Annotated in this window: 51 protein-coding genes and 1 pseudogene (1 of these 52 running past the window's edge); 21 read left to right on the top strand and 31 right to left on the bottom strand. The window is 70.9% G+C overall.

Translation table 11 applies throughout. The features are described from left to right. Positions 1-1,225: the 5' portion of a hypothetical protein gene (locus ACFYZ8_RS22250; protein WP_388536929.1), read on the bottom strand. It extends 206 nt beyond the left edge of the window; 1,225 of the gene's 1,431 nt are visible here — the first part of the coding sequence; its start codon is at positions 1,223-1,225; the stop codon falls past the left edge of the window. A 96-nt stretch (positions 1,226-1,321) separates the two neighbouring features. Here ACFYZ8_RS22250 and ACFYZ8_RS22245 point away from each other — a divergent pair, with 96 nt between their 5' ends. Next, positions 1,322-1,690: a VOC family protein gene (locus ACFYZ8_RS22245; protein ID WP_359028746.1), complete on the top strand. Its 369-nt coding sequence runs from the start codon at positions 1,322-1,324 to the stop codon at positions 1,688-1,690. Positions 1,691-1,851: 161 nt separating this feature from the next. After that, a complete protein-coding gene (locus tag ACFYZ8_RS22240) occupies positions 1,852-2,310 on the top strand; it encodes a hypothetical protein (RefSeq protein ID WP_388536927.1) in 459 nt (152 codons plus the stop codon). On the opposite strand, the gene ACFYZ8_RS22235 is transcribed toward ACFYZ8_RS22240, so the two are convergent. From ACFYZ8_RS22235 to ACFYZ8_RS22225, 3 genes are all read right to left on the bottom strand, one after another. Then, positions 2,305-3,096 (bottom strand): alpha/beta hydrolase, encoded by a 792-nt coding sequence (locus tag ACFYZ8_RS22235; protein WP_359028744.1) that lies wholly within the window; start codon positions 3,094-3,096, stop codon positions 2,305-2,307. The two genes, ACFYZ8_RS22240 and ACFYZ8_RS22235, sit on opposite strands and share 6 nt — an antisense overlap. Then, a complete protein-coding gene (locus tag ACFYZ8_RS22230; protein WP_388536925.1) occupies positions 3,089-3,676 on the bottom strand; it encodes a TetR/AcrR family transcriptional regulator in 588 nt (195 codons plus the stop codon). Before ACFYZ8_RS22230 ends, ACFYZ8_RS22235 begins: the two co-directional genes overlap by 8 nt. A gap of 111 nt (positions 3,677-3,787) precedes the next feature. Next, positions 3,788-4,753, bottom strand: coding sequence for an alpha/beta hydrolase (locus tag ACFYZ8_RS22225; protein ID WP_388536923.1), 966 nt, complete (start codon positions 4,751-4,753; stop codon positions 3,788-3,790). Between the two features lie 176 nt (positions 4,754-4,929). Here ACFYZ8_RS22225 and ACFYZ8_RS22220 point away from each other — a divergent pair, with 176 nt between their 5' ends. Then, the gene (locus tag ACFYZ8_RS22220) at positions 4,930-5,385 is read left to right on the top strand and encodes a MarR family winged helix-turn-helix transcriptional regulator (RefSeq protein WP_388536921.1); all 456 of its coding nucleotides are present in this window, start codon (positions 4,930-4,932) and stop codon (positions 5,383-5,385) included. Positions 5,386-5,494: 109 nt separating this feature from the next. Further along, positions 5,495-6,745, top strand: a complete 1,251-nt coding sequence (locus ACFYZ8_RS22215) for an MFS transporter (protein WP_388536920.1) — start codon at positions 5,495-5,497, stop codon at positions 6,743-6,745. 150 nt (positions 6,746-6,895) lie between these two features. On the opposite strand, the gene ACFYZ8_RS22210 is transcribed toward ACFYZ8_RS22215, so the two are convergent. The 10 genes from ACFYZ8_RS22210 to ACFYZ8_RS22165 form a co-directional block, all read right to left on the bottom strand. Further along, positions 6,896-7,696 (bottom strand): ABC-2 family transporter protein, encoded by an 801-nt coding sequence (locus ACFYZ8_RS22210; protein WP_359028739.1) that lies wholly within the window; start codon positions 7,694-7,696, stop codon positions 6,896-6,898. Positions 7,697-7,701: 5 nt separating this feature from the next. After that, positions 7,702-8,505: an ABC transporter permease gene (locus tag ACFYZ8_RS22205; protein ID WP_388536918.1), complete on the bottom strand. Its 804-nt coding sequence runs from the start codon at positions 8,503-8,505 to the stop codon at positions 7,702-7,704. Between the two features lies 1 nt (position 8,506). Next, positions 8,507-9,523 (bottom strand): ATP-binding cassette domain-containing protein, encoded by a 1,017-nt coding sequence (locus ACFYZ8_RS22200; protein WP_359028737.1) that lies wholly within the window; start codon positions 9,521-9,523, stop codon positions 8,507-8,509. Between the two features lie 131 nt (positions 9,524-9,654). Further along, entirely contained in the window at positions 9,655-12,516 is a 2,862-nt protein-coding gene (locus tag ACFYZ8_RS22195; protein ID WP_388536916.1) for a glycoside hydrolase family 2 TIM barrel-domain containing protein, read from the bottom strand. Between the two features lie 27 nt (positions 12,517-12,543). Continuing rightward, positions 12,544-13,413 (bottom strand): carbohydrate ABC transporter permease, encoded by an 870-nt coding sequence (locus tag ACFYZ8_RS22190; protein WP_359028735.1) that lies wholly within the window; start codon positions 13,411-13,413, stop codon positions 12,544-12,546. Continuing rightward, the gene (locus tag ACFYZ8_RS22185) at positions 13,410-14,378 is read right to left on the bottom strand and encodes a sugar ABC transporter permease (protein ID WP_359028734.1); all 969 of its coding nucleotides are present in this window, start codon (positions 14,376-14,378) and stop codon (positions 13,410-13,412) included. Before ACFYZ8_RS22185 ends, ACFYZ8_RS22190 begins: the two co-directional genes overlap by 4 nt. Positions 14,379-14,398: 20 nt before the next feature. Then, complete coding sequence (locus tag ACFYZ8_RS22180) at positions 14,399-15,658, bottom strand: sugar ABC transporter substrate-binding protein (RefSeq protein WP_359028733.1); 1,260 nt, start codon at positions 15,656-15,658, stop codon at positions 14,399-14,401. A gap of 230 nt (positions 15,659-15,888) precedes the next feature. Continuing rightward, positions 15,889-17,733, bottom strand: coding sequence for a glycoside hydrolase (locus ACFYZ8_RS22175; RefSeq protein ID WP_388536913.1), 1,845 nt, complete (start codon positions 17,731-17,733; stop codon positions 15,889-15,891). A gap of 36 nt (positions 17,734-17,769) precedes the next feature. Then, positions 17,770-19,032: an ROK family transcriptional regulator gene (locus ACFYZ8_RS22170; protein ID WP_388536911.1), complete on the bottom strand. Its 1,263-nt coding sequence runs from the start codon at positions 19,030-19,032 to the stop codon at positions 17,770-17,772. Between the two features lie 100 nt (positions 19,033-19,132). After that, positions 19,133-20,386: a D-arabinono-1,4-lactone oxidase gene (locus ACFYZ8_RS22165; protein WP_388536909.1), complete on the bottom strand. Its 1,254-nt coding sequence runs from the start codon at positions 20,384-20,386 to the stop codon at positions 19,133-19,135. 108 nt (positions 20,387-20,494) lie between these two features. Between ACFYZ8_RS22165 and ACFYZ8_RS22160 the strand changes: the two genes are divergently transcribed. The 4 genes from ACFYZ8_RS22160 (at position 20,495) to ACFYZ8_RS22145 (ending at position 25,430) form a co-directional block, all read left to right on the top strand. Further along, positions 20,495-21,502: a hydroxyacid dehydrogenase gene (locus tag ACFYZ8_RS22160; protein ID WP_388536907.1), complete on the top strand. Its 1,008-nt coding sequence runs from the start codon at positions 20,495-20,497 to the stop codon at positions 21,500-21,502. A gap of 28 nt (positions 21,503-21,530) precedes the next feature. Then, positions 21,531-22,217, top strand: coding sequence for a pyridoxamine 5'-phosphate oxidase family protein (locus ACFYZ8_RS22155; RefSeq protein ID WP_359028728.1), 687 nt, complete (start codon positions 21,531-21,533; stop codon positions 22,215-22,217). A 62-nt stretch (positions 22,218-22,279) separates the two neighbouring features. Further along, positions 22,280-23,602 (top strand): radical SAM protein, encoded by a 1,323-nt coding sequence (locus tag ACFYZ8_RS22150; RefSeq protein WP_359028727.1) that lies wholly within the window; start codon positions 22,280-22,282, stop codon positions 23,600-23,602. 355 nt (positions 23,603-23,957) lie between these two features. Further along, entirely contained in the window at positions 23,958-25,430 is a 1,473-nt protein-coding gene (locus ACFYZ8_RS22145) for a cellulose-binding domain-containing protein (protein ID WP_359028726.1), read from the top strand. A gap of 1 nt (position 25,431) precedes the next feature. On the opposite strand, the gene ACFYZ8_RS22140 is transcribed toward ACFYZ8_RS22145, so the two are convergent. The 9 genes from ACFYZ8_RS22140 to ACFYZ8_RS22100 all read right to left on the bottom strand — a co-directional run bounded on the left by ACFYZ8_RS22140 (position 25,432) and on the right by ACFYZ8_RS22100 (position 33,844). Continuing rightward, positions 25,432-26,109 carry a GntR family transcriptional regulator gene (locus tag ACFYZ8_RS22140; RefSeq protein WP_359028725.1) on the bottom strand — a complete coding sequence of 226 codons (678 nt, stop codon included), beginning with the start codon at positions 26,107-26,109 and terminating at the stop codon, positions 25,432-25,434. Positions 26,110-26,189: 80 nt separating this feature from the next. Further along, entirely contained in the window at positions 26,190-27,191 is a 1,002-nt protein-coding gene (locus tag ACFYZ8_RS22135; RefSeq protein WP_388536904.1) for a proline racemase family protein, read from the bottom strand. A gap of 34 nt (positions 27,192-27,225) precedes the next feature. Continuing rightward, entirely contained in the window at positions 27,226-28,122 is an 897-nt protein-coding gene (locus ACFYZ8_RS22130; protein WP_388536902.1) for a dihydrodipicolinate synthase family protein, read from the bottom strand. A 31-nt stretch (positions 28,123-28,153) separates the two neighbouring features. Next, positions 28,154-29,578 (bottom strand): FAD-dependent oxidoreductase, encoded by a 1,425-nt coding sequence (locus ACFYZ8_RS22125; protein WP_388536900.1) that lies wholly within the window; start codon positions 29,576-29,578, stop codon positions 28,154-28,156. Continuing rightward, entirely contained in the window at positions 29,571-29,870 is a 300-nt protein-coding gene (locus ACFYZ8_RS22120; protein ID WP_359028721.1) for a (2Fe-2S)-binding protein, read from the bottom strand. The genes ACFYZ8_RS22125 and ACFYZ8_RS22120 overlap by 8 nt, the downstream gene beginning before the upstream one ends. Further along, on the bottom strand, positions 29,867-31,054 hold the full coding sequence (locus tag ACFYZ8_RS22115; protein WP_388536897.1) for an NAD(P)/FAD-dependent oxidoreductase: 1,188 nt from the start codon (positions 31,052-31,054) through the stop codon (positions 29,867-29,869). The genes ACFYZ8_RS22120 and ACFYZ8_RS22115 overlap by 4 nt, the downstream gene beginning before the upstream one ends. Before the next feature lie 241 nt (positions 31,055-31,295). Further along, a complete protein-coding gene (locus ACFYZ8_RS22110) occupies positions 31,296-32,174 on the bottom strand; it encodes an alpha/beta hydrolase (RefSeq protein ID WP_359028670.1) in 879 nt (292 codons plus the stop codon). 184 nt (positions 32,175-32,358) lie between these two features. Continuing rightward, positions 32,359-33,237: an alpha/beta fold hydrolase gene (locus ACFYZ8_RS22105; RefSeq protein ID WP_388536895.1), complete on the bottom strand. Its 879-nt coding sequence runs from the start codon at positions 33,235-33,237 to the stop codon at positions 32,359-32,361. Between the two features lie 328 nt (positions 33,238-33,565). After that, positions 33,566-33,844, bottom strand: a complete 279-nt coding sequence (locus ACFYZ8_RS22100; protein WP_388536891.1) for a TetR/AcrR family transcriptional regulator — start codon at positions 33,842-33,844, stop codon at positions 33,566-33,568. Between the two features lie 427 nt (positions 33,845-34,271). Between ACFYZ8_RS22100 and ACFYZ8_RS22095 the strand changes: the two genes are divergently transcribed. Both ACFYZ8_RS22095 and ACFYZ8_RS22090 read left to right on the top strand, forming a co-directional pair. Continuing rightward, on the top strand, positions 34,272-35,138 hold the full coding sequence (locus tag ACFYZ8_RS22095; RefSeq protein WP_359028667.1) for a hypothetical protein: 867 nt from the start codon (positions 34,272-34,274) through the stop codon (positions 35,136-35,138). A 247-nt stretch (positions 35,139-35,385) separates the two neighbouring features. Beyond that, positions 35,386-35,614: pseudogene (locus ACFYZ8_RS22090) on the top strand (IS5/IS1182 family transposase); the annotation flags it as partial. Positions 35,615-36,110: 496 nt separating this feature from the next. Here ACFYZ8_RS22090 and ACFYZ8_RS22085 read toward each other — a convergent pair. Both ACFYZ8_RS22085 and ACFYZ8_RS22080 read right to left on the bottom strand, forming a co-directional pair. Further along, a complete protein-coding gene (locus tag ACFYZ8_RS22085) occupies positions 36,111-36,683 on the bottom strand; it encodes a ribonuclease domain-containing protein (RefSeq protein WP_359028666.1) in 573 nt (190 codons plus the stop codon). A 314-nt stretch (positions 36,684-36,997) separates the two neighbouring features. Then, positions 36,998-37,693, bottom strand: coding sequence for a hypothetical protein (locus tag ACFYZ8_RS22080; RefSeq protein ID WP_388536888.1), 696 nt, complete (start codon positions 37,691-37,693; stop codon positions 36,998-37,000). Positions 37,694-38,026: 333 nt separating this feature from the next. Here ACFYZ8_RS22080 and ACFYZ8_RS22075 point away from each other — a divergent pair, with 333 nt between their 5' ends. Further along, a complete protein-coding gene (locus ACFYZ8_RS22075; protein WP_388536886.1) occupies positions 38,027-38,191 on the top strand; it encodes a hypothetical protein in 165 nt (54 codons plus the stop codon). Positions 38,192-38,378: 187 nt separating this feature from the next. Here ACFYZ8_RS22075 and ACFYZ8_RS22070 read toward each other — a convergent pair whose 3' ends face one another. Beyond that, positions 38,379-39,200, bottom strand: coding sequence for a hypothetical protein (locus ACFYZ8_RS22070; protein WP_388536884.1), 822 nt, complete (start codon positions 39,198-39,200; stop codon positions 38,379-38,381). 374 nt (positions 39,201-39,574) lie between these two features. Here ACFYZ8_RS22070 and rsgA point away from each other — a divergent pair, with 374 nt between their 5' ends. The 3 genes from rsgA (at position 39,575) to ACFYZ8_RS22055 (ending at position 42,801) form a co-directional block, all read left to right on the top strand. After that, entirely contained in the window at positions 39,575-40,675 is a 1,101-nt protein-coding gene (rsgA, locus tag ACFYZ8_RS22065) for a ribosome small subunit-dependent GTPase A (RefSeq protein ID WP_359028663.1), read from the top strand. 234 nt (positions 40,676-40,909) lie between these two features. Beyond that, complete coding sequence (locus ACFYZ8_RS22060; RefSeq protein WP_388536882.1) at positions 40,910-42,295, top strand: bifunctional transcriptional activator/DNA repair enzyme AdaA; 1,386 nt, start codon at positions 40,910-40,912, stop codon at positions 42,293-42,295. A gap of 2 nt (positions 42,296-42,297) precedes the next feature. Next, on the top strand, positions 42,298-42,801 hold the full coding sequence (locus ACFYZ8_RS22055; RefSeq protein ID WP_359028661.1) for a methylated-DNA--[protein]-cysteine S-methyltransferase: 504 nt from the start codon (positions 42,298-42,300) through the stop codon (positions 42,799-42,801). On the opposite strand, the gene ACFYZ8_RS22050 is transcribed toward ACFYZ8_RS22055, so the two are convergent. Together ACFYZ8_RS22050 and ACFYZ8_RS22045 are read right to left on the bottom strand one after the other, a co-directional pair. After that, positions 42,798-43,169, bottom strand: a complete 372-nt coding sequence (locus ACFYZ8_RS22050) for a PPOX class F420-dependent oxidoreductase (RefSeq protein ID WP_359028660.1) — start codon at positions 43,167-43,169, stop codon at positions 42,798-42,800. The two genes, ACFYZ8_RS22055 and ACFYZ8_RS22050, sit on opposite strands and share 4 nt — an antisense overlap. Positions 43,170-43,246: 77 nt before the next feature. Continuing rightward, positions 43,247-43,729 carry a DUF456 domain-containing protein gene (locus tag ACFYZ8_RS22045; protein WP_359028659.1) on the bottom strand — a complete coding sequence of 161 codons (483 nt, stop codon included), beginning with the start codon at positions 43,727-43,729 and terminating at the stop codon, positions 43,247-43,249. A 977-nt stretch (positions 43,730-44,706) separates the two neighbouring features. Here ACFYZ8_RS22045 and ACFYZ8_RS22040 point away from each other — a divergent pair. From ACFYZ8_RS22040 to ACFYZ8_RS22030, 3 genes are read left to right on the top strand one after another with little or no spacing between them, the layout of a single operon-like run. Beyond that, the gene (locus tag ACFYZ8_RS22040) at positions 44,707-45,693 is read left to right on the top strand and encodes a protein phosphatase 2C domain-containing protein (RefSeq protein ID WP_388536879.1); all 987 of its coding nucleotides are present in this window, start codon (positions 44,707-44,709) and stop codon (positions 45,691-45,693) included. 54 nt (positions 45,694-45,747) lie between these two features. Continuing rightward, the gene (locus ACFYZ8_RS22035) at positions 45,748-47,490 is read left to right on the top strand and encodes a pyruvate dehydrogenase (protein ID WP_388536877.1); all 1,743 of its coding nucleotides are present in this window, start codon (positions 45,748-45,750) and stop codon (positions 47,488-47,490) included. Positions 47,491-47,517: 27 nt separating this feature from the next. Then, on the top strand, positions 47,518-47,889 hold the full coding sequence (locus ACFYZ8_RS22030) for a bleomycin resistance protein (protein ID WP_388536875.1): 372 nt from the start codon (positions 47,518-47,520) through the stop codon (positions 47,887-47,889). Here ACFYZ8_RS22030 and ACFYZ8_RS22025 read toward each other — a convergent pair. Further along, positions 47,886-49,286, bottom strand: a complete 1,401-nt coding sequence (locus ACFYZ8_RS22025) for a helix-turn-helix domain-containing protein (protein ID WP_388536873.1) — start codon at positions 49,284-49,286, stop codon at positions 47,886-47,888. The genes ACFYZ8_RS22030 and ACFYZ8_RS22025 overlap by 4 nt on opposite strands. Before the next feature lie 211 nt (positions 49,287-49,497). Between ACFYZ8_RS22025 and ACFYZ8_RS22020 the strand changes: the two genes are divergently transcribed. The 3 genes from ACFYZ8_RS22020 (at position 49,498) to ACFYZ8_RS22010 (ending at position 51,908) form a co-directional block, all read left to right on the top strand. Beyond that, entirely contained in the window at positions 49,498-50,109 is a 612-nt protein-coding gene (locus tag ACFYZ8_RS22020) for a hypothetical protein (protein ID WP_388536872.1), read from the top strand. 103 nt (positions 50,110-50,212) lie between these two features. Further along, a complete protein-coding gene (locus tag ACFYZ8_RS22015; protein ID WP_388536871.1) occupies positions 50,213-50,680 on the top strand; it encodes a hypothetical protein in 468 nt (155 codons plus the stop codon). Positions 50,681-51,425: 745 nt separating this feature from the next. Continuing rightward, positions 51,426-51,908 (top strand): ATP-binding protein, encoded by a 483-nt coding sequence (locus ACFYZ8_RS22010; RefSeq protein WP_389050087.1) that lies wholly within the window; start codon positions 51,426-51,428, stop codon positions 51,906-51,908. Between the two features lie 92 nt (positions 51,909-52,000). Here the strand turns inward: ACFYZ8_RS22010 and ACFYZ8_RS22005 are convergent, their stop codons facing one another. Next, complete coding sequence (locus ACFYZ8_RS22005) at positions 52,001-53,038, bottom strand: DUF2637 domain-containing protein (protein WP_359028651.1); 1,038 nt, start codon at positions 53,036-53,038, stop codon at positions 52,001-52,003. Positions 53,039-53,353: 315 nt separating this feature from the next. Further along, a complete protein-coding gene (locus tag ACFYZ8_RS22000) occupies positions 53,354-54,235 on the bottom strand; it encodes a (2Fe-2S)-binding protein (RefSeq protein ID WP_388536869.1) in 882 nt (293 codons plus the stop codon). Positions 54,236-54,394: 159 nt separating this feature from the next. Here ACFYZ8_RS22000 and ACFYZ8_RS21995 point away from each other — a divergent pair, with 159 nt between their 5' ends. Continuing rightward, positions 54,395-55,210, top strand: coding sequence for a GntR family transcriptional regulator (locus ACFYZ8_RS21995; RefSeq protein ID WP_388536867.1), 816 nt, complete (start codon positions 54,395-54,397; stop codon positions 55,208-55,210). Positions 55,211-55,430: the final 220 nt, after the last annotated feature.

Raw genomic sequence — 55,430 nt, 5'->3', positions numbered from 1 at the left:
CCGTGAAGGTGCCGGTGCAGGTGCCGCTCGCGCACTTGGGGCTCTTCAGGGACTCCCAGGACACCAGGAGGCGGTCCTTGCCGTACGGCGCCACGTGCACGTCGACATGCTCGGTGCCCGGCGCGTTCGTGAGGTAGACGGCCTTGCCGGGACCGGAGTTGCGGTTCTTCAGGAAGGCCACCGCCACCTGGTGGGTGCTGGTCCTCGGCTTGACCGTCCAGCCGCGCCCGCTCGTGTCGTCCGGGTTCTTCTTCGCGGAGGCGGCACCACGTGAGGCGAAGGCGGTCGCGTAACGGCCCGTGGAGGACTTCACCAGGGCACCGGTGCGGCCGGCGAACGTGCCGCCGCAGTAACCCGCCCAGCACTGCTCGCGCTGCACCACCGGAGCCACGTCAGGGGCGCCGATGCCCGTCGACACGAACAGGCCCGAACGCCAGTCGTCGAAGCACAGGGAGGTGAAGTCGCCGGTCGTCTCGGCGTGCAGGGCGATGCCCTCGTCGTGGCTGCACCCCCAGCCCCAACCGCCGCCCAGTTTCGCGCCCTTGGGCCCGACGTACGACAGTTTGTCGCCGAAGTGGCCGTCCGCGAAGCCGCCCGCGCCGTGCACGACGAAGTAGGCGCCGTACTTCTTGCCGTTCCAGGTGAGTTGGCCGTCGAGGGTCGGGGAGGTGTCGTGGGAGGCGGTGCCGGTGAGCTTGGTGGTCCAGGTCTTCTTGGCACCCGTGTAGCGGACGATCGCGGCCGCCGTCTCCTTCCACTTGTTGGTGTCGGCGACCCGGGTGAGCAGCGCGAAGCCGTCGTTGTGCGCGACCAGCCCGCCGACCTCCTTCGCCCCCTTGACGACGGTGTCCGCGCCCGAGCGCTTCCCGGCGGACGTGAGCGGGGTGACATGGACGCCGTCCGAGGCGGGCCAGGCCACGCGCAGGGTGCCGTTGGGGGCCACCGCGGTCGCCGTCCGGGTCCACTCGCGGGTGTTGTTGTAACCGGCCGACAGATAGGGGAACTTGGCGGCCAGGGGCACGGCCGTGGTGGTGGGGGTGAGCGTGGGAGGGGTGGCCGCGCCGGCGGTGGCGTACCAGGCACCGGCCAGCGCCGCGGCCGCGGCGAGACCGGCGATGACGGGCCTGCGGGCCGCGCGGACCCGGCGGTGGGCGGGGCGAGAGGTGTCACGAACCGCGTCGCTCGGGTTGTCGCCGTCGCGCGGTGTGCGTCTTGCGGAAGTCATGCCCCCTGGTCGCCGCGGGGGCCGCGAAGGTTGCCGGGGGTGGGCAGGTGGCTCTCGGCCTTGCCGCGGTCGGCCGGGGTGCCTGAGAATCCCGCCATGACCTCCGCCATCCGCCACGTGACGATCGACAGCGCCGACGCCTACGCGCTCGCCGGCTTCTGGTCCCAGGTCCTCGGCCTGCCGCTGAACGAGGAGGACCGGCCGGGCGACGAGGAGGCACAGATCGAGGGCGCGGGCCTGCTCTTCGTCACCGTCCCGGAGGCCAAGAGCGGCAAGAACCGCCTGCACTTCGACCTCCAGCCCCAGGACCGCACCCGCGACGAGGAGGTCGCCCGCCTCCTCACCCTGGGCGCCGCCCTCCTCGACGACCAGCGCACGGGCGACGGCATGGGCTGGGTGGTCCTGGCCGACCCGGAGGGCAACGAGTTCTGCGTGGAACGGAGTGCGGCGGAACGGGAGGAGTGAGCGCCGGGCTCGCCGCTCCGGCGGGGGGCTCCACCCGGCCGGCCCCGCCCGTGGCCCTGGCGGCCGCCATGGGTACCCCCGGACCGCGATCAGATCCCCCCGCACCACCCCCACGCCACACTTCGGCCACCGCCGAAGCAACCCGCCCCTAGCGTGCGACCATGACCGAACACCCGCAGGAGACGCCCGCGCAGGCCGTGACCGGCATGGTCGATCACGTGCTTGCCCTGGCCGCGACCTGGACCGCCTGGGACGGCGAGGCGGCCCACGTCGACGACCGTGTCTACACCCCGCACAAGGCGATCCGCCGCGTCGCCGATCATCTGATCGACCACCTCGCCGAGTTGGAGGCGCGGCTCGCGGACGAGGCCCCGCAGCCCGACCGCTGGCACGCGTCCGCCACGACCACCGCGGCCGACCTCGCCCCCTTCACCCAGGAAGACCTGGACGAGGCCCGCAGCCGTCTCACCCGGCTCGCCCGTATCTGGGCCGACCGCCTCGGCGCCCTCACCGAGCACGAGCTCGACCACTCGCCCGGCGAGGGCTGGACCTTCCGTGAACTCGCCCTGCATCTCGGGGAATCCGTGTACTACGCCGACGCGCTGGGCGACCTGTCATGACCGCGGGCCGGTCCCGAGGAACGTCCGCGTGAGCAGGTCGGCGTAGTCCACCGAGTGCTGGAGGATGCCGAGATGACCGCCGGGAAACTCGACGAGGTCCGCCTGCCGCTCCTTCGCGAGGAACTCGGCGGTGCGGTACAGGAGATGACCGCGCGAGTCGCTGCCCGCGGCGACGGTGAGGCGGGCCCGCGCGGGGCCCGCCTCGGGGACGTACGACGTGAAGGGCCCGATGACGTGCGCGAGGGAGAGCGCCATCGGGTTCACCAACTCCTCCTCACGGCTGAGGGATTGGCCCTCCGGAACCTCTCCCGCCTCCCGTTCCTCCAGTACGGCGGTCATCAGGGCGCCCGCCGCCGCGAGCCCCTTGGTCCGGTAGACCTCGCAGACCTCCCGGAACGCCGCCTGCTGGCGTGCCCCGTCCGGCAACACCCCCACGCACGGCGGCTCGTGCGCGACGACGTGCCGCAGCCGCTCCGCGTGCCGGGCGAGCAGATCGAGGGCGGCGACGGCCCCGGCACTGGTGCCGAAGACGTACGCCGACTCGCCCTCGGGAAGCGTCGCGTCCAGCACGCGCCGCGCCCCGTCGCTCCAGTCCTGGACCCGCTGGTCCTCGACGGGGTCCCCGAGGCGGCCGTGGGCGAGGCCGAGAGGGTCGTACGTGACGACGGTGAAGTGCTCGGCGAGTGCCTCCGTCACCGGGCCGAGGCCCATCGGGTGCCCGGCGCCGCCCGGGATCAGCAGCAGTAAGGGGCCGTGGCCCGTGATGTCGTAGTGCAGGTCAGTCATCGGTGTTCTCCTCGTGGGGCCAGTGCTCGAGTGCCACGTGCAGGGCGTCGACCGCCTTGTCCCAGGACTCCTGTACGTCGCGGGGGGCGCCGAAGCCGCCCGCCGACTCCAGGGCGCAGTAGCCGTGGAAGGTGGCGCGCAACAGCCGTACGGCGTCGGTGAGATCGGGCTCGTCGAGGCCATAGGCACGGAGCATGCCGTAGGTGATCTCGGCGGTGCGCCGGAGCGCGGGGGTGCGGGCGATCAGCGACTGGTCGATCCGGATCTGCGTTGCCGCGTACCGTCCAGGCCGCTCCAGCGCGTACGCCCGGTACGCGCTTGCGAAGGCGGCCAGCGCGTCCTTCCCGGCCCGTCCCGCCACCGCGACGGCGATCCGGTCGATCATCTCGGCGCCGGCCAGCAGGGCCACCCGGGTGCGCAGGTCCTGAACGTTCCTGATGTGCGAGTACAGGCTCGCGTCCTTCACGCCGAAGCGCTTGGCCAGGGCGGCCAGGGTGACGTTCTCGAAGCCGATCTCGTCGGCGAGGTCGGCTGCGGCCTCGGTGAGGCGGTCGGCGGTGAGGCCTGCTCGCGGAACCATGTGCACTCCATAACCTAGGACCCATAGGAAATATACATGGAGGCACAGGAAACGGCCCCGGATTTTCTGGAATCCGGGGCCTCGAACCGTTGAACCGGCGAAGCGCTGAGGTCAGCTGCTCGCGAGAGCCGTGCGGAGGGTGCTGATCGCCTGGGCGATGGCGGCCTCGGCGGCGTGGGTCTCGCGCAGGGCGTCGAGCATCACGAAGTCGTGGATGATGCCCTGGTGGCGGATCGCGGTGACCGGGACGCCGGCCTCGCGCAGCCTGTTCGCGTACGCCTCGCCCTCGTCGCGCAGGACGTCCGCCTCGGCGGTGATCACCAGCGCCGGGGGCAGGCCCGTGAGCTGCTCGGTCGTGGCGCGCAGCGGGGACGCGGTGATCTCGGCACGCTGCTTCTCGTCGGTCGTGTACTGGTCCCAGAACCACTGCATGGCGTCGCGGCGCAGGAAGTACCCCTCGGCGAACTGCTGGTACGAGCCGGTGTCGAAGCTCGCGTCGGTGACCGGGTAGAACAGGATCTGCTGGACGAGCGGGACGTCGCCGCGCTCCTTGGCCATCAGGGTCAGTGCGGCGGTCATGTTGCCGCCGACGGAGTCCCCGGCGACTGCGATACGGGTCGCGTCCAGGCCCTTGGCCGCGCCCTCCTCGACGACCCACTTCGCCACCGCGTAGTTCTGCTCGATCGCGACCGGGTAACGGGCCTCGGGGGAGAGGTCGTACTCCGGGAAGACGACGGCCGCACCGGCTCCGACGGCCAGTTCGCGGACCAGCCGGTCGTGGGTGTGGGCGTTGCCGAAGACCCAGCCGGCGCCGTGGAGGTAGATCACCACGGGGAGGGGGCCGGTGGCGCCCGCGGGCTTCACGATCCGCGCCCTGACGCTGCCGGTGGGACCGCCCTGGACGGTCACCCACTCCTCGTCGACGGCGGGCTTTTCGATCTCGCCCGACTGCACCTCGTCCACCGCCTTGCGGCCCTCGGCGGGGCCCAGGTCGAAGAGGTACGGCGGGTTCGCGGTGGCCTCGGCGAAGGACTGGGCTGCGGGCTCCAGTACGGGGCGGACGGTGCTGTCGGTCATGACGATCTCCTCGGATCGGTGCCGCGGGGCGCGATCGGTCTGCGGGTTCAGCCTGGGGTGGCGACCTGCCGTGAACAGTAGCGCGCTATTAAGTCGTGCACAACTCATTAGGGCTCGATAGAATCGGGAGGACCTGAACGCGTAGGGTGGAGATCCCCACCGAAGGGAGCCGTCCCGTGAGTACCACCGCAGCCGGCCAGGCCGAGCAGTCCCTGCTCCTGGACGACCAGGTGTGCTTCGCCCTCTACGCGGCGTCGCGAGCGGTCACCGCCCGCTACCGTCCGCTCCTCGACGAGCTCGGGCTCACCTACCCCCAGTACCTGGTGATGCTGGTGCTCTGGGAGCAGGACTCGGTCTCCGTGCGTGAGCTCGGAACGGCCCTGCAGCTGGAGTCCAGCACACTGTCACCGCTGCTCAAGCGCCTGGAGGCGGCCGGGCTGCTGCGCCGTGAGCGCCGTCCGGACGATGAGCGGTCGGTGGCGATCCGGCTCACGGAGGAGGGTGCGGCGCTGCGGCGGAAGGCCCGGGCGGTCCCGCCCGCGATGGGGGACGCGATGGGACTGACGCCCGATCAGGACGCCGTGGTGAAGCAGTTGCTCCGGTTGATCACGAGCAACGTGACGGCCGGCTGAGGGATCCGGCGTCCCGGGCGCTCCGGGGGTATGCGTGGGGGCAGGCGCGGAAATTCGCTTGGGAGCCGTCGCCGCCGGTCCTAGGGTTGCGGGGGCACCGGGGAGGGGCATGGCGTACGAAGCTCAGCGAAGTGACGAGACCGACAAGTCCCTTTCGGCACAGCCTCGTTCACTTCCCCTCTGGCGGCAACGCGACTTCGCCGTCTTCTGGGCCGCCCAGACCCTCTCCGTCCTCGGTGACTCCTTCGCCCTGATCGCCCTGCCCCTGCTGGTCCTCGAGTCGACCGGCTCCCTCGCCCGGATGGGGCTGCTGACTGCGGTCGGCGGTGCCGCCTCGGTCGTGGCCGCCGTGTTCGCGGGTGTGGTGGTGGACCGGGTCGACCGGCGCCGGCTGCTCATCGGCTGCGACCTGGTGCGCATGGTGCTGTACGGGGTGATCCCGCTGGTGTGGCTGTTCGGGCCGCGGGTGTGGCTGCTGTACGCGGTGCTCCCGGTCTGCGAGGCGGTGGGCATGCTGTTCGCCGTCGGGTACGTCACCGTCGTACGCGGTCTCGTCGGCACCGGTCAACTCACCGAGGCCAACGGCCGGTTGAACGCGACGGCTGCGGCGGCCGGGGTGCTGGGACCTGTGTGCGCGGGAGTGGTGGCGGCCTGGACCGGCCCCGCCACGGCGGTCGGCGTGGACGCGGCGAGCTTCGGGGTGTCGGCCCTGTGCACGCTCTTCGTACGCTTCCGTCCCCGTCCCGCCGAGGCACCCGAACGCACCGGCCTGTGGCGGGACCTGCGCACCGGCGTGACGTTCCTGCGCGGACACCCCGTGCTGCGCTCGCTCACCGTGCTGCTGTTCGTGTTCAGCTTCCTCACCCTCGGCCTGAACGACCTGGTCATCTACCACCTCAAGCACGACCTCGGCCACGACGACGGCACGGTCGGCACCGTCATGGCCGTCGGCGCGCTCGGCGCCATCACCGGGGCGCTGCTGGTGGCCCGGGTACGCCGACGGCTCGGTTTCGGCGCGGTCTGGACCGGCTCGGTCGCGCTGTGCGGGCTCGCCTTCGCGGGGATCGGCTGGGCCCGCGACGTACCGGCCGTCGCGGCGCTGTGCGCGGTCTTCCTGGCTTGCGGCGGCATGGCGGGCACCTGCTCGATGTCCCTGCGCCAGGAGGTGACCCCCGAGCCCCTCCTCGGCCGCGTCACCTCCGCCTTCTGGACCCTCCACTACTCAGCGGCCCCGATCGGCGCGGCCGTCCTGACCTGGGCGGCGGACCGTCAGGGCACGGCACCGGTGGGCCTGATGGCGGGCGCCGCCTGCGTACTCGTCGCGGCCGCCGCCCTGTTCACCCCGATCCGCCGCGCCTGAGCCCGCCCGGTCACCCTGTCGCACCCGCTGCGCGAGAAGGGTCCGCCGCGCCCTCTCCACACGGGCGGCGTCGGCCCGCGCCCGCTCCGCGGCGGTCCCCGGTGAACCAGACGCCCAGCAGCGTCGGCGCCACCGGGCCCCGGCCGGAGATCACCCGTTGACCCCCGCATAGTGCCGAAGACTCCACCGCCACAGCACCCGCGACCCCAGATAGGCCACCACCCCCAGCAGCGGTGACGCCGCTGCCAGCCAGTAGGGGGCGCCCGTGTCGTGGCCGTGGCCGGTCAGGACCGCTGCGGGGAAGTAGGCGACGAAGGCGAGGGGGAGGCCGTAGGTCAGGAGGCCGCCCACCGCCTTCGGGAGGACGTTCAGGGGGTAGCTGCCGAAGGTGCCGAGGAGTTCCTCCAGCCAGCGGCTCCAGTAGTCCGCGGCCGGGAAGCGCAGGGCCGCGCAGGTGACCGCGGTGAAGAGGGCCGCCTCCAGGAGCATGCCGCCGATGATCGCCGCGATCAGGTAGGAGACGCGGCCCGGTGTCCAGTCCAGGTGGCTGCGGCTCAGCGCGCCCACCATCAGGCCGACGGCCACCGTGAGGTCGCCGATCGCGTTCGTGGGGAAGAACGCCAGCTGGAGCTGGCGGTACACCGGCATCGGGCGGGTCAGGTAGATGTCGATCCTGCCCTCCTGGATCTGACGGCCGGCCCCGTGGACACGGCCCAGCAGGAGGACGAACAACCCGTGCGCGAGCATCCGCGTCGCCGGGATCAGCAGGACCTCCGAGCTGTCCCAGCCCCCCATGCCGGTGAACCGGGTCAGCAGTACGGTGGCGAACACGATCACCGACACCTGCCAGATCGCGCCGATCGCGATCATCAGCAGGAACTCGGTGCGGTACTCCAGCTGCGCACGGAAGTTGAGACGCGTGACGCGCCACGCGATCCGCATGCCGTTCACAGGCCTCAGCCTCCTTGGGAGATGACGCGGCGGGCCGCCCGCCGCCACAGGAAACGGGTGAACACGAAGAGCGCCACGACCCAGAACGCCTGGATCGCCAGCTGCTCCCAGGCGTCCGACAGCGGGATGCGGCCGATGTACAGGGACAGCGGCACGCTCAACGTGGCCTGGAACGGCAGGAACTGGCTCAGGGTGATGAACCAGTCCGGGAAGAACCACAGCGGCGCGTACACCCCCGACAGCAGGTTCTGCGCGAAGAGCAGGATCAGCATCGCCGCCGTGTTGCGGACCGTCCAGAAACACAGCTGGTCCAGCATCAGCAGCACGAAGTACAGGACGCACTGGCCGAGCAGCAGGCTCAGCGCGAACACCCCCGCCACCGCGGCCGACCTGGGCGGATCCACCACCCCGGCCGCCAGGCAGACCAGGTAGCCGCCGAGCGCCCACGTGAAGCCGTACAGCTGCTCGCCGAGCGCGCGCAGGGCGTGGTAGCGCTGCGGCGGCAGCGGACGCAGGTACCAGTAGACGATCGTGCCGAAGTGCATGTGCTGCAGCACAGTGTCCCGGCCCGCGTACTGGTCCAACTCCCGCAGGCGGGAAGCCAGTACGGCGAGGACGGCGTAGGTCACCGCCTGGCCCTCGGTGAGGCCCGCGGTGGTGCCGGTGTGGGAGTACAGGCCGTGCCACAGGGACGCCACCAGGACCACCTGGACGACGAGCCTGACCAGGACGGCCGTCATCCGCGGCGGCGCGTGCAGTTCGCCGAGCGGGGTGACGCGGGCGGCGCGCCAGGCGTGCAGGACGGCCATGTCAGACCCCTCCGGCCGCGGGCTCCGCGTGCACGTAGGCCGCCCGCATCACGTCTTCGAGGTCGGCCTCGTCGATGGCGACGCCCGTCACCTCGTACCGCTCGATGACCGCCTTCAACGCCTGGTGCACGGTGGGGGAGTCGACCCCGTCCGGGCTCTTTGGGCCGAAGACGACCTGCGGGCCCTCCTTGCTCAGCACCGCGATCCCGGGCAGCGGGACGACGTCGGTGTGCGCGTCGGCCAGGGTCGCGCGGACCTGCCAGGTGGAGCCGAACTTGCGGCGGATCTCGTCCAGGCTGCCGTCCAGGACGAGCCGGCCGTGGTTGATCAGGACGACCCGCTCGGCGAGCCGCTCCACCTCGGTCATGTCGTGGGTGGTCAGCAGGACCGTACGGCCGCGCTCCTCCACCTGATGGCGCAGGAACTCCCGCACCTGTTCCTTGACCACCACGTCCATGCCGATGGTCGGCTCGTCGAGGAAGACGACCGGCGGGTCGTGCAGCAGCGCGGCGGCCAGGTCGCAGCGCACCCGCTGGCCGAGGGAGAGATGGCGCACCCGGGTGTCCCAGAACGCGGACAGTTCCAGGATGTTGTCGAACTCCGCGAGGCGCGCCGCGTGTTCGGCCTTCGGGACCTCGTAGATGTCCCGAAGGATCGAGAACGACTCGCGCACCGGCAGGTCCCACCACAACTGGGTGCGCTGCCCGAACACCGCGCCGATGTTACGGGCGTTGCGTTCGCGATCCTCGTACGGCACCACGCCCGCCACCCGGGCCTCGCCGGAGGTGGGCGTGAGGATGCCGGTGAGCATCTTGATGGTGGTGGACTTGCCCGCGCCGTTCGGGCCGAGCAGGGCGAGGAGTTCGCCGGGCGCCACGTCGAAGGTGATGTCCGCGACGGCGTGCTTGGCGACCCGCTCCGGGTTGACCAGGGAGCGCAGGGTACCGGCGAGGCCGGGGCGGCGGACGGTGGTGTGGAAGGTGCGGGACAGACCGCGGACCTCGATGCTTCCGGGCACGCTGTGAACTCCCTTGCGGTGAACAAGAGGTGCGGCCGGTCGGCTTGGAGGGCCGACCGGCCGCGGGTACACCATGACCGTCGCAGAATGACGATCACACTGGCAATGGATTAATCCACCGGTGAATTGGACTAATCGATCACCGAGAAGACGAACGAGAACTCCGCGGGCTCGGCTCGCAGCTGGTACTGCGGGAGCGGGCCGGGGCCGCAGGAGGCGGTCCCGATGCCGTGGTGGCCGTGGTCGAGGTTGACCCACACCGTGTCACCGGCCCGCAGATCCGTCAGGTGCGAGGCCGCGTCCAGCTGCTCGGTCGTCCACCGCCGCGCGGTGAAGGAGAACTCCGGGTCGCCCTCGATCCTGAGACCGCCGAGCTCGACCCAGCGGACGTCGGCGCGGGCGCCGTTCTCCTGCGGGCGCAGATACGGCGTCTGGAGCTCGTCCACGGTCGCCTCCCAGCGCCCGACCATGGAGGCCTTCCGGGTGTCCGGGTAGGCCTCGCCGGGACCGCCGCCGAACCACCTGACCTGGTCGGCCTCGGACAGTCCGAGCCGGACGCCGAGCCGGGGCAGTGGCTGCTTCCACTCGCCCTCGGGGCCCACCGACACCGTCAGGCGAAGCCGCGAGCCGTCCGAGGTCCAGCGGTACACCACGCCCAGGCCCACCTCGCGGGCCGCGGGCGCCACCCGGGTCCGGACGGTCAGCGCGTCCTCGCCGACCTCCACCGAGGACAGGCGGTGCCGCATCCGGTGCAGGCCCAGCGTGCGCCACAGCGCGCTGTACTGGATGCCGGAGTTCCACTCCGTGCCCTCGTCGTTGTCGGTCGTCGCCCGCCACACGTCCAGCCGCGGGTTCTCGACGGTGACCCCGCCGATCGCCTGGAGCGCACCGGTACGGGCGTCGAAGGACGCCGGGCCCAGGGTGATGAGCTTCTCGCCGCGCACCGGCCGTTCGCTGGGCGCGACGGAGGGCCGTACCGGCGAGGAGGCCGGGAGCTGGCCCCACGCGACGACATGACCCTTCGACGCCCAGGCCGTGTCGGACGCCAGCAGCGCCCGCACCGTCCACTGCGCCTCCGCGCTCTCGTGCGCGGGCGGCTCCGGCAGCTTCACGTCCGCCGACTCACCCGGTGCCAGCGCCGGCACCGAGAGCGTCCCGGCCTCGACCGCCTCGCCCTCCACCTCGTACGACCACTCGAAGGTGAGGGCGGACAGGTCCGCGAAGTCGTACTTGTTGGTGACCCGTACGGTGCCGTCGGCGCCCTCGATACGGACCGGCTCGATGACCTTCTTGTACTCGATCAGGCCGGGGGAGGGCGTGCGGTCCGGGAAGATCAGGCCGTCGCAGACGAAGTTCCCGTCGTGCAGCTCCTCGCCGAAGTCACCGCCGTAGGCGTAACCCAGCTCGGCGTGCTGGACGCCGTGGTCGATCCACTCCCAGATGAAGCCGCCCTGGAGACGGTCGTACTTCTCGAAGAGGTCCTGGTAGTCGGAGAGACCGCCGGGGCCGTTGCCCATGGCGTGGCCGTACTCGCACTGGATGAACGGCAGTTCGCGGCGCTTGTGGGTGCCGCCGTCCAGCTCCTTGCCGATCTGCTCGACCTCGTCGTGGAAGGCGTACATGCGCGAGTACACGTCGGTGTCCCGGCAGTTCCAGTCGCCCTCGTAGTGGACGAGCCGCTCGGGGTCGCGGCCGTGGATCCACTCGGCCATGGCGGTCAGGCCGCGGCCGGTGCCGGCCTCGTTGCCCAGCGACCAGAAGACGATCGAGGGGTGGTTCTTGTCCCGCTCGACCATACGGGCCGCGCGGTCCAGGAGGGCCGGGGTCCAGCGGTCGTCGTCGACGGGGTTGTCCCGCCAGTCCTGCTCGGTGAAGCCGTGGGTCTCCAGGTCGCACTCGTCGATGACCCACAGGCCGTACTCGTCGCACAGGTCCAGGAAGGCCGGGTGCGGCGGGTAGTGCGAGGTGCGCACGGCGTTGAGGTTGTGCCGCTTCATCAGCAGCACGTCCTCGCGCATGGTCTCCAGGTCGAGGGTGCGGCCCTTCTCCGGGTGCCACTCGTGTCGGTTGACGCCCTTGAACAGGATCGCCTTGCCGTTGACCTTGATCAGACCGTCTTCCAGGACGACCGTACGGAAGCCGATCCTCAGCGGGACCCGCTCGCCCTCGGTGACCAGCTCGCCGTCGTAGAGCCGGGGGCTCTCGGCGCTCCACGGGGCGACCAGGGCCGTCACGGACTCACCGGTGGCGACATCGATGTCGAGGGCGGGCACCAGCACCCGTCCGTCGACGTCGGAGTCGACGCGCAGGGTGCCCTCGCCGGTGAGGTGGTCGTAGGAGGCGTGCACGAAGAAGTCCAGGACGCCGCCCGCCGGGCGGTGCAGCAGGGTCACCTCACGGAAGATGCCCGGCAGCCACCACTGGTCCTGGTCCTCCAGGTAGGACCCGGCCGACCACTGGTGCACACGGACGGCCAGGACGTTGCCCTTGGGCTTCAGCAGATGGCCGACCGCGAACTCGTGCGCGAGCCGGGAGCCCTTGAACTCGCCGATGTCCGTGCCGTTGAGCCAGACCCGGGCGCAGGACTCGACACCGTCGAAGCGGATGACGGCACCGCCGTCCGAGGGCCAGTCCTCGGGGAGGTCGAAGACCCTGAGGTGGTCACCCGTCGGGTTCTCCGTCGGCACGTGCGGCGGGTCCACCGGGAAGGGGTAGAGGTGGTTGGTGTAGATCGGCAGCCCGAAGGCGCCGTCGCCCTGGAGGACCCAGTGCCCGGGGACCGTGACCTCGGCCCAGCCGGCGGCGTCGTATCCCTCCTCGGCGAAGGAGTCGTCCTCGGCGTCGGCGGTCGCCGAGAGCCGGAAGCGCCAGGCGCCGTCGAGGGACAGGGCCTTCGCGTCGGAGGACGCGTACCAGGCGCGGGGCGGGAGGGCCCCGCTGCCGGGTGAGACGTCCTCGACGTAGTCGAAAGCCGTGGTCGTGCGGAAAGACATCGGTCTCCAGGTCCTGAGAGAGAGGTGTCAGCCCTTGATGCCGGTCTGCGCGATCCCCTGGACCAGCCAGCGCTGGAGGAAGAGGAACACGAACACCAGGGGCAGGATGGAAATGGCTGTGGCCATGAAGATCAGGTGGAAGTTGACGGTCTGGTTGGTCATGAAGGAGGACAGGGCGACCTGGACGGTCCAGGAGCTCGGGTCCTGGCCGATGACCAACGGCCACAGGAAGGCGTTCCAGCCGCTGATGAACGTGATCGTGGCCATCGCCGCGAAGAAGTTCAGCGAGTTGGGCACCACGATGCGCCAGTATGCGCCCCAGTATCCGAGTCCGTCCACGCGAGCCGCCTCCTCCAGCTCCTTCGGGAACCCGAGGAAGTACTGCCGGAACAGGAAGCAGGTGAAACCGCTGAACAGGCCCGGGATGATCAGACCGCGGTAGGTGTCGATCCAGCCGAGGGACGAGACCAGCACGAAGCTGGGCACGAAGGTGACGGCGGTGGGGACCATCAGGGTCGCGAGGACGACGTAGAAGACCTTGTTGGCGTGCTTGTAGGGGATCCGGGCGAGGCCGTAGCCGGCCAGGGAGCAGATCAGCAGGGTGCCGATGGTCATGGTGACGGCGATCACCGTCGAGTTCCACATGGACCGGGCGAAGTCGACGGTCGGGTCGTCGAACAGCTCGCTGATGTTGCCCCACTGGAAGGAGGGGAGCAGCTTCCAGTTCTCGCCGGTGATCTCCGGGTCCGTGGAGAGGGAGTTGCGGAGGATCAGGTAGAAGGGGAGCAGGAAGAGCAGGGCGGCGACGCTGACGGCGAGGTACAGGCCCGTGTTGCCGAGGACGCCGCCGCGCTTCTTGCGGCCTTCCTTGCCCATCTGAGGTGCGGTGGTGGTCACTTGGACTCCTCCCCCCTTCCGAAGCCCATGAACTTGCCCTGAAGGAGCGTGACGAGGCAGATCAGCAGCGTGAGGATGACGGCGCCCGCGCTGCCCGCGCCGTAGTCCTGGTTCTCGCCGAGGGCGGTCTTGTACAGGACCATGAGCGGGGTCTGACCCCAGGTCGCCTTGGTCGTGACGATGTTGAAGAACTCGTCGAACGCCTGGTAGGCGGCGACGAGCAGCAGCAGGATCACCGCGGTAGAGGTGGCGCGCAGCTGGGGCAGGGTGATGTACCGGAAGGTCTGCCAGCCGGGCTTGGCACCGTCGATCGCGGCCGCCTCGTACAGCTCCGCCGGGATGTTCTGCAGTGCGGCCAGGAAGAGGATCATGTAGAAGCCGGCCTGCAGCCACAGGCGTACGGTCACGATGACCAGCCAGTACCAGGGCGGGTTCGGGTCGGACAGGTAGGCGATGTTGTCGACGCCGAACCAGCCGAGGACCGTGTTCATCAGGCCGAAGCGGACACCGGTGAAGATGGACATCTTCCAGATCAGCGCGGCGGCGACGTAACTGACCGCGGTGGGCAGGAAGAAGACGGACCGGAAGAACGCCCGCATGAACCGCAGCCGGTGCACCAGCAGGGCCAGGCCCAGGGACAGCGCCCAGGTGAGGGGCACGATGAGCGCGGCGAACACCGTGAACGTCACCAGGGAACCGGTGAAGTTGGAGTTCGTCAGCATGCTCTTGTAGTTGTCGAAGCCGACGAACTTGCTCGGCGTCACGGTGAAGCGCGCGTCGAAGAAGCTGAGCCAGATGCTCCAGAAGATCGGCACGAAGACGAAGATCGCCAGGCCGACGAGGAACGGCCCGGTGAAGAGCCAGAAGTTGAAGGTCGGGTTGCCCCGCAGGCCCCGCCGCGGCCGGGCCTGGGAGGCCTTGGCCGGGGCGGGCTGGGTGACCCCGCGCGTGGTGGTGGTCGACATGTCGTGGATGCTCCGTCGGCCTAACCGAAGAGCTTCTTGAGCTCGGCGTTGACCTTCTTCTCCGCGGTGGCGAGCGCGGCGTTCGGGTCGCCGTTCTTACGGACGCTGTTGGCGAACGCGTCGGTCACGGCGGTGATCATCGCCTGGGTCCAGCCGATGTTGTCGAAGTGCCCGAACTCGTTGAAGAGCTTGACGCCCTCGGCCGGCAGACCCGTCTTGAGCTTGGTGGCGGACTGCGCGATGGAGGTGCGCGGCGGGATGTGGAAGCCGTAGGAGGTGGCCCAGTCCTCCTGGTACTCCTTCTGGTCGATCCACAGCCACTTCACGTACTCCTTGGCCGCGTCGACGTTCTTGCCCTTGGCGTTGACGAACATCGACCAGCCGCCGTTGTAGACCGACTGCTTGCCGTTGTCGCCGACCTTGGGGAAGGGGAAGACGCCGAGGTCGTCGCCGAGTGCCTTCTGCATGGCGGGCATCGCCCACATGCCGCAGAACTGGATGGCGCACAGGCCCTGGTTGATCGCGGACGGGTCCCAGTAGTCGGCCGGGGCGTCGAGGAGCAGGTTGCCGCTGGTGAACAGCTGGCGGAGCTGCTTCATGCCGGCGACGACCGCGTCCGTGTGGAAGGCGGGCTTGTTGTCGGGGGTGAGGGTGTCGGCACCGGCCGACCAGATGAGCGGGTTGATGGCCGGGGTGAGGTCGTTGCCGAGGAAGAGGCCCTTGACCTTGTTGGTCGTGAGCTTCTCCGCCGCCTCGAGCAGCTCGTCGAGGGTGGTCGGCACGTCGACCTTGGCCTTCTCCAGCATCGACTTGCGGTAGAAGAAGAACTGCGGGTCGTCGATCATGCGGACGCCGTATATCTTCCCGTCCACCGTGTGCGACTTGATGTCGGCCGGGTTGAAGTCGTCCTTGACCGGGGCGATGATGTCGGTCAGGTCCGCGACCTGGCCGCTCTTGACCATCTGGATCTGCGGGTGGAACTCGAAGACGTCGGGTGCGTTCTTGGTGAGCAGGGATGCGAAGAGCTTCGCCTCGAAGTTGTTGCCCGTGATCCAGTTGGTGGTCACGTTGGCCTTCTTGTACGCCTTCGCGTACCGCTTGATGGCCTGCTCCGTGCCCGCCTCGCCGTAGGCGTGGAAGAACTGGACGAGCGCGTCGCCCGATCCGCTGCTCCGGCCCGTGTTGCTGCCGCACGCGGCCAGCCCGCCGGCGGCGGCCAGGCCCATCGCGGCTCGCAGAACGTTTCGACGGTCCCAGTTGCTGTTGCTCAATGCCGACATGCTGACGTCCTTGTCTCGAATACGGCTGCGGCTCTGTGCCTTGGCTCTGCGGCTCAGCGCCAGGTGGCTCAAATGATCCTGCGGTGCGGGACGTTAACCTTCGGCTAAGCCTTCGGCAAGGGGTTGGACGAAGTCTGCACGAAGCGTTGTGTGGCGTTCGGGATACCGGACGCCCCGGGGTCGCGGCCCGCCGCACCAGCGGTCCGCAACCCCGTTGCAGAGGTGATGCGTTACTGCTTGGACCAGGCCTGGTTGGTCCCGCCGTTGCAGGTCCACAGGCCGACCTTGCTGCCCTCGGCCGTCGCCTGTCCGCCGACGTCCAGGCACCTGCCGGACGCTTCGCTGACGACTTGGCCGTTGGAGTTCAGCAGCCATTGCTGACTGCCGTCACGGGTCGCCTCGGGGCTCGTCGTGAGCCCCGAACTCCCCGCCGTCAGATAGCCGTTCACGCCCTTCAGGCGGCCCTTCGCGTCGTACGACCACACCTGCTCGGCCCCGCCGGTGCAGCTGCTGATCGCCGCCCCGGAGGTGTCCGCGGTCAGGCACTTGCCGGACTGTTTGCCGACCAGCGCGCCCGTGACCGCCGACGTGCCGTGGCCCTTCTGGTCGAGGACGTACGTCGTGATGGACCGGGCCGGCAGGGTCGCCGAGGCCGTGCCGCCCTTGACGGACGGCTTGGTGACGTTCGCCCAGCTCTCGGTCGCCGAGGTCCGCACGGCCTTGCTCGCGCGCACCGGCGCCTTGCTGTTGAAGTGCAACCGCACGGCCGTGTCGGTGGTGTTGTGGTTGTTGACCACGGCGACCCACGTGCCGTGGTCGTCGTACGCCGACACCTCGACGCCTTCCGGTACGCCGGTCACGTTGTGGGCGACCGAGCCCGGCCGGACGAACTTGCTGTACTGGCCGAGCGCGTAGTAGCGCTTGGTGTAGTACAGGGTCTGGTTGCCGTTGGCGGCGTAGTTCGGGTCGTAGTAGATCAGGCCGTCGTTCCAGCCCTCGGAGTTCTTCGCGAGGGGATCGGAGCCGATCATCTCCGACAGGGCGACCCACCACTGGAACGCGGAGTCGTGCGCGGTCGCGAAGTCCTTGTAGATGATCCGGGAGAGGTTCAGACCACCGTCGATCGTGGGGTCGTACTCCTGCGCCCAGCCCGTGCCGCCGTTGCCGAAGCAGCAGATCTCCGTGGACCAGGACTGCTTGCCGACCGACTTGGACGTCTCGTAGATCTTCGCCCGCTGGTCGTCGCCCGGGTTGTTGTACGTGTGGTGGGCGAGCTTGTCGACGTACTGGGCGGTGCCCGGCTGCGAGATCCACTGCGGGACCTCGGTGTTGAAGCTCACCGTGGAGCTGGACTCGTCCGCGATGATGCCGGTCCTCTGCTTCCGGGCCTGCTGCTCGGCGCCCAACGCCCGCACGATGTCGTCGCGTTGGTCGACCGGCACCAGCATGCCCTCCTGGCCGCAGTCGCCGAAGCTGTTGGTGGGCTCGTTGAAGGGGCTGATGTAGTCGAACCGCACGCCCTGTTTCGCGAAGTGGTCGGTGACGTCGGCGACGTACTTCGCGTAGTCCTGCTCGTTCTCCGTCTTGAGATAGCCGCCGCAGCTCTTGGCGTTGGTCTTCCACTGCGCGGGCGCGCTGTTGACGAAGGCGATCAGGTCCTTCACGCCGTACTTGGCGGCCGCGTACAGGAAGGTACGGCCCGCCTTGTCCTTGCTCCAGTCGTACGACCCGTCGTCCTTCAGGAAGTCCTCGGGGGCACGCGGCGCGTAGGTCACGCCGGTGCCGCCACCGCCGATGTTGTAGCGGTAACTGCTCAGCGCCAGGCCGTCCTTGGAGAACAGCAGCTTGGCGACCTTGGCCTGGACCTTCGGGTCGAAGTTCTTCAGGTCGTTGACCCACCAGGCGCCCGAGGCACCGATGTTGTCGATGGTCTGGGCGGCGTGCGGGGACACTTCGGCCACCGTGGGGGTGGAGGCCGACGCGGGCGGAGCGGATATCAGGGGTCCCGCGACAGCGAACGCGGCTGCGGCTGTCAGCAGGGCAGATCTCTTGCGGTGGAGGTGAGACACGTGCATCCCTTCCGTCGTCATGAAGGTGGTGCGGTACGGCTCCTAGCGGGGGTTGTGCGTCTTGGATCTCGTGGGGGTCGTGCGCTTTGCCGCCGACCTCTGCCCGACCGACTGGAGGGCGCCTTCGAGCGCGAACGTGGCCGCGCCCAGGCATGCCGGGTCCGTCGGGATCGGGGAGAGGACGATCTGGGTGGCGGCCATCGGCCGGGGCAGCGCGTGCCGGGCGACGGCCTCGCGCACCTCCGCGACCAGGGGCTCGCCGAGGGCGGCCGCGACCCAGCTGCTGAGCACGACCACCTCGGGGTTGAACAGGTTGACCAGGTGCGCGATGGAGGCGCCCAGATAGCGGGAGGTGTGCCGGACGACCTCGACCGCCACCGGGTCCCCGGTGACCATCCCCCGGGCCAGCGCGGCGATCGTCGCCGTCTGGTCGCCCGGGTGCAGCAGCTCGCTGTCGGGGCTCAGCTCCCGCAGGTTCAGCATGATCCCGGGCGCGCCGACGTACGTCTCCACACAGCCGTGGTTGCCGCAGCGGCACAGGCGCCCGTCCAGGACGATCGTGTTGTGGCCCCACTCGCCCGCGCTGTTGGAGACACCGCGGTGCAGCGCGCCGCCCAGCACGAGCCCGGCGCCCACGCCGGTGCCGAGGGTGACCACCACCGCGTTCCCGCTCCCGCGCGCGGCCCCGAACCACAGCTCGGCCACGGCGACGGCGCGCAGCGGGTTGTCGAGGTAGAGCGGGTAGGCGATGTACTCGGAGAGCAGGTCGAGCAGCGGCACGTCGTGCCAGTCCCAGTTGGGCGCGTACTCCGAGATGCCGGTCGCGCGGTCCACCTGTCCGGGCACGCTCACGCCGACGCCGAGGACCCGGGCGCCCTCGATCCCGGCCTGCGCGACCACCGAGCCGACGGCGGCCGCGACATGGCTGACCACCTGCTCCGGGAGGCTCTCGCCGGGGCGGACGTCCTCCTCGGCGCGGGCCAGGACGTTCAGCGCCAGGTCGAACAGCTCGACGTGGACGTACGTCTCCGCGATGTCCACGCCGATCAACGCGCCCCCCGACGCGTTGACGGCCACGAGCCCCCGGGGGCGCCCCCCGGCCGACTCCTCGAAGCCGACCTCCGTGATCATCCGGAGGTCGAGCAGCTCGCCCACGAGCGTGGCGACGGTGGCCAGACTCAGCCCGGTGGCCGCCGCCAGCTCCTGCCGGGACGTGGGCGACTCGGCGATGATCTGACGCAACACCTCGTAGCGGTTCGCGGTGCGGATGTCGCGTGATGTGCGCTTCACCGGGCCTGCCCCCATCCCTTTCGCTCATGCCGGGACGACAGTGGCACCGGCGCGGCGCAAGGCTATGGGCTGCGGTGGACTTTGTACAAGGGGTTAGGAAAGGGGCTTTATAAAGTCAGTCGGTGAGTACGGCCCGGACGAAGGCGTTGGCGAATTTTGCCTCGGGGTCCAGCTCACGCGCCAGCTTCCGGAAGTCGCCGAGCCTCGGGTAGCGCTCGCGCAGGATCTCGGCGGGCGTGGTGAACACCTTCCCCCAGTGCGGCCGGGCGTCGAAGGGCTCCAGTGCCTCCTCCAGCCGGCGCACCACCGGAAGGACGGCCGCGGTGTCCTCGATCCAGGTGAAGTGCAGGGCGACGGTGTCCCGGCCGTAGGAGGGACTCAGCCACTGCTCGTCGGCGGCCACGGTCCGCACCTCGCAGATCTGGAGCACCCCGGCGACCGTCTCCCGGACGGCGTCCACCGCGTGCAGCGCCTCGACCGCGTGCTCGCGCGGCAGGAGGTATTCCGACTGGAGTTCCGATCCGCTGCTCGGCGTGAACTCGGCCCGGAAGTGCGGCAGTCGGTCGTGCCAGGGCCCCGGCACCCCGAACTGCTCGGTGCAGTTGACCGCGGGCATCCCCGGCACCGGGTGCATCTTCTCGGTCGCGGGCGCGGCCCACGGGAAGTCGGCGAGCGGCTGGTCCGTCCGCCGCTTGACCCAGACCTGCCGGAAGCCCTGCGCACGCCAGTCGGTGAACAGGCTGACGCTGTACGCCGTCGACATGACCGTCTCGAAGACCGCCGAGTCCAGCCCCGCGAGGGGGAGTTCGGTGAAGACGTACTGCTCCACGTCGAAGGACGGCACGAGGTCCAGGGTGAGCGCGGTGACCACACCGAGCGCGCCCAGCGAGGTGACCGCGCCGCCGAAACGCGGGTCGTCCCGGCCGATGGTCAGCACCGAGCCGTCCGCCGTGACCAGCTCCACCTCGCGCACGGCCGACGAGAGCGGGCCGTTGCCCACGCCCGAGCCGTGGGTGCCGGTCGCGACCGACCCGGCCACCGAGATGTGCGGCAGCGACGCCATGTTGGGCAGCGCCAGGCCGTGGGCGTACACCGCGCCGGCCAGTTCGGCGTACCGGACGCCGCCCGAGACCCGTACCGTACGGGCCGTGCCGTCCACGTCGACCACCGGCGGCAGGTCGGCGATCGACAGCAGGACACCCTCGGGGCCCGGCTCGGCGATCTCGTTGAAGGAGTGCCCGCTGCCCAGCACCCGCACCCGCGCGCTGTCCGCGACCAAGGCCCTGACGCTGTCCAGCGAATACGGCCGGTGCAGCTCCTTGGCGGAGTAGGTGATGTTCCCCGCCCAGTTCGTGATCGTCTCCGACATGTCCGTCGTTCCTCCCGGGAGTGCGTATGCGTTGACCCTCTCATTTGTCGGGGCCTACCGTAGAGAACGGTTTCTACAACCTTTCGGCAGGTCTGGAGGATCACCACCTTGCCCGAGCGACCCCAGGCGCTGTTCGCCATGACCGCCGAGAACGTGCCGCTCGTCTTCCCGCCCCCGGTGCTGGCGCGCCTGCGGGAGTCCGTGGACATCGATCCCGCGCTGGTGGCCGAGGACCTCACCGACCCGGCGCTCAAGGACGTCCTGGCCCACACCGAGATCCTCGTCACCGGCTGGGGCTGCCCCCGCCTGGACGCTGCGGTCCTGGACGCGGCCCCGAGACTCCGGGCGGTCCTGCACTCGGCGGGTTCGGTCAAGGGCTTCGCCGGCCCCGAGATCTGGCGGCGCGGGATCGCCGTCTCCTCGGCCGCCGAGGCCAACGCGGTGCCCGTCGCCGAGTACACGCTGGCCGCGATCCTCCTAGCCGGGAAGGACGTCTTCGTGCGCCGCGAGCGGCTGCGCACCGAGCGGGCCTCTCCCGGCTGGGGGGTCGTGCCCGGGATCGGCAACCACGGGCGGCGGGTCGGCGTGATCGGGGCGTCACGGATCGGGCGCAAGGTGATCGAGCTGCTGCGGCCGTTCGACCTCGCGGTGAGCCTGACCGACCCGTACGTCGACGAGGTGGGCGCGCTGGAGCTGGGCGTGCCCCTGCTGCCGCTGGACGACCTCCTGCGCGGCTCGGAGATCGTGACCGTGCACGCCCCGGAGACCCCTGAGACCCGGCACCTGATCGGCCGCCGCGAGCTGGCGCTCATGCCGGACGGAGGGGTGCTGATCAACACCGCGCGCGGGAGCCTGGTCGACACGGACGCCCTCGTGGACGAACTGCGCACCGGCCGCCTGAGCGCGGTCCTCGACGTCACCGACCCGGAGCCGCTGCCCGCCGACTCGCCCCTGCACGACCTGCCGGGCGCCTTCGTCACCCCGCACCTCGCCGGGTCCCAGGGCAACGAACTGGCGCGGCTGGGCCTGGCGGTGGTGGAGGAGGCGGAGCGGGTGGTGTCCGGGGGAGGGGTGGCGTACCCGGTGGCGTTCGAGACACTGGAGCGCGGGGCGTGACGCGAAGGCGTAGGTAGCCTGCGTGGTCATGAGCCCCGAACCCCACCCCGAACGCCTCCCCGCATCCCTTCCGCAGACCGACCTCACCCGTCACCGGCGTCTGCGCGAGCAGGGCAGCCTGGACCGGGCGGACCTGGAGGCGATCCTCGACGCCGGGTTCGTCTGTCACCTGGGCGTGGTGGTGGAGGGGCGCCCGCTGGTCGTGCCCACCGTGTACGGGCGGGACGAGCGGCAGCTTCTTCTGCACGGCTCCGTGGCCAGCCGCAGTCTCGCGGGCGGTACGCCGGTCTGCGTCACCGTCACGCACGTCGACGGGCTGGTCCTCGCGCGCTCCGTCTTCGAACACGGCGTCAACTACCGCAGCGCCATGATCCACGGCGAGGCCCGCAAGGTGACCGACCCCGAGGAGAAGCTGGCGGGGCTGCGTCGGCTGACCGAACACGCCACGCCCGGACAGTGGTCGTACGCCCGCCGGCCGAGCCGGAAGGAGCTCGCGGCCACCACCCTGCTCGCCCTCCGCCTCGACGAGGCCTCCGTCAAGATCCGCACCGGCGCGCCCGACGACGGGGACGGACCCGACGCCGAGCTGGGGCTGTGGGCGGGTGTGCTTCCGCTCACCTCGGTGTGGGGCGCGCCGGTTCCCGACCCGATACTGCCCCCGGAAACGCCCGTACCGGCCCATATCGCACGCCGTGAGGGGACCCGGCACGGTTGATGTCGGTGCGAGGGCATACCGTGAGGAGTCGGTCGTACGTCTGAGCCGGGAGGAGACACGGGATGGGCAGCCGTACCGCGCTGGTCGAGGATCTGATGGAGCGGTTTCCGCAGGTACCGCGGGAAGCCGTCTTCAAGGAGGACCTGCTGCGAGGTGGCGTGGCCTTCGACCCGTCCGCCCTCAGCGACAACGAGTCGGGTGAGGTGAAGCCGAAGTCGTACTTCATCTTCTCCTTCGACCACGGCACCCTGCCGGAGCTGGGCGAGGCCGCGCTGCGCAGGCCACCGGAGGAGATCATCCTCACCGGCGGGCCGTACGACCTGAGGCGGACCGTGGTGTCGGTGCGGGTGAACCCCGCCTCGCCGTACCGCGTGGCAGCCGATGACTCCGGCATGCTCGGGCTCTACCTCGACGGCAAGCGGATCGCCGACGTCGGTGTGCCGCCGATGCCGGAGTACTACAAGCACAAGCTCTCCAGCGGGAAGTCCGTCATGGAGGTCGCCCCGACCATCCAGTGGGGCTACCTGATCTATCTGACCGTCTTCCGGGTGTGCCAGTACTTCGGCGCCAAGGAGGAGTGCCAGTACTGCGACATCAACCACAACTGGCGCCAGCACAAGGCGGCCGGGCGGCCGTACACGGGCGTCAAGGACGTGGACGAGGTCCTGGAGGCGCTCGAGATCATCAACCGGTACGACACCGACAAGATCTCCACCGCCTACACGCTCACCGGCGGCGCGATCACCTCGAAGCTCCAGGGCCGTGACGAGGCCGACTTCTACGGTCTCTACGCCAAGGCCATCGAGGAGCGCTTCCCGGGCCGCTGGATCGGCAAGGTCGTCGCGCAGGCGCTGCCCAAGGACGACGTGCAGCGGTTCAAGGACTACGGCGTGCAGATCTACCACCCCAACTACGAGGTGTGGGACGAGTACCTCTTCAAGATGTACTGCCCGGGCAAGGAGCGGTACGTCGGCCGGGACGTGTGGCACAAGCGCATCCTGGACTCGGCGGAGGTGTTCGGCCCGCGCAACGTGATCCCCAACTTCGTCGCGGGCGTCGAGATGGCGGAGCCCTTCGGCTTCAAGACGGTCGACGAGGCCATCGCGTCCACCACCGAGGGCCTGCGTTTCTTCATGTCGCACGGCATCACGCCGCGCTTCACCACCTGGTGCCCGGAGCCGACGACCCCGCTCGGCAAGGCCAACCCGCAGGGCGCGCCGCTGGAGTACCACATCCGGCTGCTCCAGGCCTACCGCCAGACCATGGAGGACTTCGGCCTCTCCTCGCCCCCCGGCTACGGCCCGCCCGGCCCCGGCCGCGCCGTCTTCTCGGTGAGCTCCTTCATGGACAGCCTTCCGGCGGCTCCGGAGCCGGTCGAGGTCTGACCCGTCGGAGCAGGGAGAGCGCGGCACTTCGGAGCCGCCCGAGGTCAGGTCCGCGCGGCCGCCGACCCCGGGCGGCTCCTGCGGTTTCCGGCTTGTCCTTCGGCGAGCGCATTGACCACGATGGCTGGTTCCTGTGTGGCGGAATTGATACGTTCCCGCTTCCGGTCCGTAGAAGAGGACGTGACTCCGCGCAGTGGTGTGCCGTGGGGGAGTGGACCGAACCATCGGTAACCGATTTGAATAGCTTGCTTGTCAGTTGTGTGGGAGACGTGAAAGGCTCCTGTCCTGCCGCGAGGTTCCCCCCAACTCCTTTGCCAGTATGGCGAGTTGACCTCGCTTTCGATGCAGGAGACCCATGCCCGACCTGCCGACCCCCCAGGACGCCGCCGAGGCCGCGCTGTTCTCCGAGTGCTGGGATGCCGTGCTGTCGTACGCCGATCTGTGCACGGCCGGCTCCACCGCCGCCACGGAACTGGCCACGGAGGCATTCTCCCTGGGCATGCACGAGGCCCGGGACGCGGAGGCCGCCGTCCGCGGCGGAGGCCGCCGTGCGGCCCTGCTGCCCCGAATACCCCTGCTGCTGACCGCCGTTCGCACCACCGCGGCGGAGTGGGAGAGGCGGGGCCAGGGCCACCGGCTCGACCCCGACCTGCGGCTGTGGCTCAACTCCGACAAAGCCGCCCGCTACACCGGCCCGCCGCTCCAGCGCCCCATCGCCCTGCGCGGACTGCGCGATCTGCAGGCGGCGGACGCCGAACTGCTGTGGCTCGCCGAGGTGGAGGCCCTCCCGCTGCCCACAGTGGCCCGCAGGCTCGGCCTCGACCCGGCCACCGTCGGCGACGAACTCGCCCAGGTGCGCCGCCTGTTCCGGGACCGCAGCCACCGCAACCATCTCGACATGCCGATGGACGCCCAGTGCCGCAGCTACGCCCGGCTGCTGGACGCCGTCACCCGCTCCACCTCCGGTGACACCCCCGGCGACCTCTCCCGCCATCTCGCGCGATGCCGGCAGTGCGCGGAGGCCGCCGCCTGTCTGCGGCTGCACGGTGGCGGGCTGCCCGCGGCCCTCGCGGGCGGAGTGATCGGCTGGGGCGGGCTCGCCTATCTGGAGCGCCGCCGCCGGGCCGCCGAGGTACGCCTCGGTGCCGGACGCCCCCTCGCCCTGGAGAGCGGACCCCCCGACCCCGGCGCGCACAAGGCGAAGGTCGTGCGCAACGGGCTGCTCGTCGCCGCTGTCCTGGTCTCCCTGCTCGCTCTCGCCGTCTCGATGATGCCCGGCGACGACATGAAGAACGGCGCCGCGAAGCCCGGCGTCTCCACCGAGGGCGAGCCGGTGGCCAACCCCACCTCCTCCTTCCCCGCCGTCACTTCGCGGGCGCCCGGCTCGGCGAAGCCCTCCGGAACACCCACGGGGAACCCGTCCGCCTCCGCGGGGACGAAGAAGTCCGACCCGGAGCCCCAGGGCACCTCCTCCGCCGGCGCGGAGGGACCGGAGCCCAGCGAGAGCGTCACACCGACCTGCCGGGTCGAGTACTCCCTCGTCAACCAGTGGCCCGACGGTTTCCAGGCCGAGGTCACCGTCACCACCACCGAGGCCGTCGGCGACTGGCAGGTCACCTGGTCCTTCAAGGACGGCCAGAAGGTGACACAGATGTGGGACGCGGACTTCACCCAGACCGGCGCGAAGGTCACCGCGAGCGCCGCCGACTACAACAAGTCGGTCCCCGCGAACGGTTCGCTCTCCCTCGGCTTCCTCGCCTCCTGGCAGGGCAAGAACGCCCCGGCGTACGACTTCTCCCTCAACGGACGGGAGTGCGCCAAGTCCTGAACTACGGCGCCGCCCACAGCCCCCGCACATGACCGATGTGCCGGGTCATCACCTCCCGCACCGCCTCCTCGTCGCGGGCGGCCAACGCGTCGAGGAGTTCGAGGTGCTCCTCGGCGGAGGCCAGCAGACGGCCGGACTTCACCAGCGGAGTGAGGCCGTACAGCCGTGACCGCTTGCGGAGGTCACCGACCACCGCCACCAGGTGGGCGTTGCCCGCGAGGGCGAGCAGGCCGAGATGGAAGCGGGTGTCGGCCTCGACGTACGCGATGAGGTCACCGGACACCGCCGCCTGGACGATCTCCCGGGCGGCCGGACGCAGCGCCTCCAGGGAGACCGGGTCGGCGGTCGAGGCCAGTTCCACGGTGGTGGGGATCTCGATGAGCGAGCGGATGTGGGTGTACTCGTCGAGCTGCTCGTCGGAGACCGCCGTGACCCGGAACCCCTTGTTGGGGACGGTGTCGACCAGGCCCTCCTTGACGAGGTCGAGCATGGCCTCGCGCACGGGTGTGGCCGACACACCGAAGCGGGCGGCGAGCGCGGGCGCCGAGTACACCTGCCCCGGCAGCAGTTCGCCCGCGATCAGCGCGGCCCGCAGCGCGTCGGCGACCCGCTCCCGGTAGCTGCTCTTCTTGCCGCCGAGGACGGGCAGAGCGGGGGTGCTGAGTCGCTGGGCGGCCATGAGAGGCATCTCCTAGTGGTGCAATGTCACGTGGTGCAATGTCACGCGGTACCCGGCATTATCCTCGACCGGCACAGCGCTCAGAGGACGAATCCCGCCGGGAACGGATCGGTCGGGTCGAGCAGGTACTGGGCCGTGCCGGTGATCCACGCGCGCCCGGTGAAGCTGGGCAGCACTGCGGGGCGGCCCGCCACCTCCGTGGTGCCGAGGAGCCGGCCGGTGAACCGCGTCCCGATGAAGGACTCGTTCACGAACTCGGTGTGCAGCGGGAGTTCACCGCGGGCGTGCAACTGGGCCATGCGCGCACTGGTGCCGGTGCCGCAGGGGGAGCGGTCGAACCAGCCGGGGTGGATGGCCATCGCGTGCCGGGAGTGCCGGGCGGTGGCGCCCGGTGCGATCAGATGGACGTGATGGCAGCCCCGGATGGACGGATCCTCCGGGTGGACGGGCTCCTCCTCGGCGTTGATCGCCGCCATGAGGGACAGCCCCGCCTTCAGGATGTCGTCCTTGAGGGCCCGGTCGAAGGGCAGCCCGAACTCCTCCAGCGGCAGGATGGCGTAGAAGTTGCCGCCGTACGCCATGTCGTATGTCACCGTCCGCCCGTCGGCCAGTGCGATCGTGCGGTCCAGGGCCACGGCGAAGGACGGCACGTTCCGCAGCGTGACGTTCTTCGCCCGGCCGTCCTCCACCGCGACCTCCGCGACGACCAGCCCCGCCGGGGTGTCGAGCCGGATCGTGGTGACCGGCTCGACGACCTCGACCATGCCGGTCTCCACCAGCACGGTCGCCACCCCGATCGTGCCGTGCCCGCACATCGGCAGATAGCCCGAGACCTCGATGTAGACGACACCCCAGTCGCAGTCCGGACGGGTCGGCGGCTGGAGGATCGCCCCGCTCATCGCCGAGTGCCCGCGCGGCTCGTTCATCAGCAGCTGCTTGACGTCGTCGCGGTGCTCACGGAAGTACAGCCGCCGCTCGTTCATGGTGGCGCCCGGGATGGTGCCGATCCCGCCGGTGATCACGCGGGTGGGCATGCCCTCGGTGTGCGAGTCGACGGCGTGCAGGACGAGTGTGCTGCGCATGACGCTCCTGGTGATCGGGGGGACGGTTCGAGGCTCAGGCGAGTCCGGCCGCGAGCGCCTTCTCGGTGGCGGCCCGCACGACGGCCTCCTGCTCGGGCAGCAGCGGGACCCGCGGCGGACGGCACCTCCCGCCGTGGCGGCCCACGACGTCCATCGACAACTTGATCGCCTGCACGAACTCGACCTTGGAGTCCCAGCGCAGCAACGGGTGCAGCTGCTCGTACAGCTTCTTCGCGGTGGCGAGGTCGCCGCTCACGGCCGCCCGGTACAGCTCGACGCTGGACCTCGGCAGCGCGTTCGGGTAACCGGCCACCCAGCCCTTCGCGCCCGCGAGCGCCAGCTCCAGCAGGACGTCGTCGGCGCCGATCAACAGGTCGAGCTCCGGGGCGAGTTCGGCCAGCTGGTAGGCGCGGCGGACGTCACCGGAGAACTCCTTGACCGCGCGGACGAACCCTTCGGCGTGCAGCTTGGCCAGCAGCTCCGGCACCAGGTCGACCTTGGTGTCGATGGGGTTGTTGTACGCCACGACCGGCACGCCCGCCTTCGCGACCTCGGCGTAGTGCGCGAGCACCGACCGCTCGTCGGCACGGTAGGCGTTGGGCGGCAGCAGCATCACGGACGCACAGCCCGCGTCACGCGCCTGCTCGGCCCAGCGGCGGGACTCCGCCGAGCCGTACGCGGCCACCCCCGGCATCACCCGCTCACCGCCGATCGCGGCCACGGCCGTCTCCACGACCCTGGCCCGCTCCTCGGGCGTGAGCACCTGGTACTCGCCCAGCGAGCCGTTCGGTACGACACCGTCGCAGCCGTTCTCGACCAGCCAGGCGCAGTGCTCGGCGTACTTGTCGTAGTTCACGGACAGGTCGTCGCGCAACGGGAGCGCGGTGGCGACGAGCACACCGCGCCACGGGCGGAGGTCGGTGGTGGTCATACGGATCCTCTCCATAGAGTGTGACATTGCACTAAGCCTGCCCGGACTCCCCGGACTCCCCGGACTCCCCGGACTCCCCGGCCCGCGCCAGCACGCCCAGCGGCACCGGCCGCGCGATCGGCCTGCGCCCCGGCGCTTCCGCGCACCCGGCGACTCCGGCCACCCCGGGCCCGCACACCCGGCCCTGGCACCAGCCCATCCCGGCCCGCGTCAGCAGCTTCACGGTCCGCAGATCACCGGCCCCCAGCTCGCGCACCGCCTCCCGCACCGCACCGGCCGGCACCTCCTCGCAGCGGCACACCACCGTCTCGTCGGTGACCTGCTCGGTCCAGTGCGCGGGCGGCGCGTACACGGACTCGACGGCGGCGAAGAAGGCCCGCAGTGCGCTCCGGGTCCGTGCGGCGGCCGCCCACTCGCCCGGGTCCGGCGTCCGCCCTGCCAGCCGCGCCGCGATCGACCGTCCGGCGATGTGCCCCTCGGCGAGTGAGAGGGCGGCACCGCCGATGCCGGTGGTCTCGCCCGCCGCCCACACGCCCGGCACGTCGGTGCGCTGCTCGTCGTCGACGTACACGTCCGTCCCGTCGACCCGGCAGCCCAGCGCGTCGGCGAGGTCGGTGTGCGGCAGCATGCCGTGGCCCACGGCGAGGGTGTCGCAGCCGAGGCGCCGCCGGGTCTCCGGGCGCACCCGTCCGTCCCGGTCCAAGGCCGCGATCGTCACCGCCTCCAGCCTCTCGGTGCCGAGCGCCTCCACGACGGTGTGGTGGAGCAGCGTACGCACCCGGTGCCGGAGCAACTGCCCCGCGTACCGGGCGCCTTCGGCCACCTTCTCCGGCCGGCCTGCCAGCGCCCGGGAACGCCGTACGAACGACGTCGGGTCGGCCGAGTCGACCAGCGCCGCGACCGTCGCGCCCGCCGCGGCGAGTCCGGTGGCGACGGGCAGCAGCAGCGGCCCGGTCCCGGCGACGACAGCGGTACGGCCGGGCAGCACGAGCCCGCCCTTGAGCATGGCCTGCGCCCCGCCCGCCGTGATGACGCCCGGCAGGGTCCAGCCGGGGAAGGGCAGCACCTTCTCGTAGCCGCCGGTGGCGAGGAGGACCGCGTCGGCGCGCACCTCGGCCGGAGCCTCCTGCCCGGGGCCGATGAGGGCGTGCACGGTGAGCCCGGCCGTGCCCCGGCGCTCGGCGAACCAGACATGATGGTCCGTCAAATGCCGTACGGAACCCGCCTGTACGTGAGTGCGCAGTCCGTCCCGCAGTCGCTCCCAGGTGCGCCACTGATGGTGCAGTGCCTGCGGGCGACGGGCCCCGAGTCCCGGCGCGGGCTGCCGGTAGAACTGTCCGCCCGCCTCGGCGGCCGCGTCGATCAGTGTGACGTGGATGCCCCGGGCGGCCGCCGCGAGGGTGGCCGCGAGCCCGGCCGGGCCCGCGCCGATCACCGCCAGGCTCGGTTCACTCATGGCGGCCCGTCCCCTCCTGTGTGCGGATCGTGTCGCCCGGCCGCAGGGGCAGCAGGCAAGCCCGTTGGTTGGGACGGTCGTTGACGGTCACCAGGCAGTCGAAGCAGACGCCGATACCGCAGAAGATCCCGCGCGGGCGGCCCTCGCCCCGGGTGGTGCGCCAGGACGTGATCCCGGCCGACCACAGCGCGGCGGCGACGGTCTGGCCGGGCAGGGCCTCGATCTCCCGCCCGTCGAGGGTGACGGTGAACGCGGGGCCGGGCTCGGCGCGCACCAGCTCCAGCGGATTCACGAGGCCTCCCGGGAGTGGGGCGAGGTGGCGGGCGAAGACCCGGGCGGGGGGAAACGGTCGGGACGGAAGGGGGCGAGATCGAGAGACGGGGCCTGCCCGGCCAGCACCTGGGCGATCAACTGCCCCGTCCCGGTGGACAGTCCGATGCCCGCGCCCTCGTGCCCGCACGCATGGAGGAGTCCCGGCACCCGCGGGTCGGGGCCGATCGCGGGCAGGTGGTCGGGCATGTACGGCCGGAAGCCCAGGTACGTCCGCATCGCGTGCACCCGCTCCAGGAACGGGAACAGCCGGGTCGCGCCCGCCGCCAGCGCACGCAGCGCCGGCAGTGACAACGACCGGTCGAATCCCACCCGTTCACGGGTCGCGCCGATCAGGACGGGCCCCGCCGCCGTCCCCTCGACGACCGGCGAGGTCTGCAGGGCCGCCGAGTCGCTGGCCACGTCGGCCACGTAGTCGGCGGCGTACACCTTGTGGCGGACCAGACGGGGGAGCGGCTCGGTGACGAGGACGAAACCGCGCCGGGGGAGCACGGGGAGGCCCGCACCCGCCAGCGCGGCCAGCTCACCGCCCCAGGTCCCGGCGGCGTTGACGACGTGCGGCGCGTGGATCTCGCCCCGGCCGGTCCGCACCCCGCGCACGGCACCGCCGGCGCCACGCAGCACCTCGGTCACCGCCGCGCCGGTCAACAGGCGCGCACCCGAGGCCCGTAGGAGATGAGCGGCGGCCAGTGTCGGCATCACCTGCGCGTCCTGGGGGTACAGCACACCGCCCGCGAGTCCGGGCGCCAGGTGGGGCTCCAGATCGCGGAGTTCGTCCGCGCCCACCCGCACCGCCTCGACCCCCGCGGCTCGTTGCCCGCTCGCGAACCCCTCCAGCGCCACGAGGCCTTCCGGGGTGGAGGCGACGACCACGCCGCCCTTGAACTCGTACTCGATCGCGTCGCCGACCTCCTGCGCCAGGTCGGCCCACAACCGGCCGGAGAGCAGGGCGAGTTCGAGCTCGGGCCCCGGTTCCTTGTCGGAGACCAGGAGATTGCCCTCGCCGGCGCCGGTCGTGCCGCCTGCCACCGGGCCGCGGTCGACGACGATCACGTCGAGGCCCGCCCGGGCGGCGTACAGGGCGCAGGCCGCGCCCACCATCCCGGCACCGACGACCACGACATCGCAGGTCAGTCGCTTGGTCACGCCAGTACTATGTCACATACTTCTGAGGTCGGGAACAGCCCGGCCCGAACGGCATCCACCACGTCGCCCAAGTCCTGCTCAACGGGCCCAGAGGCCGTTCTTCTTCATCGACCTCGACGAACAGTGCGAGTTCGCGTTCCCCGCGATGCCCACGGCCGGAACGGTCGAGATCGACGCCATCCTGTTCGGCAGCAGCCGCACGGCCGTGCACCCGACCCTGCTGACCACGGCGCTTCGGAGGTCAGGCCATCGAGTTCAGCAGGTCGGCCACTATCTCCGGCCTCTCCAGTGCGATGAAGTGGTCCGCTCCTGGCACCTGGGTGAAGTCGGCGGCGGGCAGCAGCTTCTTGTTGGCCTCCCGGTCCGAGGGGCGGGACCAGTCCTTCTCGCCGTAGACGAGGTGGACGGGGGCTTTGACCTCGGGGTAGCGGGAGCGGGCGGCGATGAGGCTGGGCATGTTCCGGTACAGAGCGCGGGCAACGGTCGGGAAGCCGGGACGCCTGCCTGACCGCAGGAGCTCGTCGAGGTAGTCCTCTCGGAAGGCGGCCTTGTCGCCCACCCCACCCTGCAGGATTCTGCGCAGGACGGGCTTGGGCTCCTGCTGGGCGATCAACTTGCCCACCCCGGGAGCGATGATCCCGCTGATCACCACGCGAGCGAGGACGCCGGACCGGGCGATGCCGTCGCGGTAGTCGTACGGGTTCACCGCGACGACACGCCGGACCCGCTCCGGCAGGTCGGCCGCGGTGGTCAGGGCGAGCACCGCCCCCAACGATTCCCCGACCAGCGTCACGTCGTGCAGGTCGAGGTCGGTCAGGAGTCGCTCGACGCCCGTACGCAGCGCGGGCTCGTCGTACGACGCCCCGGGCACGATCTCGGAGTAGCCCATCCCCGGCAGATCGAGGGCGTACACCGTGTACCGGTCCGCGAGCAGCGGAATGAGGAAGCGGAAGTGCTCCGCCTGCGTCCGCAGAGTGTGCAGCAGGACCAGGGGGGCGCCGGTGCCGGTTTTGAGGTAGCGCAGCGCGCCTTCGTGGCTGTGGTGTCCCGCGCGCGGGGCGAGGGTGTGGCTGGTGGTTCCCTTGATCTGAATCGTGGGACGTGAATCGAGGCCGGGCATCGCGTCGTCTCCTTGACGTGAGGGGTGATGCGGATTCGGTCGGGGGCAGTGACATCGGTGGTGTGCAGTCCGGGCTCTCGCCGGGGTGCGGGGGAGCTACTTCGCCGGCTGGGGGTATCGCCCCGCCAGGTCGAGGACCGGTCCCGCCTTGACCTGCCGCGAGATGTCGCCGGCGAGGACGCGGTTACGCCACCGTGTTCAGCAGGTCGGCCAGGATGTCGGGCCGTTCCAGTGCGATGAAGTGGCCCGCTCCTCGTACCTGGGTGAAGTGGGCGGTGGGCAGCAGCTTCTTGTTGGCCTCCCGGTCCGAGGGGCGGGACCAGTCCTTCTCGCCGTAGACGAGGTGGATGGGGGCCTTGACCTCGGGGTAGCGGGAGCGGGCCGCGATGAGGCTGGGCAGGGCCTGGTACACGGCCCGGGCGACGGTCGGGTAGCCGGGACGGCGTCCCACCTGGAGCAGTTCGTCCACGTAGTCCTCGCGCAGGGCGCTCTTGTCGCCCAGGCCGCCCTGGAGGATCTTGGTGAGGGCGGGTTTGGGTTCCACTCCGGCGATCACGGGGCCCACTCCGGGGGCGAGGACGCCGCTGACCACGACGCGGGCGAGGAGGCTGGAGCGGGCGATCCCGCCGGCGAAGTCGTACGTGTTCACCGCGACCACGCGTCGCACGCGCTCGGGGAGATCGGCCGCGGTGGTCAGGGCGAGGACCGCGCCCATGGACTCCCCGACCAGCGTCACGTCGGTGAGGTCGAGTTCAGTGAGGAGCCGTTCGACGCCCGCGCGCATCGCCGGCTCGTCGTAGGACGCCCCGGGCACGATCTCGGAGTAGCCCATCCCCGGGAGGTCGAGGGCGTACACCGTGTACTGGTCGGCGATCAGCGGGATGAGGGAGCGGTAGTGCTCGGCCTGGGTGCGCACGGTGTGCAGCAGGACCAGCGGGGCGCCGGTGCCGGCCTTGAGGTAGCGCAGCGTGCCCTCGTGGCTGTTGCGCCCTGCGCGGGGGGCGAGGGTGTGGGTGGTGGTCCCGGGGATGGTGATGGTGGGACGTGCGTCCTGACGGGGCATCTCGCCGACTCCTGGTGTGTGAACCGCTGAGGGGGACGGGGGGGGGTACGGTCCGGCGGAGACACAGTGGGAAACCGGCCGGTTTCCAGCACAGTAAACCGATCGGTTTCCAAGCGCAAGTGCCACGGAAATGGCCGAGGCGTCGGCGTCCTGCATCGGCTGCGGAACCCCGGCCCGGCGTTGCGTCAAGGGCCCGCCTCGCGCCCCTGTCACGAGGAGCAGCGTCTGACGTCACACTGGTCAGCAGATGAACGCCTCTTCGACGAGTACGCGCAGGTCGTCGTGGAAGAGATCGTGTTCTTGACGGACAGACTCCGCGAGCGACGGATCATCTGCCACGCGTCCCGTGAAGGCGAGCCAGATGCGCGTTGAGCTGATCGTTCCCGATGGGAAAGTGCTCTCGCTCGCGGCTGAAGGCGAGCCGGTAGGCGAAGAGGAGCATCTCGTCCCGGGTCCTGAAGTAGTGGGCGACCGAGCCATAGGTCCATCCCGCTTCGGCGGCCACCGCACGGATTGATGCGGGGTTCACTCCGTCGCGTTGCACCACCGGCCACAGTGCTCGGGCCAGGTCGGCTCGGCGCGCTTCATGGTCGACGATCTTCGGCATCGGTTCCCTCCCGGCCCTGCCCGCACAGTGCTCCCTCGCCTTCGGCTCCGACAGCGCCACCCTCCACGCGACCAGCGACCAGCGACCACACCCCGCTCCAGCGGTACCCCATCACCCCCTCCCACGCCATCACCCAGGCCTCCACACGCACCGGCACCACCCTCACCGCGGCCCAAGCACACCTGTCCAACTGGTGCAGCCGTGTCGCCGGGCGGCCCGGGCACACGTATGCCGTTCCAGCCCCCCGTGATCCCGCGCGTGACACGACGGGCCGGATTCCAGGGAACGGGCCGCTGACCTGTTTGTTTACGCCCTTGAACCGGGTTGCTCAACAAATCGCGGTCGCGAAAGATCGCTCGCACCCCCCCTTGACCACCACCTGCTCGATCCCACCCGTGTTTGGTCTCACGAGCGAAGGAACTCGAAAATGGTCCTCACCCCTGTCAAGAAGTGGTCGCTCACCGTCGCGGCCTGCAGCCTGGCGTTCAGCGGCCTGAGCCTGGCCTCCGCCACGTCCGCGAGCGCGGCCAACGAGACGGACCTCAACGGCCACTGGGACAACCTGCTCCCGAGCATCTGCCAGGACGGCTCCAACCGGAGCGGCCAGAGCGTCTGGTACTACAACACCGTCACGCACGAGCTCCACGACAAGAGCTACCAAGGCAAGTCCCCGGTCTTCGACCGGATCGGCGGCGCTCGCGCGGCCAAGGCCTACCTCAACCCGGACTGGAAGGAGCTCAAGGGCCACTGCTACTACCCCCAGTCGTCCTCCTGGACGTACGAGGGGGCCGAAACAGCCTGGTCCGAGCCGGCAAGCAACTGCGACAGAGGTGGCCCGCTCAACTACAACGTCTCCCAGAGCTACACCACCACGACGACCACCACCAAGACAGTGGGCGGCGAAGTCACCGGTACCCGCAAGCTCGGCAAGCTGTTCGAAGTCGGCGGTGGTGCCGAGTTCTCGTACTCGTGGTCCTACGGCAAGTCCGTCGGCTGGTCGCGCACTGTCGGCATGAGCGTCCCGTCCGGCAGGACGGAATGGTTCGGCGCGAGGCCCATCAAGCGCGTGGTGCGGGTCAACCCGCACTTCTGGCTGGACAGCTACACGTGGAACACCATCAAGGACGGCAACGGCTACCACAGCTCCCAGAACTGGGGCGGCTACGGTTACAGGGCCCTCGTGGACCATGACTACTACTACGACGGCACGGCCAATGTCCTCAACAGCAGCAACCAGCCGCAGTTCCGCTTCATCCTCCACGGGCGCGCCAACAAGTGGAGCGACTGCCACTGACACGTGGCGGCACCCCTGAGATCCGAAGTGCCCGCCGGCCTTGGGCCGGCGGGCACTTCGCCCGGTCCCCGCCCTGGTGGCACTCACGACACTCGCCCGCGGGTCGAAGGGCGGCGGCAGCGGCGGACGCCGATGACGACATCGACTGGACGGTGTCGGTGGACTCCACGGTCGTCCGAGCTCACCAGCATGCTGCCGGAGCACTCGAACAGGGGCGGCCCACTCCGGCGAGCCCGTTGATCACGCGCTCGGACTCTCGCGCGGCGGGCTGAGCACCAAGATCCACCTGGCGGCAGACGGCCGCGCACGGCCCCTCGCCTTCACCGTCACCGCAGGCCAGGCAGATGACGCACCGCCTTCGAAGGGCGATGTCCCGCATCCGTGTGCCCCGCTCTGGCCCGGGCAGGACCTGGCCGTTCTGGCCGTCCGCGCGTACTCCTCACGCGATCCGCGCCCATCTGCGGCGCCGGGGCATACACAAACCGGCAAACTCGCGAAGGACGGTGGGCGAGGAACTGGGACGTGAGACGGCGGTGCGCGGGAAGCTGGAACCGCTGCGGGCGAAGATGACCAAGCCCGCCGATCGTAGCCGTATGCACAAACGGCCCGGTGAAGAACAGCACCAGCCCCGTCGAGGGCCTGACGGCCTTGTCCGCAGCGCCCGCCTGCCGCTGTCGAGCGCCACCCTGAACTAGCTCGCCACCTTGATACGCGGCCACCGCACGAAGATCGGTTCGCGGTGGCGGGCCCTGCCCGCGGGGAAGGCCCCGATACGGACCCGGCGCCGTACCGGCACGGCGAATCGGAAGATCCACTCCGGCAAGCACAAGTGCCTGAATGCGGCGCGGGGTGCCGCCGGACAGCGGACGGCCGGCCTCCCGGTGCCAAGGCAAAGGAGGGCCGAAGACGTTCGGCCCTCCCTGCGTTCAGTCGTCCGGGACCACTGGCCAGGCCATAAGTCCCGTTCGTTCATCAGTGCCGGCCCATGTAGTGGAAGGAGGCGTAGTGGTCGTCGGTCCACCACACGTCACCGGTGCGGACGTTGCGGACGATCCGGTTGGCGTCACGCCTGGGGAGGCCGGCGTTCTGCTGCACGTGGTACACGGTGGTGTTGTACTCCTGGAAGTAGCCTCCGGCGTGCACGCTCGACGGTCCGGCGTGCCCGGCGTCCATGAAGCTGCGCAGCCAACCGTTCCGGTCAAGGTACTGACCGCCGGTGAAGAGGTACTCACGCACGTGACGTCCACGGGGGGTCACGAACGAGCCGGCGAGCCACCACTCCCGGTTGCCCTGGGGGTCGCCGACGTTCGGCCAGCCGATCTGCTCCCACAGCCTGATGCCCGGGTCCATGTAGCCCGGAGAATGCTGCGGATGCGCCTGGCTGCCGGAGACGGGAGCCGGCGGAGGCGGCGGGGGCGTCTGGGCGACGGAGGAACCGGGAAGGGCCACGATCATGCCCATGCCCAACACTGCGGACGCCAGCCCGGCGATCACAGTGCGCCGCGCTCTCCAGTCCCGCTGCTCGTTCATCGATTCGTGTGTCATAGGAACTTGAACTCTCCTTTTGTCCATTTCCGAGCGGGAAACCAGCGAAAAGGTGACCCGCTGCGCGGTGCTGTGCAGGATGGCGACCCAGCCGGTGCCGGTTCGGACCGCCGCCACCCACAGTCTGGGAGAGAAAAAGTTGTCTTCCCACTGCGGTTCAAGGGAGTAAACAATTCTCGGTGGGTTCCGCACGGGAACACGTCACGGCTGGCTGGAAGACACCAGCCGAAGCCCTCTGTCGCGCGCGCTGGTGGTGCCGCGGTCGGCCGGCGGCCGGGTACCGCCGCCACCGGACGGCGCTCACCGCGAGGTTTTCACCGCCGACGTTGATCCATTCCTGGGCCCTTGACGAGCCCCATGAATGTCGTGCGCCCCCATTGGGCGGTGTAGTCCAGGGACATCCCGTAAGGCATGAGACGCTCGTTGAGCCGCGCGGTCCTGGCCTGCAGAGCTCGACGGCTCATCGGCTCCCGGGCTGTGCCGAGCAGGAGGCACAGATCGTGGCAGCACCAGGGTCGCGAGGCGGAACTGAGGATGTCGAGCAGTACCTGCTGGGTGTACTGCCATGGGCGCAGCGAGCGGTACTGCTGCGCATCCGCTGCAGGCCGGTGCGGTGAGTGCCGCATGTCCAGCCATCGCCGTTCCGCGGCGATTCTGCTGGCGAGCTCCCTGACAGGCGTGTCGCGGGGAATGACGTTGGCGGCGCCCGCCAACAGAAGCCCTGCGGACTCCGTGCGGTCGGGTACGAGCACCACCACGGATGAGATGTTGCTGAGTGCGTGCACACGTTGCTCGAGTCCCTCGATCCACTGCGGACCGGGCACGTCCAGGACGGTGAGAGGAGTGTCGGCCTGGCGCAGCAGGACACCGTAGGCTTGTGCGGAGCCCCAGTTGTGGCTCAGGGCGGGCAGCACATGCTGACTGCGCATGGTGCGGAGCAGGGGCGCCGTCTGCTCCCGCTGAAGCGAGAGAACGACGCTTACGGGGTAGGTGGCCTCCTCCTCGGCCATCGGGGAGTGGATGTTTCCTCTGCGGAGTTCAACGATGGGCATGGAAATGCCTCTGACACGGATGTCTTGTCGGAAAGCAGGAAAGTCATGTGCGGGGCGGCTTTGGTTCGGTAGTCACGCACGTGGCGCATACGCCTGAAGGCGGGACTCCGAAGACGGGTAGTGGCAGTGGCCCTTGATCTCCACGGGTGAGCCCAGGGCGGTCGGTAGCCGTGAGGCGACTGTGAGCAGTCTTTCTGGGCGCAAGTTGTTCACCAATACCGTCCAAAGGAGTAAACAACCTCCGACGCGGTCGGTATATGGACGTCGCCACCGCGGCCACCAACGTCGGCGGTGCCCCCGGGCATCCGGGCGGTCAACGTGGCGCACGACGTGATGGCCGCCTCGCACGGCAGCCGGGACGGGGAGTCGGGCGTCGCCCGGCACTCCAAGGAGCAGCTCGACGCCTCGATCACCTGGGAGGATCTCGCCTGGCCGCGCGAGGTGAGCCAAGTCTGAGGGAACCGGCGCGTGGGGCCCGCCGCGCTGGTGGTCTCAGCCCCCCGACGCGGGGCGGTTGGACGTACGCGGCCGCCACCCGCAGCGAGGCCCGAGAAGCGCAGGTCAGAGGCCTTGTCACCTGTCATTTTCGGCGGCGGCCCTGAGGAACGCGGGAGGAACGGCCCCACGGCCCTCCACCGGGCCGTCAGTCGATCTCGCTCGGGTCGGCTGCCGGAGTCCGGCCCGCCTGCACGTCCTTCAGCCGTGCCGTGCCCAGCTTCACCGCCTGATCGGTGCTGTCGCCATCGGCTCCGTCGAGTCCGCCGTTGGTGACGGTGATCGCGTCCGCGCCCACCCGCAGGGCCGCGACCTCGAGGGTGAGGGTGGTGGGCGCGCCGCCGGAGGTGCCCTGGACCGTGACCCGCAGTCCCTGCCGGGCGTCGCCCTCCTTCGGCAGGGAGCGCTCGGTCACCTGGACCGTGCGCTTGGCGCCGGAGCTGCCCGTCGCCGTGAACTGGTCACACGTCACCGGCAGGCTCTTCAACCAGGCAAATGAGGTGTCCAGACCTGCCTTGGCGTAGGCCGCCACCTGGTACAGCAGCCGGGACTCGCCCTCCTCGAAGCCGGTGAGCGCGGACGCCCCGGACGGCTTGCCCAGGAGATCACCGGTGTAGAGCCGGTCGAGCAGCTTCTGGCAGTCGGCCGCGTCCGCCTTGCCGGTGAGGAAGTCGTCGACGTCCACCTTGCCGACGAGCAGGCTGTCGCGCCAGGTCGCCGCGTTCTTGACCTGCGTCCAGTCGTCCTCCAGGTCCGCCTCGGTCACCAGCGCGGCCCGCGCCCCGGCGGGGGTGAGCGGGGCGGGGGACTCCTGCGCGAGCGGTGAGGAGGAGATCTCCGAGGTGTCCGCGCGGGCCGGGCCGCTGTCGTCACCGTCCGAACACGAGGCGGTCGTCAGCAGGACCCCGGCCGCCAGGGCCGGGGCGAGGACACGCAGGGGACGGCACGGACGGGACGGACGGTGGGTCATCACGAGGTCTCCTGGAGGTGGGGGTCGGTCTCCATGCCACAACCGCTCCTGCCGTACGACCAGCGCACCGGGCTGTTCGAGTGAGACGGGCGCGCGGAAACCGGGGGCCGGAAAACCGGGTCCGGGAAAACCGGGTTCGGAAAACCAGGGTCCGGAAAACCGGTGGCGCCTCCGACCTCGGCGCCTCTAAGGTGAGAGCGCTTCGCACGGCGGCTCACCGCTGCCCTGCCCCACGAGCGAGGAACGAAGGAGGTGTCGACCGATGGCTGTCTTTGCGACGAGCGCTGCCCGCATCCAGTTCATCAAGTCCACCTCCGTGGCCGTCGGCTGACACCAACTCCTTGTGCCGGGGCCACCCTTGTGAAGGGTCTCCCTTGACTTCCAGCTCCACCTCTCATGTTTTCTCCGCTCTCGCTCCCTACGGCTGGGACGAGGCATGGGCGGATCAGTTCGCCCCCTACGAGCCCGAGGGGCTGCTGCCCGGACGCGTGGTCCGGGTCGACCGCGGGCAGTGCGACGTCGTCACCGCCGACGGGATGCTGCGGGCCGACACCGCCTTCGTCACCCCGAACGACCCGATGCGGGTGCTGTGCACCGGTGACTGGGCCGTCGTGGAGCCCGCGGGCAATCCGCGGTACGTACGGACGTATCTGCCGCGCCGTACCGCCTTCGTGCGCTCCACCTCCTCCAAGCGGTCCGAGGGGCAGATCCTCGCGGCCAACGTCGACCACGCGATCGTCGCCGTCTCGCTGGCCGTCGAACTCGACCTCGGCCGCATCGAACGGTTCCTGGCTCTCGCCTGGGAGTCCGGCGCGCAGCCCGTGGTCGTCCTCACCAAGGCCGACCTCGTGCCGGACCCGGTCACCCTCTCGCATCTCGTGCGGGACGTGGAGACGACGGCACCGGGGGTTCCGGTGCTCACCGTCAGCGCGCTCGACGGGGAGGGGCTCGACGTGCTCGTCGCGACCGTCTCCGGCGGTACGACCGTGCTGCTCGGGCAGTCCGGCGCGGGGAAGTCGACCCTGGCGAACGTCCTCGTCGGCGAGGACGTGATGGCGGTGCAGGCGGCGCGGGACGCGGACGGCAAGGGCCGTCACACGACCACGACCCGCAACCTTCTCGCCCTGCCCGGCGGGGGCGTGCTGATCGACACCCCCGGCCTCAGGGGGGTGGGTCTGTGGGACGCCGAGACCGGCGTCGGGCAGGTCTTCTCCGAGATCGAGGAACTGGCCCGGCGGTGCCGCTTCCACGACTGCGCGCACGAGAGCGAGCCGGGGTGCGCGGTGCTCGCCGCGATCGACTCCGGTGAGCTGGCCGAGCGGCGGCTGGAGAGCTACCGGAAGCTGATCCGGGAGAACCAGCGGATCGTGGCGAAGACGGACGCGCGGCTCCGTGCGGAGATTCGGAAGGAGTGGAAGAAGCGGGGCGCGCAGGGCAAGGCGGCGATGGAGGCGAAGCGGGGGCGCTGGGCGTAGGGCGCCGTCGTTCGGCCGCGGCCGAGTGGGGGGCCGGTCCCGCAGTTCCCCGCGCCCCTGGGTGGGTGCGGTCCTGGACCGCCTGGCTGTGCCCACCGGCTTGGGGGCGCGGGGAACTGCGCGACCAGCCACGACGCACCTGCACCCGGCCACGGGCCCGTCGCACCCCCCCGCACCGCCATGTCCGATTTCCGCCAGCGGCATCGTCCCCCGCGGCGGAGACTGGAGGGCGTGATGGACGAGGACACCAGGTACGAAGCGGTCCGCAGCCAGGACGCCCGGTTCGACGGGGAGTTCTTCTTCGCTGTCGAGACGACCGGCATCTACTGCCGGCCCAGCTGTCCCGCGGTGACCCCGAAGCGTCACAACGTCCGCTTCTACCCGACGGCCGCCGCCGCGCAGGGCTCCGGTTTCCGGGCCTGCCGGCGGTGCCGCCCGGACGCGGTTCCCGGCTCCGCCGACTGGAACGTCCGGGCGGACGTGGTGGGCCGGGCGATGCGCCTGATCGGCGACGGGGTCGTCGACCGGGAGGGCGTCGCCGGGCTCGCCGACCGCCTCGGCTACAGCGCACGCCAGGTCCAGCGCCAGCTCACCACGGAACTCGGCGCGGGACCCGTCGCCCTGGCCCGCGCCCAGCGGGCCCACACCGCCCGCGTCCTGCTCCAGACCACCGGCCTGCCGGTCACGGAGATCGCGTTCGCCTCCGGATTCGCCAGCGTGCGGCAGTTCAACGACACCGTTCGCGAGATCTACGCCACCACCCCGAGCGAGCTGCGCGCCGCCGCCCGGACCACCCGCCGCGCGGCCACCCCCACGGCCGGCATTCCGCTACGGCTGGCCCACCGCGGCCCCTACCGGTCCGGCGCCGTCTTCGACCTCCTTCAGAGCGAGGCCGTGCCCGGCGTCGAGGAGGTGAGCGGGGCACCCGGCCGGCGCGTCTACCGCCGTACCCTCCGCCTTCCGCACGGCAGCGGCATCGTCGCCGTCCACGAACGCCCCGGCACCACCAGGACCACCTCCGGCGCGCACCCCGGCGGCTGGCTCGACGCCCAACTGCACCTCACCGACCCCCGTGACCTGACCACCGCCGTCGGACGGCTGCGACGGCTCTTCGACCTCGACGCCGACCCCTACGCCGTCGACGAGCGCCTCGGCGAGGACACCCGGCTCGCCCCCCTGGTCGCCGCCCGCCCCGGACTCCGCTCGCCCGGCGCGGCGGACCCCGAGGAGTTCGCCGTACGGGCCCTGGTGGGCCGTAGCGCATCCGAGCGGCTCGTCCGGCGATACGGCAAGACCCTGGACGCGCCCTGCGGCAGCCTCACCCACCTCTTCCCCGAGTCCGCGGCCCTGTCCGAGGCGGCCGGCCCCCTGGGTGCCCTCGCCACCGCCCTCGCCGACGGCGCCGTACGACTCGATCCGGGCGCCGACCGCGACGAGGCGCAGCGCGCACTGCTCGACCTGCCCGGTCTGGACGCCCCTGCCGTCGCCCTCATCCGCAGCCGAGCCCTCGGCGACCCCGATGTCGCCCCACCGGGACTCGACAGCCCCGACACCTGGCGCCCCTGGCGCTCCTACGCCTGGCAACACCTGCGCACAGCAGGAGAGTTGGAGTTGAAGTAATCATGGCCATCCGCTGGACCCGTCTCGACAGCCCCGTCGGCGAACTGCTCCTCACCGCCGACGAGACCGGCGCGCTCACCTCGCTGTCCGTCCCCGGGCAGAAGAACGGCCGTACCGTCCAGGAGGGTTGGCTCCCCGACCCAGCCCCCTTCCGGGAGGCCCGGGAGCAGCTCGCCGCCTACTTCGCCGGTGAACTCAAGGAGTTCCAGCTGGAGTTGCACCCCGAGGGCACCGAGTTCCGGACCCGGGTGTGGGACGCCCTCGACGACGTTCCGTACGGCGCGACCACGACGTACGGAGAGATCGCCGCCCGCGTCGGTGCCTCCCGTGCCGCCGTCCGGGCCGTGGGCGGCGCGATCGGCGCGAACCCCCTGCTGATCCTCCGCCCCTGCCACCGCGTGATCGGCGCGAACGGCCTGCTCACCGGGTACGCGGGCGGCCTGGAGCGCAAGACCGCCCTGCTCACCCTCGAAGGCGCCCTCCAGAGCCCCGTGGCGCCCCTCTAGGACTCCTCCAGCCCCCAGCTGTGGATCCGCCGCGGATGGATGCGGATCAGCTCCTCGCTGAAGTGCGCGCCCAACTCGTGCGGGCCGGTGAGGAGTTCCGCCTCCCCGCGGATGTCGATGCCGCGCACCGTCCACGGGTTCAGGCTGACGATGTCGTCGACGACCAGCGCGACCTTCGGGTTCTTCTGGAGGTTGCGCCACTTCTTGGTGCGGCCCATCGCGTAGCCGCCGATCAGGATGGTGCCGTCGTCCTGCGGGAAGAAGCCGACCGGGTTCGCCTGCGGCTGTCCTTGCGGATCCACGGTGGCCAGCCGGCCCAGTCGCTGGGACTTCAGGTACGCGCGTTCGGCCTCGCTGAATTCGGTCATGGCAGCCACCCAAACACGCGGGCACGGCCCGCACATCGGATTCTCGCCCTAGGCCCGTCCAGGGCTCCGGCCCTACGTCACCCCCACAGCACCGCCCCCAGCCACGCCCCCATGATCATCAGACACGTGAACAGCTCCGCCAGCACGCTGGAGCCGCCCGAGCGCATCGCCGTGCGCAGGGCGGCCCTCGCCTCCCCGTGGCGGCCGAGGCGGAGGCGTTCGGAGACGTAGATGCCGGCCATGAAGCCGGGGATCGCACCGAGCACGGGGATCAGGAAGAAGCCGAGGAACGCGCCCGCCCCGGCGTACACCCCCATGCGCGGGGTGGCCCCGCTCGCCCGCAGCCGGCGCGGCGGCAGCGCCCAGCGCACCACCTGGGAGAGGAACAGGGCGACCGTGGCCCCCACGAGCACGCCCCATGCGACCGGCTGCGGATCCTTCAGCGCCCACCACAGGACCGCGGCCCACACGAGCCACGACCCCGGCACACCGGGCACCAGAACCCCGACCAGGCCGAACAGCATGACCAGGCCGACCAACAGGAGGTCCCACACTCCCATGCGTCCAGGGTGCCCCCGGGCGGCTGGAGGCGCAGGACGTGCTCCGGCGATCCCGTCGGCAACCTCCTGGGCAACACGAGTTCGACGGTTCACGCGACACGCCGTTCGACGCGCGTGGCGGCGCTTGATTTTCGTGATGCCCCGTTTTCATACGGCCCGCGCGGTGGACAATTGGGGGCATGAGCCAGCAGGGGGGAAGGCCCACCGGTCACGAGGACGACTGGTGGGGGCAGCTGTACGACTCCACCGATGACACGGGCCCCACACGGGCCCCGGACACCCTGGACGACCGCTTCGCCTCGGCGGCGGGGACGGTGCGCGACGAGTCCGCGGGTGCGACGAGCGCGGCCGACGGCGCCGAGCAGCGCCCTCGGCCCGGTACCGGGGTGCCCGCGCCGCGTACCGGCGTCTTCGACGCGACGGCTCCCTCGACGGACCGACGCCGGGCTTCGTGGGAACCGCCCCCTGACCCACCCGCGTCCCTCCCACCTGACCCGCCCGCGTCCCTCCCACCCGGCCCCAAGCCCCCCGGCTTCGTCGAGCGCGCCCCCGTCGACCGGCCCCCCTCGCCACCCGGTGACCGCGCGTCTGGTGACCGCGCGTCCACGGAGACGCCTCCGGCCACGAAGGGTCCGGCCTCCCGTACGCCGGCCGAGCCCCCGATGCCGCCCACGGCGGCTCCCCGACCCCCCTCCGCCCCACCTCGCCCCGCGGCCCCGCCCCCGCCACCGCGGGATGCCGAGCGGCCCGTCCCACCCGGCCGTGGCGACTCCCGCGGGCCCGGCTCCCACGGAAGCGTCCCAGGTGAGCGTGGTCCGGACAGTGCCGGCCCCGGTGCGGGTGACCCAGGGGACGGCCCTGTCCCAGCCGCCCCAGCCTCCGGCCCCGGCTCCACCCAGCCCAATCCCGCACCCGAGCCCCTCGGACCCGGTCGGGCCACCGCCCCCGTCCCGCCGGCCCCCCGTACCGCCACCCGTGTGGACCTCCCCACCCTTCCTCCCGCCCCCGTCGGATTCGTCGGTTCCGGTCCGCCCACCTACGACGCCGAACCCACCGCCCTCCCACCGGCCGACCCCGACGAACTCGACGACCTGGTGGCGGACACCGTGCTGGACGGCGCCAGGTACGGGGCCTGCACGCTGCGGGCGGTGTCCGTGCGCGGGGACTCGGCCAGGTTCCGGGGCGAGCCCCGGCGGGACTCCCTGCTCACCGCCCGGTTCGGCACCGGCGACCAGGCGCTGATCCTCGTCGCCATGGCCACCGGCGCCCGCGCCACCCCCGGCGCCCACCGTGCCGCCGCCGAGGCGTGTCACTGGATCGGACGGGCCGTGGGACGCAGTCACGCCCGGCTCGCGCAGGACATCGGCGCCGCCCGCCGGGGCGACCTCAAGTCAGGGCTGCACCGGCTCACCGACCGCAGTCTCGGCAAGCTCCGCGCCAGCGCCGTGGAGCAGGGCATCGACCCGGAGGAGTACGCCGCCACCCTGCGCTGTCTGCTGCTGCCCGCCGACCCGGACTGCCGTGTCCGCGTCTTCTTCGGCGTCGGCGCGGGCGGCCTCTTCCGCCTCCGGGACGGCGAGTGGCACGACATCGAACCCCGGATCACCGACGTCACCGGCGAACCGGTCGTCGGCTTCGGCTCGCTGCCCTCCGAGACCCCCGACGGCGACCGCCTCACCATGGACCTCGGCATCCCCACACCCCCGAGCCCCTACGAACCCGCCCCCGAGCCGCCCCGCGAGGCCTTCCGCTTCCGCGCCTCCGTCGCCCGCCCGGGTGACACCCTCCTGATGTGCACCGGCGGCCTCGCCGACCCCCTGCGCGGCGAGCCCGAACTGTGCGACTACCTCACCGGCAGGTGGTCAGGCCCCCCGCCCGGCCTCGCCGCGTTCCTCGCCGACAGCCAAGTCCGGGTCAAGGGATATGCCGACGACCGTACAGCCGCGGCGGTTTGGGAGGCGTGATCGCGGCCATTGTGGATTGATGGACCCAAGGAGACCGAAGGGGTGCATGGATCCATGGCCAAGCAGAACGTCGCCGAGCAGTTTGTGGACATCCTCGTCAAGGCCGGAGTGAAACGCCTCTACGGCGTCGTCGGCGACAGCCTCAACCCGGTCGTGGACGCGGTCCGCCGCAACGCCGCCATCGACTGGGTGCACGTACGGCACGAGGAGACCGCCGCCTTCGCCGCGGGCGCCGAGGCACAGATCACCGGGAAGCTGGCCGCGTGCGCCGGTTCCTGCGGGCCAGGCAACCTGCACCTCATCAACGGCCTCTACGACGCCCACCGCTCGATGGCCCCGGTCCTCGCCCTCGCCTCGCACATCCCCTCCAGCGAGATCGGCCTCGGCTTCTTCCAGGAGACCCACCCCGACCGCCTCTTCCAGGAGTGCAGTCACTACAGCGAGATGATCTCCAGCCCGAAGCAGATGCCGAGGCTGCTGCAGACCGCCATCCAGAACGCCGTCGGCCGCTCCGGCGTCAGCGTCGTCACGCTCCCCGGTGACATCGCCGACGAGCCCGCCTCCGAGAAGTCCGCCGAGACCGCCCTGGTCACCTCCCGGCCCAGCGTCCGCCCCGGCGACGCCGAGATCGACAAGCTCGTCGAGATGATCGACGCCGCCGACAGGATCACCCTGTTCTGCGGCAGCGGCACGGCGGGCGCGCACGCCGAGGTCATGGAGTTCGCTCAGAAGGTCAAGTCACCGGTGGGGCACGCCCTCCGGGGCAAGGAGCACATCCAGTACGACAACCCCTTCGATGTCGGCATGAGCGGCCTGCTCGGCTACGGCGCCGCCTACGAGGCCACCCACGAGTGCGACCTGCTGATCCTGCTCGGCACCGACTTCCCGTACAACGCCTTCCTCCCCGACGACGTCAAGATCGCCCAAGTCGACGTGCGCCCCGAGCACCTGGGCCGCCGCTCCAAGCTCGACCTGGCGGTCTGGGGCGATGTGAAGGAGACCCTGCGGTGCCTGACACCCCGGGTGCAGGAGAAGAAGAACCGTCGCTTCCTCGACAAGATGCTCAAGAAGCACGCCGACGCGCTCGAAGGGGTCGTCAAGGCGTACACCCGCAAGGTCGAGAAGCACGTCCCGATCCACCCCGAGTACGTGGCCTCCGTGCTCGACGAACTCGCCGACGACGACGCGGTGTTCACCGTCGACACCGGCATGTGCAATGTGTGGGCCGCCCGGTACATCACGCCCAACGGCCGTCGCCGTGTGATCGGTTCGTTCTCCCACGGGTCGATGGCGAACGCCCTGCCGATGGCGATCGGCGCGCAGTTCACCGACCGGAAGCGACAGGTCGTGTCGATGTCCGGGGACGGCGGGTTCTCCATGCTGATGGGGGACTTCCTGACGCTCGTGCAGTACGACCTGCCCGTGAAGGTCGTCCTCTTCAACAACTCCTCGCTCGGCATGGTCGAGTTGGAGATGCTGGTCGCCGGACTCCCCTCGCACGGCACCACCAACAAGAACCCCGACTTCGCGGCCGTGGCCCAGGCATGCGGTGCCTACGGCGTGCGCGTCGAGAAGCCGAAGGACCTCGCGGGGGCCCTGAAGTCGGCGTTCAAGCACAAGGGTCCGGCCCTGGTCGACATCGTCACCGACCCCAACGCCCTGTCCATCCCGCCGAAGATCAGCGCCGAGATGGTCACCGGCTTCGCGCTGTCCGCCTCGAAGATCGTCCTCGACGGCGGAGTCGGCCGCATGCTCCAGATGGCCCGCTCCAACCTCCGCAACATGCCCCGGCCTTGAGGACCCCGCGGATGCGAGACTGGCCGTATGCCAGACATCGCCTTCAGCGCCGTCGCGCCCGTCGTCCCGGTCCGGAACCTCGCCGCGGCCCTTGAGCGATACCGCCTGCTGGGCTTCGCCGCGCGTGCCTACGACGGTCCGGAGCGGTACGGCTTCGTCGAGCGCGGGTCGGTCTCGATCCACCTCAGCGAGTGGTCCGAGCACGACCCGCTGCGTACCGGAGCCGTCGTCTACCTCTATGTGAGCGACGCCGACGCCGTCCATGCCGAGTGGGCGGCGTCGGGCGTCGAGGGCCGCTTCGGCGAACCGGCCGACATGCCTTACGGGCTACGGGAGTTCACCTACGTGGACGCCGACGGCACGGCTCACCGGGTGGGGTCCGCGGCGGAAAGGCCCTAGGTGCCGGACGGCACCCACGCCCGCTCTCCGGCGCTGTTCGTGCCGTACCAGAGACGGGGTAGGCCCTTGATGCTGGTCGTGCGGAACGGGCGGCCGTGGTCGTCGATGCGGACCGTGCCGGTGCGGCCCTGGGAGGACCAGTCGAGCTCCAGGTACCAGTTGCAGTCGTACGTCTGCGTCGTCGCGCTGACCAGCAGCACCTCCGGGTCCGAGGCGGAGACCCGGTAGGGGAACTGCACCGCGGGGACGGTCTGTCCGGTCTCGTTGCCGGCGACCGCGTGGGCGACGGGGCGGTCGATGTCCAGGTTCACGTCGAAGCCGCGCGGGGTGATCCCGCCGCCGCAGCCCTGGTCCATGGCGTACGCGGTACCGGGTGCCGGGGAGCCGCGGCCGGTGATCCGGACGCGGAGCGCCTCCAGGACGACGGCCGTGGAGGACCGCCCCTGCACGGAGATCTGCACCTTCGTCTCCCGCCCGTGGATCGCGCCCTGCGTCGCCGCCCAGATCCCGGCGTCCTGCACGAGCGGGGGCGGGGGGACCTCGGAGGGCGGCTTGTCGATGACGTAGTCGTGGCCGCAGCTTCCCTCCCAGATCTGGGAGTTCGCGCTCCAGGTCAGAGGAGTGCCGACGGAGGTTCCCCGCTGTCCGGCTCCCGCGCTCTCCTTCGGGGCGCCGCGGCCGGGGGACGCTGAAGCGGAGGGCCGTGTTCCGGTGGCCTTGGCCGAGGGGGAGGCGGACGAGGCGGAAGGACTCGGTGAGGGAGAGCCGGAACCCTCGGGCAGGCCCGACGCGGCCGTCCGGGACGACGGGTCAGGAGCCAGGGCCACCTTGTCCGAGGCGGGACGGCCGGACGGCAGCGCCGACAGACTGCCCAGGGTGGCGAGGGCGACCACGACGGCGGCCGCGGTGACCAGGAAACGGCGACGGCGGTACCAGGGGCGGCCCGGGAGAGCGGACCCGGTCGCCCGCACGGTCTCCGGCTCACCCGCACCCTCACTGTCGCCCGGTCCCTCGCCCTCGCTCTCCGTGCCCGGCCCACCGGCTGCCTCCGTGTGCGGACCGCCCCCCGCCTCGGCCGGCACGACGACGGCCTCGGAAGGCTCTGCCGACTCCGTCGGCTCCACGGTCCGTGGCCGTTGTCGCGCCGCCACCGCCGCGAGCCACAACCGGTGCAGTTCCATCCGTTCCTCGGCCGACGCCCCGCACAGCGCGGCGAACCGTTCCACCGGTGCGAAGTCGACCGGTACGGCGTCGCCCGCGCAGTACCGGTGCAGGGTCGAGGTGTTCATGTTCAGGCGCCGGGCCAGCGAACCGTAGCTGCGGTCCGTGCGCTCCTTCAGCCGCCGCAGCAGGGCCGCGAACTCCTGGACATCGTCCTGTGGTTCCGGTGCCGACAACGATTCCCCCTAGATCCCGCATCCCAGGCACTCCCTGTACCTGCACGTCAGACGGCCTGGGATGGTTCCATGCCGACGGATCCCGTGCCCCGTGTTGCATCCGCCCGGTGTGACCGCTGATGCTCTTGGTGTCACACCGACCGGGCCGGACCGACCATCCGCCGTTGTGGTGGCATCCCACACCCATGCACGTATCTCACGGGGGACACCCATGCCTCAGCGCACCCGAGCAGGAGCGCTCACCGTACTCTCTCTCACCGGCCTCATGCTCGGCGTCACCTGCGCCGTGCAGGCCGGGGCCGCGTCCGCCGCGCCCAGGTTCCTCTCGGCCGGCGACCTCCCGCCGCACCCCTCGTCCGCCTGGACGGCGGGCAAGGTGACCGACGGTGTCCCTCACGAGCTGCTGCTCTGCCTGAAGGACGCGCTGCCGGGCTACGACTCCCGCTACCGCGACTTCCGCACCGACCTGGACACCAGCGCCCGGCAGCTGACGATCGAGGTCGGCACCGAGCCCAAGGCGGCGGCCCTCGCCGACCGCATGAACAAGGAGATCCGCACCTGCGCGGACCGCCTCGAACAGGGCGACCCGGACCTCGAGGCCACGTACAAGGACTACGGCAAGGTCGCGGTCGAGGAGGGCGCCCGGGTGCACGGTCTGCACACCGAGCACTCGTTCGGCGCCACCGACATCCACCTGCTGTCCGTGGGCCGGGACGGCCGGACCGTCACCGTCGTGGAGTGGTCCCAGATGGGCGACTTCTCCGACGCCCCGGTCAAGGCCTTCAAGAAGACGACCGCCACCGCGGTGAACAAGCTCCACTGAACAGCGGGGCCGCCCTCCCGTACGGGGGTCGGGCGGGCGGCCCCGCAGGGACCACCGCACCATCACCAGCAGCTGGAACCAGAAGGAAAACGGGGAAAAACAGATGAACACGACCAAGGCGACCCGCCGCACCACCCTGGCCCTCGGTCTCGCCCTGGCCCTCGGCCTCGGAGTCACCGCCCAGGCCTCCGCCGGAGCACCGCGCAGCGTCAGCGGCAAGCCGTCCGACAACGTCACCCGCGTCGCCGACTTCTACGGCGCCTACATCGACGCGGTCACCGACGAGGGCGGCGGCGAACTCCAGGACGCGCTGCGCGCGCACTACCTCACGCCCGCCTTCCAGAAGGAGCTGAACGCCTGGGAGGAGAAGGAGCACGCCGACGGCGTCCTGCGCGCCCAGAACGTGCCCCTCGCCTGGAAGGTCACCGACAACGGCACCACCGCCACTCGCACCGAGGCCGTCGTCACCCTCACCTGGAGCGCGGGCCACACGAGCACCGTCGTCGTCGACATGACCCGCGGCAGCCACAAGATCCTCCACATCGGCGCCAAGGGCCTCAAGAGCAAGTAGCGGCACATTCAGGCCAGTTTCCCGGCTGTCCCAGCCCTTCGCCGGGTACGGCGAGGACGGCAGCGCGGAGTCGGCCGATCGGCCCATGCAGGGCGGTCCCGGTGTCCCGGCACCGCCCGGGCCGGCAGCCATACGGCACCGTGGGGCCGACCGCCCCGCCGGGAACGGACGCACCGGTTCACCCCCGTTCGCCGGGCCCCGATCGTCGGGTGCCGGCGGCCGGGGGCGCACGCCGTGCGGGGGGCGCGCGGGCCGTCGTACGGCAGGCTCCTCGTCCGGAGGCCGGGGCGCGTGCGTGGGGCGCCGGGGCCTGCCCCCACCTGGGCGCTCGGGGCCGTGCACCGCGCCCGCTCCTCGGAACCGCCCCGCCCACCAGGCGCTTTGCCGCACCTTCCCGCTCGTGAAGGGCTCGCGGGCCGGCTGTGGCATCCGGTACGCGGGCGGCGGCTCGCAGGGCACATGCCACACGGAGGGGACCAGCGGCACGAGCAGCCGAGGCCGGGGGGCGCGTACGGACCGCCGTGGAGCCCGGCCGGTCGGAACCCCGTCGTCGTGCGCGGCGGTCCGCGGGGCGCCGTCGGGGACGCGTCCGCGCTGCCGGCACCGTCGTGGTCGCCCCCGCAAACGTGGCCGAACACCTGGTCGTTGATGATTCGACATGACTGGCGCCTGAACTATGGGGCATGGATCCCCGTGAACGTGTTCGAGCAGGAGGGAAACCGACATCGGCACGCGGGCGGGGGTCATGAAGAGGCAGGCACGAGGAGGCGGTCCCACGGCAGTAGGGGCCTTCTCGGCACAGACAGTGGAGGAGACGGCCGACAGCGTCCGGGAGCAGGCGCAGCCGCCCCAGCTCCGGCGCAGACTGAAGCGGGCGGACCTGGGTGCCGTACCCGAGACACGCAGGGCCTTGCGCGAGCTGTTACGACACTGGGGGAGGCCCGGACGGTCCGAGATAGCCGAACTGCTCACCAGCGAACTCGTCACCAACGCACTCGTGCACACGGACCACGACGCCGTCGTCACGGCGACCGTGGGGCCGCGGGCCCTGCGGGTGGAGGTGCGGGACTTCGTCGCCCGCCTGCCCCGGGTGCGGGCGGCGAACCCCGACGACTGCACGAACGGCAGGGGCCTCGCCCTGGTGCAGTCCCTCGCGGACGCCTGGGGCGTACGGGCGCACGGGGTGGGCAAGGCCGTCTGGTTCGAACTCGACGCCGGAGCGGCGTGAACCACGGGAAGGGGGCGTGACCGCGTCGGTCACGCCCCCTTCCCATGGTGCTCCGGCCTCCCGGCCGCGCCCTTCAGGCCTCGGCCTTCGCCTCAGCCGAACTGCTGCTCAAGATCCTTGAGTTTGCGCTCCAGCGAGTCCAGACGTGGCAGGGCCATTGTGTCGTCCTCCGCGGTGAGGTCGACGGAGTGCGACTCGGACGCGCCGCGGACCGGCTGCAGCGACGGACGCTGGCGTACGGGCAGCGGGTCCGGGGTGGATATCGCAGGCTCCGCGGACGCGCGCTCCAGGGCGGCCTGCGGCTGCTGCTCCAACTGGCGCCCGCCGCCCCGGCCGACGAAACCGCGGTGACCGCGGCTGATGGCCTTGAGCTGCGCGCGCTCGACCCGCTCCTGCTCGCGGCGCCTGAGGCGGGCCGCCTCCTTCTGACGCTTGTCCTCGCGGACCTCGTCCACCGCCTCGTCGAGGCTGCGCACGTTCTCCAGCAGCATCAGCGACCAGGCCTTGTACGTCTCGCGCGGCGCCCTCAGCCAGCGGACGATCCGGATCTGGGGCAGCGGACGCGGCACCAGACCCTGCTCGCGCAGCGCGGCCCGGCGGGTCTGCTTGAGCGCGCGGTCGAACAGGACGGCCGCCGAGAGGGACATGCCGGAGAAGAACTGGGGCGCGCCGTCGTGGCCGAAACCCCGGGGCGCGTGCACCCAGTTGAACCAGGCCGCGGCACCCGCGAACGTCCACACCAGTATCCGGGAGCCGAGCGCCGCGTCACCGTGGCTGGCCTCGCGCACCGCGAGGACGGAGCAGAACATGGCCGCGCCGTCCAGGCCGAACGGGACCAGGTACTCCCAGCCGTTGGAGAGGCCGAGGTTCTCCTGGCCGAAGCCGACCAGGCCGTGGAAGGAGAGGGCGGCGGCAACCGCCGCACAGCAGAAGAGGAGGACATAGGAGGCGGTGCCGTATATGGCCTCCTTGCGCCTGCGGCGCTCCTCGCTGCGCTCCCACGAGTCGTCTTTCGCGTGCTCCCCGCCGGACCGCTTGCTCCGCGCGAGCACCGCCACCGCCGCCAGCATGCCCAGGAGCAGTACGGCGCCCGGAAGCAACCAGTTCAGCGATATGTCGGTCAGTCTCATCTGGGGTCCCTTGCATTGGGATAGGGCGTAACGCCCGCCATAGTGGCCCACACCCGCCGACCCTCAGGGGGTTTCGGGGCAAGAGGCCGCCAAGGAAGTGCAAGGGATTGCCCAGGGCAGCGTTTTGCTCGAACTGCCGCTTGAGGGGCGGGAGTTGAGTTCGAATAAGACTACCCGTACGGGTGGTTCCACGGAAAGTTCCTGCGCCGTGTGAGGAAGTTGTGAATCACCTGTAACCGAACGGGCGTCCCAGTCGGCGTTGATCTTACGGGAGGTTTCGAGGAGGTGCGCGCCGGGGGTCCCTCTGAAAGGGCCTCAACTGGCGGCGGCCGCCGTGAGCTTGGCGATCCGGTCGGTGTCGCAGGTGCGCGGGCAGGTGGCGCAGGTGTCGTCCGGATCCAGTGTGTAGTACATGCAGCAGCTCACCCGGTCCCGGGTGCGCACGGGGCGCCCGTCCGGGCCGACGAGCACCCTGAAGGCCGGGGAGCCGACGTACGGCTTCGACGTCCCGGGCAGGAGGAGCTCCAGGGCGTGCTCGGCCCGGCGCTTCTCGTGCTCGCCGAGGAGCCCGGCGACGTACCAGATCCCTTCGATGATCTCGTCGGTCACCATGCCCCACAGGGCCCTGCCGCGGCGGCGCATGCGCGGGCCGAACGCGGCGAGGAGCGGCTCCATGTGCTCGGCGATCGCGTCCCGCAGTTCGGCGCGCAGGGACTCCTCGTCGGGGACCGTGTACGCGCCGGGGAGCGCCGCCGCCGGGTCGTCCGGGAGGCACGCGAAGGCGCCCGGGTGGACCGCTAGGGCCATCGGGCCGCGGGTGCGGTCGTACGCGACGTGCGCCACGGGGTAGCGGGGGACCCTGCGGTGCAGGAACCAGGGGGCGGTGAAGAGGAGGCAGGCCGGCCAGGCGTAGCGGTGCAGCCCGAAGCCGGCGATCACGTCCGGGCGGCCCTTTCGGCCGTTGTCCCTGAGGACCTGTGCGTCGTCCCAGGCCAGGAAGGCGTCCAGGGCGGTCGTGTGCTGCGCGAGGGCGGCGGCGGTGACCCAGCCGCCGGTGGCCGGGAGGGGGGTCTCCTGCGGAAGCTCGGTGACCGTCACTGCGGGGAGGGCCTCGGTCATGCGCGCGTAGGCGGCGGTGGTGGCGGTGGCGGTGTCGGTGGTGGCGGTGGCGGTGGAGCCGGCGGGCGGTATGTGCATGTGGGCCCCGATCGCAGTCGACTTAAGGCAAGGCTCACCTTACCTAAGGTTCGGGATTTGAACTGGAGCGTTCTGCGCCTAAGGTTCTTGACGGGTGAGTAACAAGCCGTCGTTAATGGCCCCAAGTACCGACACGTCCGCACGTCCCGAGGAGGACCCGTGAAGCAGGGTGCGCAGGGCTCTGCCGGGGCGGGGGGTGTGGCGCGGGACGAGGACGTGGACCGGGCTGTGCGGGAGGCGCGGGTGCCGGCGCAGACGCGGGCGTCCGGTGCGGGCCGTTCTCCTGTCGAGGCGGGCTCCGGGGTGCGGGGTGAGCACACCCACGGTGAGGTGCCGATCCCTCGGCCCGTCGTGCAGCGGGCCTCCGTGCGGGGACAGATCCTCGACGCTCTGCGCAAGGCGCTGGTGGCGGGGGAGTTGCGGCCCGGAGAGGTGTACTCGGCGCCGGCCCTGGGGGAACGCTTCGGGGTGTCGGCGACGCCCGTCCGCGAGGCCATGCAGCAGCTCGCGCTGGAGGGGGCCGTCGAAGTCGTTCCCAACCGTGGGTTCCGGGTGGTCGAGCGGGGGGCCCGTGAGCTGGCGGAACTGGCCGAGGTGCGGGCGCTGATCGAGGTGCCGGTGGTGCTGCGGCTGGCGCGCACCGTGTCGGTGGAGCGGTGGGCGGAGTTGCGGCCGATGGCGGAGGCGACGGTGCGGGCCGCGTCGTCGGGGTGCCCGGCGACGTACGCGGAGGCCGACCGTTCGTTTCACCGTGCGGTGCTGTTGCTGTCGGGCAATGAGCAACTGGTGCAGATCTCCGAAGACTTGCACCGGCGGTCGCAGTGGCCGTTGGTGGGTGGGGGTGGGGCGCCGCGGGGGCGGGCGGATCTGATCGCGGACGCGGTGGAGCATATGGCGCTGCTGGACGCGTTGATCGCGGGGGAGCTGGATGTGGTGCGGGGGTTGGTGGGCGGGCATTTCGTCGGCGGGGTGTGAGGTGTGGGTGGGTGGGTGGTTGGGTGCGGCTTGGTGGGGGCGGGCGTTTTTGCGCAGTTCCCCGCGCCCCTGAAATGCCTGCGGCGGCCTGTGCGGCTTCGGTGGGGGCTTGTGTAGCGCGTTCTGTTCGGTGGGTGGGTCGGGGCCGGGGGGGGGGGGGGGGGGGCGGCGGGCGGGGGGGCCGGCCCCGGGGCCCGGGGGGGGGGCTGGGGCCGGCCCC

Source organism: Streptomyces sp. NPDC001668 (assembly GCF_042893155.1).
GTDB lineage: Bacteria > Actinomycetota > Actinomycetes > Streptomycetales > Streptomycetaceae > Streptomyces.
Note: the sequence above shows the minus strand (reverse complement) of the source record. Positions and strands in the feature narration are given on the sequence as shown.

Excerpts from the sequence above, each read along its gene's own strand:
- ACFYZ8_RS22230 (WP_388536925.1), bottom strand. The coding sequence starts at position 3,676 with ATGGTTCCGCGAGCAGGCCTCACCGCCGACCGCCTCACCGAGGCCGCA.
- ACFYZ8_RS22185 (WP_359028734.1), bottom strand. The coding sequence starts at position 14,378 with ATGTCGACCACCACCACGCGCGGGGTCACCCAGCCCGCCCCGGCCAAG.
- ACFYZ8_RS22000 (WP_388536869.1), bottom strand. The coding sequence starts at position 54,235 with ATGCACATACCGCCCGCCGGCTCCACCGCCACCGCCACCACCGACACC.
- ACFYZ8_RS22005 (WP_359028651.1), bottom strand. The coding sequence starts at position 53,038 with ATGAGACTGACCGACATATCGCTGAACTGGTTGCTTCCGGGCGCCGTA.
- ACFYZ8_RS22050 (WP_359028660.1), bottom strand. The coding sequence starts at position 43,169 with ATGACCGAATTCAGCGAGGCCGAACGCGCGTACCTGAAGTCCCAGCGA.
- ACFYZ8_RS22070 (WP_388536884.1), bottom strand. The coding sequence starts at position 39,200 with ATGACCCACCGTCCGTCCCGTCCGTGCCGTCCCCTGCGTGTCCTCGCC.
- ACFYZ8_RS22010 (WP_389050087.1), top strand. The coding sequence starts at position 51,426 with ATGAAGAGGCAGGCACGAGGAGGCGGTCCCACGGCAGTAGGGGCCTTC.
- ACFYZ8_RS22100 (WP_388536891.1), bottom strand. The coding sequence starts at position 33,844 with ATGCCGAAGATCGTCGACCATGAAGCGCGCCGAGCCGACCTGGCCCGA.
- ACFYZ8_RS22045 (WP_359028659.1), bottom strand. The coding sequence starts at position 43,729 with ATGGGAGTGTGGGACCTCCTGTTGGTCGGCCTGGTCATGCTGTTCGGC.
- ACFYZ8_RS22145 (WP_359028726.1), top strand. The coding sequence starts at position 23,958 with ATGCCCGACCTGCCGACCCCCCAGGACGCCGCCGAGGCCGCGCTGTTC.
- ACFYZ8_RS22215 (WP_388536920.1), top strand. The coding sequence starts at position 5,495 with ATGGCGTACGAAGCTCAGCGAAGTGACGAGACCGACAAGTCCCTTTCG.
- ACFYZ8_RS22205 (WP_388536918.1), bottom strand. The coding sequence starts at position 8,505 with ATGGCCGTCCTGCACGCCTGGCGCGCCGCCCGCGTCACCCCGCTCGGC.
- ACFYZ8_RS22095 (WP_359028667.1), top strand. The coding sequence starts at position 34,272 with ATGGTCCTCACCCCTGTCAAGAAGTGGTCGCTCACCGTCGCGGCCTGC.
- ACFYZ8_RS22225 (WP_388536923.1), bottom strand. The coding sequence starts at position 4,753 with ATGACCGACAGCACCGTCCGCCCCGTACTGGAGCCCGCAGCCCAGTCC.
- ACFYZ8_RS22170 (WP_388536911.1), bottom strand. The coding sequence starts at position 19,032 with ATGGGGGCAGGCCCGGTGAAGCGCACATCACGCGACATCCGCACCGCG.
- ACFYZ8_RS22135 (WP_388536904.1), bottom strand. The coding sequence starts at position 27,191 with ATGCGCAGCACACTCGTCCTGCACGCCGTCGACTCGCACACCGAGGGC.
- ACFYZ8_RS22150 (WP_359028727.1), top strand. The coding sequence starts at position 22,280 with ATGGGCAGCCGTACCGCGCTGGTCGAGGATCTGATGGAGCGGTTTCCG.
- ACFYZ8_RS22015 (WP_388536871.1), top strand. The coding sequence starts at position 50,213 with ATGAACACGACCAAGGCGACCCGCCGCACCACCCTGGCCCTCGGTCTC.
- ACFYZ8_RS22245 (WP_359028746.1), top strand. The coding sequence starts at position 1,322 with ATGACCTCCGCCATCCGCCACGTGACGATCGACAGCGCCGACGCCTAC.
- ACFYZ8_RS22105 (WP_388536895.1), bottom strand. The coding sequence starts at position 33,237 with ATGCCCCGTCAGGACGCACGTCCCACCATCACCATCCCCGGGACCACC.
- ACFYZ8_RS22080 (WP_388536888.1), bottom strand. The coding sequence starts at position 37,693 with ATGGCCGAGGAGGAGGCCACCTACCCCGTAAGCGTCGTTCTCTCGCTT.
- ACFYZ8_RS22060 (WP_388536882.1), top strand. The coding sequence starts at position 40,910 with ATGGACGAGGACACCAGGTACGAAGCGGTCCGCAGCCAGGACGCCCGG.
- ACFYZ8_RS22035 (WP_388536877.1), top strand. The coding sequence starts at position 45,748 with ATGGCCAAGCAGAACGTCGCCGAGCAGTTTGTGGACATCCTCGTCAAG.
- ACFYZ8_RS22140 (WP_359028725.1), bottom strand. The coding sequence starts at position 26,109 with ATGGCCGCCCAGCGACTCAGCACCCCCGCTCTGCCCGTCCTCGGCGGC.
- ACFYZ8_RS22110 (WP_359028670.1), bottom strand. The coding sequence starts at position 32,174 with ATGCCCGGCCTCGATTCACGTCCCACGATTCAGATCAAGGGAACCACC.
- ACFYZ8_RS22125 (WP_388536900.1), bottom strand. The coding sequence starts at position 29,578 with ATGAGTGAACCGAGCCTGGCGGTGATCGGCGCGGGCCCGGCCGGGCTC.
- ACFYZ8_RS22020 (WP_388536872.1), top strand. The coding sequence starts at position 49,498 with ATGCCTCAGCGCACCCGAGCAGGAGCGCTCACCGTACTCTCTCTCACC.
- ACFYZ8_RS22085 (WP_359028666.1), bottom strand. The coding sequence starts at position 36,683 with ATGACACACGAATCGATGAACGAGCAGCGGGACTGGAGAGCGCGGCGC.
- ACFYZ8_RS22055 (WP_359028661.1), top strand. The coding sequence starts at position 42,298 with ATGGCCATCCGCTGGACCCGTCTCGACAGCCCCGTCGGCGAACTGCTC.
- ACFYZ8_RS22155 (WP_359028728.1), top strand. The coding sequence starts at position 21,531 with ATGAGCCCCGAACCCCACCCCGAACGCCTCCCCGCATCCCTTCCGCAG.
- ACFYZ8_RS22165 (WP_388536909.1), bottom strand. The coding sequence starts at position 20,386 with ATGTCGGAGACGATCACGAACTGGGCGGGGAACATCACCTACTCCGCC.
- ACFYZ8_RS22195 (WP_388536916.1), bottom strand. The coding sequence starts at position 12,516 with ATGTCTTTCCGCACGACCACGGCTTTCGACTACGTCGAGGACGTCTCA.
- ACFYZ8_RS22235 (WP_359028744.1), bottom strand. The coding sequence starts at position 3,096 with ATGACTGACCTGCACTACGACATCACGGGCCACGGCCCCTTACTGCTG.
- ACFYZ8_RS22240 (WP_388536927.1), top strand. The coding sequence starts at position 1,852 with ATGACCGAACACCCGCAGGAGACGCCCGCGCAGGCCGTGACCGGCATG.
- ACFYZ8_RS22180 (WP_359028733.1), bottom strand. The coding sequence starts at position 15,658 with ATGTCGGCATTGAGCAACAGCAACTGGGACCGTCGAAACGTTCTGCGA.
- ACFYZ8_RS22130 (WP_388536902.1), bottom strand. The coding sequence starts at position 28,122 with ATGACCACCACCGACCTCCGCCCGTGGCGCGGTGTGCTCGTCGCCACC.
- ACFYZ8_RS22030 (WP_388536875.1), top strand. The coding sequence starts at position 47,518 with ATGCCAGACATCGCCTTCAGCGCCGTCGCGCCCGTCGTCCCGGTCCGG.
- ACFYZ8_RS22175 (WP_388536913.1), bottom strand. The coding sequence starts at position 17,733 with ATGCACGTGTCTCACCTCCACCGCAAGAGATCTGCCCTGCTGACAGCC.